This window comes from Streptomyces sp. NPDC002867, from assembly GCF_053591895.1.
The window spans coordinates 55,467-111,560 of sequence record NZ_JBSFUR010000003.1 but is presented as its reverse complement, the minus strand read 5'-3'; the positions used below and the strand labels follow the sequence as shown (position 1 = coordinate 111,560).

The 56,094-nt window shown below is 73.1% G+C and carries 49 protein-coding genes and 1 pseudogene (2 of these 50 running past the window's edge); 20 read left to right on the top strand and 30 right to left on the bottom strand.

Features of this window, described 5'->3' with window-relative positions; genetic code table 11:
- Together ACWD0A_RS03640 and ACWD0A_RS03635 are read right to left on the bottom strand one after the other, a co-directional pair.
- A protein-coding gene (locus tag ACWD0A_RS03640; RefSeq protein WP_451294246.1) for an acyl-CoA synthetase crosses the window boundary here: on the bottom strand, positions 1-430 show its start. 1,193 nt of this gene lie to the left of the window's left edge; only the first 430 of its 1,623 coding nucleotides appear in the window; the start codon lies at positions 428-430; its stop codon lies beyond the left edge, outside the window.
- Positions 427-1,536 carry an NAD(P)H-dependent flavin oxidoreductase gene (locus tag ACWD0A_RS03635; protein ID WP_451294244.1) on the bottom strand — a complete coding sequence of 370 codons (1,110 nt, stop codon included), beginning with the start codon at positions 1,534-1,536 and terminating at the stop codon, positions 427-429. The genes ACWD0A_RS03640 and ACWD0A_RS03635 overlap by 4 nt, the downstream gene beginning before the upstream one ends.
- Positions 1,537-1,685: 149 nt before the next feature.
- Between ACWD0A_RS03635 and ACWD0A_RS03630 the strand changes: the two genes are divergently transcribed.
- Entirely contained in the window at positions 1,686-3,506 is a 1,821-nt protein-coding gene (locus tag ACWD0A_RS03630; protein ID WP_451294242.1) for a serine hydrolase, read from the top strand.
- Positions 3,507-3,587: 81 nt separating this feature from the next.
- On the opposite strand, the gene ACWD0A_RS03625 is transcribed toward ACWD0A_RS03630, so the two are convergent.
- Together ACWD0A_RS03625 and ACWD0A_RS03620 are read right to left on the bottom strand one after the other, a co-directional pair.
- On the bottom strand, positions 3,588-5,120 hold the full coding sequence (locus tag ACWD0A_RS03625; RefSeq protein ID WP_451294240.1) for a phytoene desaturase family protein: 1,533 nt from the start codon (positions 5,118-5,120) through the stop codon (positions 3,588-3,590).
- A 72-nt stretch (positions 5,121-5,192) separates the two neighbouring features.
- A complete protein-coding gene (locus ACWD0A_RS03620; protein ID WP_451294238.1) occupies positions 5,193-7,457 on the bottom strand; it encodes a tetratricopeptide repeat protein in 2,265 nt (754 codons plus the stop codon).
- A 194-nt stretch (positions 7,458-7,651) separates the two neighbouring features.
- Here ACWD0A_RS03620 and ACWD0A_RS03615 point away from each other — a divergent pair, with 194 nt between their 5' ends.
- The gene (locus ACWD0A_RS03615) at positions 7,652-8,062 is read left to right on the top strand and encodes a nuclear transport factor 2 family protein (protein ID WP_451294236.1); all 411 of its coding nucleotides are present in this window, start codon (positions 7,652-7,654) and stop codon (positions 8,060-8,062) included.
- Between the two features lie 46 nt (positions 8,063-8,108).
- Here ACWD0A_RS03615 and ACWD0A_RS03610 read toward each other — a convergent pair whose 3' ends face one another.
- Together ACWD0A_RS03610 and ACWD0A_RS03605 are read right to left on the bottom strand one after the other, a co-directional pair.
- Positions 8,109-9,287, bottom strand: a complete 1,179-nt coding sequence (locus tag ACWD0A_RS03610; RefSeq protein WP_451294234.1) for an acyl-CoA dehydrogenase family protein — start codon at positions 9,285-9,287, stop codon at positions 8,109-8,111.
- 89 nt (positions 9,288-9,376) lie between these two features.
- A complete protein-coding gene (locus ACWD0A_RS03605; protein WP_451294232.1) occupies positions 9,377-10,570 on the bottom strand; it encodes a serine hydrolase domain-containing protein in 1,194 nt (397 codons plus the stop codon).
- Positions 10,571-10,748: 178 nt separating this feature from the next.
- On the opposite strand from ACWD0A_RS03605, the gene ACWD0A_RS03600 reads away from it, so the two are divergent.
- Positions 10,749-11,801 (top strand): enoyl-CoA hydratase/isomerase family protein, encoded by a 1,053-nt coding sequence (locus ACWD0A_RS03600; RefSeq protein ID WP_451294577.1) that lies wholly within the window; start codon positions 10,749-10,751, stop codon positions 11,799-11,801.
- 227 nt (positions 11,802-12,028) lie between these two features.
- Here the strand turns inward: ACWD0A_RS03600 and ACWD0A_RS03595 are convergent, their stop codons facing one another.
- From ACWD0A_RS03595 to ACWD0A_RS03570, 6 genes are all read right to left on the bottom strand, one after another.
- Positions 12,029-15,493, bottom strand: a complete 3,465-nt coding sequence (locus ACWD0A_RS03595) for a phosphodiester glycosidase family protein (protein ID WP_451294230.1) — start codon at positions 15,491-15,493, stop codon at positions 12,029-12,031.
- Positions 15,494-16,019: 526 nt separating this feature from the next.
- A complete protein-coding gene (locus ACWD0A_RS03590; RefSeq protein ID WP_451294228.1) occupies positions 16,020-16,625 on the bottom strand; it encodes an LAETG motif-containing sortase-dependent surface protein in 606 nt (201 codons plus the stop codon).
- 116 nt (positions 16,626-16,741) lie between these two features.
- A complete protein-coding gene (locus ACWD0A_RS03585; protein WP_451294226.1) occupies positions 16,742-17,236 on the bottom strand; it encodes a DUF6328 family protein in 495 nt (164 codons plus the stop codon).
- An 88-nt stretch (positions 17,237-17,324) separates the two neighbouring features.
- Positions 17,325-18,230 (bottom strand): non-homologous end-joining DNA ligase, encoded by a 906-nt coding sequence (ligD, locus tag ACWD0A_RS03580; RefSeq protein WP_451294224.1) that lies wholly within the window; start codon positions 18,228-18,230, stop codon positions 17,325-17,327.
- Entirely contained in the window at positions 18,227-20,086 is a 1,860-nt protein-coding gene (locus ACWD0A_RS03575) for a transketolase (RefSeq protein WP_451294222.1), read from the bottom strand. Before ACWD0A_RS03575 ends, ligD begins: the two co-directional genes overlap by 4 nt.
- A 126-nt stretch (positions 20,087-20,212) precedes the next feature.
- Positions 20,213-20,440, bottom strand: coding sequence for a hypothetical protein (locus ACWD0A_RS03570; RefSeq protein WP_307717077.1), 228 nt, complete (start codon positions 20,438-20,440; stop codon positions 20,213-20,215).
- A 197-nt stretch (positions 20,441-20,637) separates the two neighbouring features.
- Between ACWD0A_RS03570 and ACWD0A_RS03565 the strand changes: the two genes are divergently transcribed.
- From ACWD0A_RS03565 to ACWD0A_RS03550, 4 genes are all read left to right on the top strand, one after another.
- Positions 20,638-22,521 carry a methylmalonyl-CoA mutase family protein gene (locus ACWD0A_RS03565; RefSeq protein WP_451294220.1) on the top strand — a complete coding sequence of 628 codons (1,884 nt, stop codon included), beginning with the start codon at positions 20,638-20,640 and terminating at the stop codon, positions 22,519-22,521.
- On the top strand, positions 22,521-24,725 hold the full coding sequence (gene scpA / locus ACWD0A_RS03560) for a methylmalonyl-CoA mutase (RefSeq protein ID WP_451294218.1): 2,205 nt from the start codon (positions 22,521-22,523) through the stop codon (positions 24,723-24,725). The genes ACWD0A_RS03565 and scpA overlap by 1 nt, the downstream gene beginning before the upstream one ends.
- A 4-nt stretch (positions 24,726-24,729) precedes the next feature.
- On the top strand, positions 24,730-25,719 hold the full coding sequence (gene meaB, locus ACWD0A_RS03555) for a methylmalonyl Co-A mutase-associated GTPase MeaB (protein WP_451294216.1): 990 nt from the start codon (positions 24,730-24,732) through the stop codon (positions 25,717-25,719).
- A gap of 210 nt (positions 25,720-25,929) precedes the next feature.
- Entirely contained in the window at positions 25,930-26,487 is a 558-nt protein-coding gene (locus ACWD0A_RS03550) for a type 1 glutamine amidotransferase domain-containing protein (RefSeq protein ID WP_307717073.1), read from the top strand.
- A gap of 72 nt (positions 26,488-26,559) precedes the next feature.
- Here the strand turns inward: ACWD0A_RS03550 and ACWD0A_RS03545 are convergent, their stop codons facing one another.
- Positions 26,560-26,802, bottom strand: coding sequence for a DUF6158 family protein (locus ACWD0A_RS03545; protein WP_451294214.1), 243 nt, complete (start codon positions 26,800-26,802; stop codon positions 26,560-26,562).
- A gap of 266 nt (positions 26,803-27,068) precedes the next feature.
- Here ACWD0A_RS03545 and ACWD0A_RS03540 point away from each other — a divergent pair, with 266 nt between their 5' ends.
- Positions 27,069-27,767: an endonuclease gene (locus ACWD0A_RS03540; RefSeq protein ID WP_451294212.1), complete on the top strand. Its 699-nt coding sequence runs from the start codon at positions 27,069-27,071 to the stop codon at positions 27,765-27,767.
- Positions 27,768-27,870: 103 nt separating this feature from the next.
- Here the strand turns inward: ACWD0A_RS03540 and ACWD0A_RS03535 are convergent, their stop codons facing one another.
- Positions 27,871-28,194 (bottom strand): plasmid stabilization protein, encoded by a 324-nt coding sequence (locus tag ACWD0A_RS03535; protein WP_177147957.1) that lies wholly within the window; start codon positions 28,192-28,194, stop codon positions 27,871-27,873.
- Positions 28,195-28,512: 318 nt separating this feature from the next.
- Here ACWD0A_RS03535 and ACWD0A_RS03530 point away from each other — a divergent pair, with 318 nt between their 5' ends.
- Positions 28,513-30,792, top strand: a complete 2,280-nt coding sequence (locus tag ACWD0A_RS03530) for a PP2C family protein-serine/threonine phosphatase (RefSeq protein ID WP_451294210.1) — start codon at positions 28,513-28,515, stop codon at positions 30,790-30,792.
- 102 nt (positions 30,793-30,894) lie between these two features.
- Here ACWD0A_RS03530 and ACWD0A_RS03525 read toward each other — a convergent pair whose 3' ends face one another.
- Both ACWD0A_RS03525 and ACWD0A_RS03520 read right to left on the bottom strand, forming a co-directional pair.
- A complete protein-coding gene (locus tag ACWD0A_RS03525) occupies positions 30,895-33,846 on the bottom strand; it encodes a HAMP domain-containing protein (RefSeq protein WP_451294208.1) in 2,952 nt (983 codons plus the stop codon).
- A gap of 143 nt (positions 33,847-33,989) precedes the next feature.
- Entirely contained in the window at positions 33,990-34,415 is a 426-nt protein-coding gene (locus ACWD0A_RS03520; protein ID WP_451294206.1) for an ATP-binding protein, read from the bottom strand.
- A gap of 129 nt (positions 34,416-34,544) precedes the next feature.
- Here ACWD0A_RS03520 and ACWD0A_RS03515 point away from each other — a divergent pair, with 129 nt between their 5' ends.
- A complete protein-coding gene (locus tag ACWD0A_RS03515) occupies positions 34,545-35,420 on the top strand; it encodes a SigB/SigF/SigG family RNA polymerase sigma factor (protein ID WP_451294204.1) in 876 nt (291 codons plus the stop codon).
- 23 nt (positions 35,421-35,443) lie between these two features.
- On the opposite strand, the gene ACWD0A_RS03510 is transcribed toward ACWD0A_RS03515, so the two are convergent.
- Positions 35,444-35,935 carry an ATP-binding protein gene (locus ACWD0A_RS03510; protein WP_451294202.1) on the bottom strand — a complete coding sequence of 164 codons (492 nt, stop codon included), beginning with the start codon at positions 35,933-35,935 and terminating at the stop codon, positions 35,444-35,446.
- 11 nt (positions 35,936-35,946) lie between these two features.
- A complete protein-coding gene (locus ACWD0A_RS03505) occupies positions 35,947-36,345 on the bottom strand; it encodes an STAS domain-containing protein (protein WP_451294200.1) in 399 nt (132 codons plus the stop codon).
- A gap of 259 nt (positions 36,346-36,604) precedes the next feature.
- Here ACWD0A_RS03505 and ACWD0A_RS03500 point away from each other — a divergent pair, with 259 nt between their 5' ends.
- The 5 genes from ACWD0A_RS03500 (at position 36,605) to ACWD0A_RS03480 (ending at position 40,597) form a co-directional block, all read left to right on the top strand.
- Complete coding sequence (locus ACWD0A_RS03500) at positions 36,605-37,303, top strand: nucleotidyltransferase family protein (RefSeq protein WP_451294198.1); 699 nt, start codon at positions 36,605-36,607, stop codon at positions 37,301-37,303.
- Positions 37,300-37,554 carry a BON domain-containing protein gene (locus ACWD0A_RS03495; RefSeq protein ID WP_451294196.1) on the top strand — a complete coding sequence of 85 codons (255 nt, stop codon included), beginning with the start codon at positions 37,300-37,302 and terminating at the stop codon, positions 37,552-37,554. The genes ACWD0A_RS03500 and ACWD0A_RS03495 overlap by 4 nt, the downstream gene beginning before the upstream one ends.
- The gene (locus ACWD0A_RS03490; RefSeq protein ID WP_307717063.1) at positions 37,551-38,291 is read left to right on the top strand and encodes a metallophosphoesterase family protein; all 741 of its coding nucleotides are present in this window, start codon (positions 37,551-37,553) and stop codon (positions 38,289-38,291) included. The genes ACWD0A_RS03495 and ACWD0A_RS03490 overlap by 4 nt, the downstream gene beginning before the upstream one ends.
- A gap of 196 nt (positions 38,292-38,487) precedes the next feature.
- Positions 38,488-39,276 carry an RNA polymerase sigma factor SigF gene (locus ACWD0A_RS03485; protein ID WP_451294194.1) on the top strand — a complete coding sequence of 263 codons (789 nt, stop codon included), beginning with the start codon at positions 38,488-38,490 and terminating at the stop codon, positions 39,274-39,276.
- A 55-nt stretch (positions 39,277-39,331) separates the two neighbouring features.
- A complete protein-coding gene (locus ACWD0A_RS03480; RefSeq protein WP_451294192.1) occupies positions 39,332-40,597 on the top strand; it encodes a cytochrome P450 in 1,266 nt (421 codons plus the stop codon).
- Positions 40,598-40,768: 171 nt separating this feature from the next.
- On the opposite strand, the gene ACWD0A_RS03475 is transcribed toward ACWD0A_RS03480, so the two are convergent.
- From ACWD0A_RS03475 to ACWD0A_RS03455, 5 genes are all read right to left on the bottom strand, one after another.
- Positions 40,769-42,007, bottom strand: coding sequence for an FUSC family protein (locus ACWD0A_RS03475; protein ID WP_451294190.1), 1,239 nt, complete (start codon positions 42,005-42,007; stop codon positions 40,769-40,771).
- 70 nt (positions 42,008-42,077) lie between these two features.
- Positions 42,078-42,329, bottom strand: coding sequence for a DUF5133 domain-containing protein (locus ACWD0A_RS03470; RefSeq protein WP_177147938.1), 252 nt, complete (start codon positions 42,327-42,329; stop codon positions 42,078-42,080).
- Between the two features lie 159 nt (positions 42,330-42,488).
- The gene (locus tag ACWD0A_RS03465) at positions 42,489-43,508 is read right to left on the bottom strand and encodes an iron-containing redox enzyme family protein (RefSeq protein ID WP_451294188.1); all 1,020 of its coding nucleotides are present in this window, start codon (positions 43,506-43,508) and stop codon (positions 42,489-42,491) included.
- A 5-nt stretch (positions 43,509-43,513) separates the two neighbouring features.
- Entirely contained in the window at positions 43,514-43,714 is a 201-nt protein-coding gene (locus ACWD0A_RS03460; RefSeq protein WP_451294186.1) for a CDGSH iron-sulfur domain-containing protein, read from the bottom strand.
- Positions 43,698-44,384: a HemK2/MTQ2 family protein methyltransferase gene (locus ACWD0A_RS03455; RefSeq protein WP_451294184.1), complete on the bottom strand. Its 687-nt coding sequence runs from the start codon at positions 44,382-44,384 to the stop codon at positions 43,698-43,700. Before ACWD0A_RS03455 ends, ACWD0A_RS03460 begins: the two co-directional genes overlap by 17 nt.
- A gap of 173 nt (positions 44,385-44,557) precedes the next feature.
- Here ACWD0A_RS03455 and ACWD0A_RS03450 point away from each other — a divergent pair, with 173 nt between their 5' ends.
- Positions 44,558-45,595 (top strand): NAD-dependent epimerase/dehydratase family protein, encoded by a 1,038-nt coding sequence (locus ACWD0A_RS03450; protein WP_451294182.1) that lies wholly within the window; start codon positions 44,558-44,560, stop codon positions 45,593-45,595.
- Between the two features lie 77 nt (positions 45,596-45,672).
- Here ACWD0A_RS03450 and ACWD0A_RS03445 read toward each other — a convergent pair whose 3' ends face one another.
- On the bottom strand, positions 45,673-46,353 hold the full coding sequence (locus ACWD0A_RS03445) for an HAD family hydrolase (RefSeq protein ID WP_451294180.1): 681 nt from the start codon (positions 46,351-46,353) through the stop codon (positions 45,673-45,675).
- Positions 46,354-46,413: 60 nt separating this feature from the next.
- A complete protein-coding gene (locus ACWD0A_RS03440; protein ID WP_307717053.1) occupies positions 46,414-47,259 on the bottom strand; it encodes a VOC family protein in 846 nt (281 codons plus the stop codon).
- Positions 47,260-47,946: 687 nt separating this feature from the next.
- Here ACWD0A_RS03440 and ACWD0A_RS03435 point away from each other — a divergent pair.
- Entirely contained in the window at positions 47,947-48,336 is a 390-nt protein-coding gene (locus ACWD0A_RS03435; protein ID WP_451294178.1) for a VOC family protein, read from the top strand.
- Between the two features lie 6 nt (positions 48,337-48,342).
- Here the strand turns inward: ACWD0A_RS03435 and ACWD0A_RS03430 are convergent, their stop codons facing one another.
- A complete protein-coding gene (locus ACWD0A_RS03430; RefSeq protein ID WP_451294176.1) occupies positions 48,343-49,047 on the bottom strand; it encodes a type 1 glutamine amidotransferase domain-containing protein in 705 nt (234 codons plus the stop codon).
- Positions 49,048-49,173: 126 nt separating this feature from the next.
- Between ACWD0A_RS03430 and ACWD0A_RS03425 the strand changes: the two genes are divergently transcribed.
- Together ACWD0A_RS03425 and ACWD0A_RS03420 are read left to right on the top strand one after the other, a co-directional pair.
- Positions 49,174-50,079 carry a LysR family transcriptional regulator gene (locus tag ACWD0A_RS03425; RefSeq protein WP_451294174.1) on the top strand — a complete coding sequence of 302 codons (906 nt, stop codon included), beginning with the start codon at positions 49,174-49,176 and terminating at the stop codon, positions 50,077-50,079.
- A 97-nt stretch (positions 50,080-50,176) separates the two neighbouring features.
- Positions 50,177-50,907 (top strand): annotated as a pseudogene (locus tag ACWD0A_RS03420) (2OG-Fe(II) oxygenase).
- An 80-nt stretch (positions 50,908-50,987) separates the two neighbouring features.
- Here the strand turns inward: ACWD0A_RS03420 and ACWD0A_RS03415 are convergent.
- The 4 genes from ACWD0A_RS03415 to ACWD0A_RS03400 form a co-directional block, all read right to left on the bottom strand.
- Positions 50,988-52,199 (bottom strand): cation:proton antiporter, encoded by a 1,212-nt coding sequence (locus ACWD0A_RS03415; protein WP_451294172.1) that lies wholly within the window; start codon positions 52,197-52,199, stop codon positions 50,988-50,990.
- Positions 52,200-52,203: 4 nt separating this feature from the next.
- A complete protein-coding gene (locus ACWD0A_RS03410) occupies positions 52,204-52,674 on the bottom strand; it encodes a cation:proton antiporter regulatory subunit (protein WP_177147929.1) in 471 nt (156 codons plus the stop codon).
- 166 nt (positions 52,675-52,840) lie between these two features.
- On the bottom strand, positions 52,841-54,943 hold the full coding sequence (locus ACWD0A_RS03405; RefSeq protein WP_451294170.1) for a SpoIIE family protein phosphatase: 2,103 nt from the start codon (positions 54,941-54,943) through the stop codon (positions 52,841-52,843).
- 249 nt (positions 54,944-55,192) lie between these two features.
- Positions 55,193-55,627, bottom strand: coding sequence for a DUF7144 family membrane protein (locus ACWD0A_RS03400; protein ID WP_451294168.1), 435 nt, complete (start codon positions 55,625-55,627; stop codon positions 55,193-55,195).
- 208 nt (positions 55,628-55,835) lie between these two features.
- Between ACWD0A_RS03400 and ACWD0A_RS03395 the strand changes: the two genes are divergently transcribed.
- Positions 55,836-56,094, top strand: the 5' end (the start) of a protein-coding gene (locus tag ACWD0A_RS03395) for a potassium channel family protein (protein ID WP_451294166.1). 317 nt of this gene lie beyond the right edge of the window; the window shows 259 of its 576 coding nt (coding positions 1-259); the start codon lies at positions 55,836-55,838; its stop codon lies beyond the right edge, outside the window.

The window sequence follows — 56,094 nt, the reverse complement described above, 5'->3', positions numbered from 1 at the left end:
CGTCGGCGGCGGCCGTCGCCGCGTCGGCGAAGCGTTCGTGCGCGATGAGGACTTCGGCACCGGAGTCGGACACGATCCAGGCGATCTCCGGGCCGACCAGGTGGTGGTTGACGGGGACGAGGTAGAGCCCGGCCTGGGCCGCGGCGAGGGCCGCGGTGACCAGTTCGGCGCCGTTGGGCAGGACCACGGCGAAGGCGTCGCCGCGCCGCAGCCCGGCCGCCCGCAGTCCGTGGACGAGCCGGTTGGCGGCGGCGTGCAGCCGTCCCGCCTCCCACTGCTCGCCGTCCGGGCAGGTCAGGACGGTGCGGCCGGGGTCGGCGGCGGCCTGTGCCCAGAAGCCGCCCGGAGTCCGGAGCGTGCCCGGATGGTGGGGCGCGCCCGGGACGCCCGGCTCCTGCGTCCCGCCCGGTCCGCCTGCGGGGTGGGTCATGACCGGCTCCTTCCTGCGATGCGGTTGATGCGGTCGACGGCACGCTCGAAGCCGCGGGTGAGGTCGTCGAACACGTCCTGGACGGGGCGTTCGGCGTTCATGCGGCCGACGATCTGACCGACCGGCGTGCCGAGCAGCGGCTCGGCCTCGTACCGCTGGATACGGGAGACGGCCTCGGCGACGAGGAGGCCCTGCAAGGGCATGGGCAGCGGGCCGGGACCGCCCGGGTCGTCCCAGGCGTCGGTCCACGCGGTGCGCAACTGGCGGGCGGGCTTGCCGGTCAGGGCGCGTGAGCGGACGGTGTCGCCGGAGCCCGCGGCCAGCAGTTTGGCCGTCAGCGCCCGGGAACCGAGCCGGGCTTCGGTGGTCGTGAGCCACAGCGAGCCGAGCCACACGCCCTGCGCGCCGAGCGCGAGACCGGCGGCGATCTGCTCACCGCTGCCGATGCCGCCGGCGGCGAGCACGGGCAACGGAGCGACGGCGTCCGCGACTTCGGGGGTGAGCACCATGGAGGCGATCTCGCCGGTGTGTCCGCCTGCCTCGTATCCCTGGGCGACGACGACGTCGATCCCCGCCTCGGCGTGGTGGCGGGCGTGCCGGGCGCTGCCCGCGAGCGCGGCGACGAGGACGCCGTGGTCGTGGGCGCGCTCGACGACGTCGGCGGGCGGAGAGCCGAGGGCGTTCGCGAGCAGGCGGACGGGGCGGTCGAAGGCGACGTCGAGCTGACGGCGGGCCACGTCCTCCATCCAGCCGGTGATGCGCCAGCCCGAGCTCTCGCCCTCGGCGAGTTCGGGAACGCCGTGCTCGGCGAGGGTGTCGCGGACGAACTGCCGGTGTCCTTCGGGGATCATCGCCTCCACATCGGCCTCGCTCACGCCCTCGACCTTCCTGGCGGGCATGACGACGTCGAGGCCGTACGGATTGCCGTCGGTGTGGTCGTGGAGCCAGTCGAGGTCGCGGGCGAGGTCGTCGGGCGCCGTGTAACGGACGGCGCCGAGGACGCCGAAGCCTCCCGCTCGGGAGATGGCGGCAGCCACCGCGGGGAACGGTGTGAAGCCGAAGATGGCGTGCTCGATGCCCAGTTGTCTGCTCAGCTCCGTCTCCATGGGCGCAGGATGCCGCAGGCCGCCGGACGAGGGAAGACATTTTCTGATGGATCGTCAGATTCTTTGGGGTGGTTGACACTCCACCGGTCCGGCAAGAAAGTTTCACGTGGCGCGGAAGATCCGAAAGATACTTTCAGGAAGGATTCCGTATGACCGAGGACGCAGCGGACAGAGGGAGCAGGGCGATCAGCCGGAGGAGACTGGGCAGCGGCCTGCTGGCGCTGGGCGGAGCGCTCACCCTCGCGTCCGTCCCCTTCGCGGCGCCGGCCACGGGTGCGCCCCTGGGCCCCGCTTCCGGTGGCGGCGGAGGGCCCGCCCACCGGCCGACGTTGCGGCGCGGCACCCCGGAGCGCGCCGGGCTGCTCGCCCCGCATCTCGACCGTCTCGTCACCGACGCCGAGTCGTTCCTGCGCCCGTCCCCCAAGCATCCCTGGTACGCCGGGGCGGTGCTGCTCGCCGGGCGGGGCGGCACGGTCGCCCTGCACCGGGCCATCGGGAAGGCGCTGCGCTACTCCTCGTACGACGAGGTGACCGACACGGCCGTGGAGCTGCCCGCGGACCAGCAGATCCCGATCGCCGAGGACACCGTCTTCGACCTGGCGTCCGTCTCCAAGCTGTTCACCTCGATCCTCGCCGTGCAGCAGATCGAGCGCGGCGCCCTGGCACTGGAGGCGGCTGTCGCCTCGTACGTGCCCGAGTTCGGCGGCGCGGGCAAGCAGGACATCACCGTGCGGCAGGTACTCACCCACACCTCCGGCCTGCGGGCCTGGATCCCGCTCTTCAAGGAGCCCACGCAGGAGGGCCGGCTGCGCCTGCTGTGGAACGAGGCCCCGGCGAACGCCCCCGGCACCCGATACCTCTACTCCGACCTGAATCTGATCGCGCTCCAGCTCGTCCTGGAGAAGATCACCGGTCGCACTCTGGACGCCCTGCTCCACGACGAGATCACCGCTCCGCTCGGCATGGACCGCACCCGCTTCAACCCGCCCGCCGCGTGGAAGCCTCAGATCGCCGCGACCGAGGACGCCCGGCTGCCCTGGTCGGGGCTGGAGCGCGGACTGGTGTGGGGGGAGGTCCACGACGAGAACGCGTACAGCTTCGGCGGCGTCGCGGGCCACGCCGGTGTCTTCTCCCGCGCGTGGGATCTCGCGATCCTCGCCCGCACCCTGCTCAACGGCGGCGTCTACGGCCGCTCCCGCATCCTCGCGCCGGAATCCGTCGAGCTGATGTTCACCGACTTCAACACGGCGTTCCCCGGCGACGAGCACGGCCTCGGCTTCGAGCTGCACCAGCACTGGTACATGGGCGCCATGGCCACGCCCCGGACCGCCGGTCACACCGGATTCACCGGCACCAGCCTGGTTCTCGACCCGACCACCGACTCGTTCCTGGTCCTCCTCGGGAACTCCGTCCACCCCGTGCGCAGTTGGCGTTCGGGCAGTGCGCCCCGCGTGGCGGCGGCCAACAACCTCGCGCGTGCCGTCGCCGTACGTCCGGCGCACGGGCGCACCGCCTGGTTCGGCGGCATGGCGGGCGCCACGACCGCCACCCTCACCCTGCCACCGCTCGGGCCCGCGGCCGGACGGCTCGGCTGTTTCCTGTGGTGGGACACCGAGCCCGGCGCGGACCGGGTGTTCCTGGAGGCGTCGGCGGACGGCGGGGCGAGCTGGCAGCCGGTGCCGTTCACGACCACGCACCCCGACGAAGGGGAGCAGCAGCATCCCGCGGGCACGGCGACCGGCTGGTCGGGGCGCGTCTGGCACCGGTTGTCGGCGGACCTCTCGGCGTGGCGCGGCGCGGAGGTGTGCCTGCGCTGGCGGTACACCACCGACCGGCTCTACGTCGGGCGCGGGGTGTACGTGAACGCGATGCGCGTGGACGACGAGCACGGCCGCACGCTCTTCGACGAGGCGCGCCCCTCGGACGCCGCGCGGATCGAGGCGGTCGGCTGGGCGCCGTCGCGCGACTGAGCGACGATCGCGACGGCCCGCGCGCCGTCCCCGGGCCGAGACCCCGGCCGCGAAACCGTCCCGGGGCCCGGGGTGAGGCGCTCACCGGCCCAGCGCCGCCATCGCGGCGTTGTGGCCGGGCACGCCGCTGACCCCGCCGCCGCGTACCGCGCCCGCGCCGCACAGCAGGACGTTGGCGTGCGCCGTCTCCACACCCCAGCGTCCCGTCTCGTCCGTCGCGTAGGGGAACGACAGGTCCCGGTGGAAGATGTGCCCGCCGGGCAGTCGCAGTTCGTGCTCCAGGTCGAGCGGGGTCTTCGCCTCGATGCACGGCTCGCCGTTCGCGTCGAGGGCGAGGCAGTCCGCGATCGGCTCCTCCAGGTACGAGTCGAGCTCGGCAAGCGTGGCAGCCAGCAGTTCGGCGCGCACGGCGTCGTTGTCGGCGGCGAACAGCCGCGCCGGGGTGTGCAGTCCGAACAGGGTCAGCGTCTGGTGGCCCTGCGCCACCAGCTCCGGCCCGAGGATCGACGGGTCGGTCAGCGAATGGCAGTAGATCTCGGAGGGAGGGGCACTGGGCAGCCGGCCCGCCGCCGCTTCCCGGTAGGCCGTCGCCAACTGCTCGTAGCCCTCGGAGACATGGAAGGTCCCGGCGAACGCGTCCTTCGGGTCCACGCCGCGGTCGCGCAGCCGCGGCAGCCGGCGCAGCAGCATGTTCACCTTCAGCTGGGCGCCCTCGGCGGCTGCCGGCGGTTCCTCGCCGAGCAGGGCGGCGAGCGCCTGCGGGGAGGCGTTCACCAGCACCTGCCGGGCGGCGACCGTCCCTTCCGCGTCGGGGGTGCGGAAGGTGACCTCTGCTCGCGCGCCGTCCGTCTCGACACCGGTGACCTCGTGCGCGACGGCGATCTCCGCGCCGGCCGCGCGGGCCGCGGCGGCCAGCGCGTCGGTCAGCGCCCCCATGCCGCCGACGGGCACGTCCCAGTCGCCCGTGCCGCCGCCGATCACGTGGTACAGGAAGCAGCGGTTCTGCGGCAGGGACGGGTCGTGGGCGTCGGCGAACGTGCCGATCAGCGCGTCCGTGAGGACCACGCCCCGGACGAGGTCGTCGGCGAACCGCTTCTCGATCGCGACCCCGATCGGCTCCTCGAACAGCATCCGCCACGCGGTCTCGTCGCCGACGCGCTCGCGCAGCTCCTCCCGGGAGGGCAGCGGCTCGGTGAGCGTCGGGAACACGCGCCCGGCGACCTCGCGCGTGAGGCCGTAGAACTCCTGCCAGGCCGCGTACTCCCGCTCCCCGCCGGTGGTCCTGGCGAACGACTGCGCCGTTCCGGGCCCGCCGACCAGCAGTCCGCCGCTGCCGCGGGGCGTGTACGAGGAGACGGTGCGCTTGCGGACGGCGAAGTCCAGTTCGAGATCGCGCACGATCTTGTCGGGCAGCAGCGAGACGAGGTACGAGAACCGCGACAGGCGCGCGTCGACGCCCGGGAAGGGACGGGTCGAGACGGCCGCTCCTCCGGTGGTCCCGCTGCGTTCCAGCAGCAGGACCGAGCGTCCGGCGCGGGCGAGGTAGGCAGCGGCGACCAGGCCGTTGTGGCCGCCGCCGACGATGACGGCGTCGTACGAGGCGTGTGCGGGCATGGCCGGACCCTAACCCCTCCCGGCCCGCGGCGCGCCCCCTCCGGCCGGCATGATCCGGTGACGACGCCCAGGTCAGCCTCCGGGTGCGCCGCTCCGCTGCTGCCGGAGCGCCGCGACCCGCCGGTACACCTCCACGGCCTCCGCGTGGCGGCCGAGCTGTTCGAGGCAGTGCGCCTCGTCGTTGCGGCTGGCCAGGGCGTCCGGATGGCCGGGGCCGAGGACACGCTCGCGCGCTTCGGCGACGTGCCGGTAGACGGCGTACGCGTCGTGCCAGCGGCCCAGCCAGCCGAGGGCGACGGCCACCTCGCGGCGGCTGACGAGCGTGTCGGGGTGGTCCGCGCCGAGGACCCGCTCGCGCAGCGCGCACACCTCGCGCGCCTCCCCCAGCGCCTCCGGCCAGCGGGCGAGGCGGCCCAGGTTGACCCCGAGGGTGTGCCGGGCGCGCAGCGTCTCGGGGTCGGTGGGGCCCTGAGAACGGGTGCGGTCGTCGACGAGCGCCCGGAACAGGTCCAGGGCTTCGGCGCTGCGGCCGAGGCGGCCGAGGCTGATACCGGCCTCGTAGCGCGCGGCGAGCGTGTCCGGGTGGTCGGGACCGAGCGCCTGCGCGCGGGCGGCGGCGACGTCCCGGTAGGTGGCGAGCGCCTCGTCCCAGCGGCCGAGCCGGCCGAGGGCGTGGGCGACCTCGTAGCGGGTGACGAGCGTGTCGGGGTGGCCGGCCCCGAGGACGCGGGCGCGCGCCGTCGCCACGTCGTCGGCCATGCGGTGGGCCTCCTCGATCAGGCCGAGGCGGCTCAGATTGAACGCCAGGTTGTGCCGGCAGCGCAGGGTGTCCGGGTGGTCGGGGCCCATGGTCCGCTCGCGGGAGGCGAGGACCGCCTCGTACACGTCGCGCGCCTCCGCGTACCTGCCCAGGCGGCCCAGCACGTACGCGGTCTCCTGGCGCGCGGCGAGCGTGTCGGGGTGGTCCGGGCCGAGTGCGCGCTCCCGGCCCTCGGCGACGTACGCGAACTCCGTCAGCGCCTCGGCCGCCCGGCCGGTCCTGCTGAGGGTGAAGGCGATCTCGTACCGGCTGGCGAGGGCGTCGGGATGGTCCGGGCCGAGCAGCGCGGCCCGTTCCTCGGCGACCGCGCGGTGCACCTCGCCGGCCTCGTCCCAGCGGCCGAGCCGGCCGAGGCTCAGGCCGGCGCTGTGGCGGCTGGCGAGGACGGCGAGGAGTTCGGGCTGCGGAGTGGGGCGCTCCCCGCCGCCGTGGAAGGTGACGGAGGGAGGGCGGGCCTGCGCGGGCCCACAGGGGATCGCGGGCGGGTTGGTCCAGGCCCCGGTCAGCGCGGCGGTGTGGTCGGGCAGGGGCGGCCGCACGGCCGTCGTGCCCACGGCCTTGTGACCGGTCGTCATACCGCGTGTCCAGTCGGGCAGCGGGGGCTCGCCTCCTGCGGACGCCTCCGGCAGGCGCGGGACCGGGACGGCCGGGGGGCCGCCGTCACCCGGGCGGCGGGCGGCGCCGATGCGGCGGCGCAGGTCGCCCGCGTCCCGGGGCCTTTCCTCGGGCGTCTTGGCGAGCAGGTCGAGCACGATCCGCTCCAGGAAGCCGGGGACCTCCTCCCGTACCTCGCGCAGCGGTCTCGGCGCGGTGTCCCGGTGGCCGACGAGGATCGACCAGGTGTCTTCGAGGTCGAACGGCGGAGCGCCGGTGGCCAGTTCGTACAGGACGCAGCCGAGCGAGTACAGGTCGCTGCGGTGGTCCACGGCGCTGCCGCCGATCTGCTCCGGCGACATGTAGTGCGGCGTGCCCATGGCGATGCCGGTGCCGGTCAGCTTGGCGGTGAAACCGATGTCCTCGCCCAGGCGCGCGATGCCGAAGTCGCAGATCTTCACCGCTCCGCCGCTCAGCCGCATGATGTTGGCGGGCTTGAGGTCGCGGTGCACGATGCCCTGGTCGTGGGTGTAGGCGAGGGCGTCGGCGATCTGGTCGGCGATGTCGATGACGTCGCCGACGGGCAGCGGCTGCTGCTTGTTGTCCTCCATCAGCTGGCTGAGGTTGCGGCCCTCCAAGAGCTCCATCACGAGGTAGAGGACGCCGTCGTGTTCGCCGAAGTCGTGGACGACGGTCACGCCGCGGTGCTGGAGCGCGGCCGCGACCCGGGCCTCGCGGCGGAACCGCTCCCGCAGGACGTCGGAGAAGGACTGGTCGTGGTGGGTGCCCATCGGTTTCAGGCACTTGACCGCCACCCGCCTGCCGAGCGACTCGTCACGGGCCCGCCACACCTCGCCCATGCCGCCGCGCCCGATGAGATCGAGCAGTCGGTACCGGCCGTGGATCAGCCTGGTCTCCGCCATCTCGTGCTGTCGCCCCCGTCGCTGTCCTGCGCCCTCCCCGGCCCGTCCAGTATGGCGGCCTGTCTGCGGAGTTTGTACGGGGTGGGGCGCGTGGCGGCCCGAGACTGCCGTCGCTTTCAGCCTGGACGCGCCACGCGTGCGACCACTAGCCTCCTCGCACCTACTCACTTTGTTGACTATTCGTGGAGGCGACCATGAAGTCATTCCGCCGAGCCGTCGAGGCGAACGACCACGCCGCGATCGAGGCGCTCCTCGCCGAGGACGTCGTCTTCACCAGCCCTGTGGCCTTCAAGCCCTACGCGGGAAAGGCGATCACGGCGGCCGTCCTGCGCGGGGTGTCCCGCGTGTTCACCGACTTCCACTACGTGCGGGAGATCACCGGTCAGGACGGACGCGACCACGCCCTGGTCTTCCGGGCCAAGGTCGGCGACCGGGAGATCACCGGCTGCGACTTCCTGCACCTCGACGAGCAGGGGCTCATCGACGACTTCATGGTGATGGTCCGCCCGCTCTCCGCCGCGCAGGCGCTGGCAGCGGCCATGGGAGAGCAGTTCGACCGGATCGCCGGCGAAGCCACCGGTACGGCGAAGGCGCAACAGGCCTGAGCCGACTACGAAGCGATCGTCGGCGGCGCCGGCCCGTCACACCATGTCAGCGGCGTACCCGCGGCATCCCCAGTCCTGTCCAGGAGATGATCTCGCGCTGGATCTCGTTGTTGCCGCCACCGAAGGTGAAGATGACCGCGGAGCGGTAGCCGCGTTCGAGTTCGCCGTGCAGGACGGCTCCGGCCGAGCCCTCCTTGAGGGGGCCGGCGGCTCCCACGACCTCCATCAGCCAGGCGTAGGCGTCGCGCCGGGCCTCGGAGCCGTAGACCTTGACGGCGGAGGCGTCCTGCGGGGTGAGGGTGCCGTCCTGGACGGCGTTCACCATCTGCCAGTTGAGCAGCTTCATGGCGTCGAGGCGGGTGTGCGTACGGGCGAGCCGGCCCCGCACCCAGCCCAGGTCGATGACCCGGCGGCCGTCGGCGAGCTTGGTGTCGGCGGCCCAGCGCTGGACGTCCTGCAGGGCGCGGATGGCCATGGTGCCGTGAGCGGCGAGAGTGACGCGTTCGTGGTTGAGCTGATTGGTGATCAGCCGCCAGCCCTTGTTCTCCTCGCCGACGCGGTGGGAGACGGGGACGCGGACGTTCTCGTAGTAGCCGGCGGTGGTGTCGTGGGAGGCGAGGGTGTTGATCAGGGTGCAGGAGTACCCGGGGTCGGACGTCGGCACGAGGAGCATGGTGATGCCCTTGTGGGGCGGAGCCTCGGGGTCCGTGCGCACGGCGAGCCACACCCAGTCGGCGGTGTCGCCGTTGGTGGTCCAGATCTTCTGCCCGTTGATGACGTACTCCTCGCCCTCGCGCACCGCGCGGGTCCTGAGCGAGGCGAGGTCGGTGCCCGCCTCGGGTTCGCTGTAGCCGATGGCGAAGTCGATCTCGCCGGAGAGGATTCCCGGCAGGAAGCGTGCCTTCTGTTCGTCGCTGCCGAACTGCATGATCGTCGGGCCGACGGTGTTCAGTGCCATCAGCGGCAGCGGCACGCCCGCCTGGGCCGCCTCGTCGAAGAAGATGAACTGTTCCATCGGGCTCAGGCCGCGGCCGCCGTACTCCTTCGGCCAGCCCACCCCGAGCCAGCCGTCCGCGCCGAGGCGGCGGATCGTCTCGCGGTAGAAGCGTTTGCGGGCGGCCGGCTCGACGTAGCGGCTGTATGCGTGGTCGGGGACCAGTTCGGCGAAGTAGGCGCGCAGTTCGGCGCGCAACTGCTGTTGTTGCGGCGTGTAGCGAAGGTGCACGGCCCCTCCAGGCGTCTCGCGGTCCGTCCCTTGCGCGGCGGCGCACACAGTAGAACGTGTTGCAGGAATCCGGAAGGGCCGTGCGCGGCCTACAGAGAGCGGTACACCGCGTCGACGAGCGCCATCTTGCGCGGGTCGTCGGCGATGCGCGGGCCCATGCGGTTCATGACGTACCCGAGGCTGAGTCCGGCCTCGGGGTCGGCGAGGCCGCACGAGCCGCCGAAGCCGTCGTGGCCGAACGCGCGGGGGTTGGGCCCATACGAGCCGTTGGCGCCGCTCAGCCACAGGCCGAGGCCGACCTCCGTGTCGTGCGCGAAACCTGGACCGAGTACCAGGTCGCGGCAGCTTCCCTGCCCCTCGCGGACCCGTTCCGCGGCCTCCGCGCTCAGCACCCGGCGGCCGCCGAGCACTCCGCGCCCGGCGAAGATCCCGTACAGCGCGGCGACGGCGCGTGCGGTGGCGTGTCCGTTGGCCGCCGGCACCTGGGCGGCGCGCCACTGCGGCGAGTTGGCCCCGTCCGCGCCGACCACGGGGTTGAGCAGGGCGGCGTGCGCGAGTGGCGACAACTGCTGGAAGACCGCGGCCTGTTCCGCCGTGGGCGGGACCCGCGGATGCTCCAGTTCCGCGACGCGGCCGGTCTCCTCCCCGGGCACCCCGAGGGTGAAGTCGATACCGAGCGGCCCGGTGATCTCCTGCCGGAGGAAGTCACCCGGCAGCTGCCCCGTGATCCGCCGGACGACCTCGCCGACCAGATGGCCGTACGTCAGCGCGTGGTAGCCGGAGCGGGTGCCGGGCTCCCACCAGGGCTCGGTCGCGGCCAGCCGGGCACAGGTCAGCTCCCAGTCGCACAGCTCGTCGAGCGAGTGCGGCGCGCGAAAGCCCGCGAGCCCGGCCCGATGGGACAGCAGGTGGCGCACGAGCACCTTCTCCTTGCCCGCTGCGGCGAACTCCGGCCAGTACAAGGCCACCGGCACGTCCAGGTCGAGCTGCCCCCGGTCGGCGAGCAGATGCGCGCACAGGGCCGTCGGGCCCTTGGTGGTCGACCACACGTTGACCAGGGTGTCGCGCTCCCAGGCTCTGGTGCGGGCGGGGTCCGCCCAGCCGCCCCACAGGTCGACGACCGTCTCACCGCCGACCAGCACGGTCACGGCGGCGCCCAGCTCGCCGCGTTCACGGAAGTTGTCCTCGAAGGCAGCGCGCACGGCCGCGAAGCGCTCGTCGCAGTGGCCGTCGATCCGGGATGCGTCGTCCTGGAGTGCGCCGTCGTTGCCGCGAACCGCCATGGGAAACCTCCGTCGCCTGGATCCTGTCGGGGGAGGGCCGCCGTGCCCGGCCCAGAGGCAACGTACCGACCGGTCGGACTGAAGGGGAAGGGGGCGTGCGGAGCGGGCCGGCGGGTGAGCGAGGATGGGCGGGAAGACGCGCAGCGCCGCACACGTTCCGCCCTGGAAGGACGACCGGATGGCCCCCGACGAGCACGACGCCCCCGTACTGCTGCGCGCCGAGGGCCGCGCCGCGTTCATCACGCTGAACCGCCCGCGCGCGATCAACGCCCTGACCCACCCCATGGTCCTCACGATCGACGCCGCGCTCGCCGGCTGGGAGAGCGACGGCGCCGTCGCCACCGTGGTGGTCTCCGGGTCCGGCGAGCGGGGACTGTGCGCGGGCGGCGACATCCGCGCCATCCACGACGACGCGCGAGCGGGCGGCCGGGCGTCGGTCGGCTTCTGGCGCGACGAGTACCGGCTCAACGCCCGTATCGCCCGCTTCCCCAAGCCGTACGTGGCGCTCATGGACGGCATCGTGATGGGCGGCGGCGTCGGGGTGTCGGCCCACGGCAGCGTCCGCATCGTCACCGAGCGCTCCAGGATCGCGATGCCGGAGACGGGCATCGGCTTCGTCCCCGACGTGGGTGGCACCCACCTGCTGGCGCGGGCGCCGGGCGAACTGGGCACGCACCTGGCTCTCACCGGAGAGGCGGTCGGCGCGGGCGACGCGCTCCTGCTCGGTCTCGCCGACCACTTCGTCCCGTCCGCCCGGCTGGCGGACCTGGCGGCGGCGGTCGCGTCCGAGGACGTGACCGCGGCGGTGCGGCGGTACGCGGAGCCGGCCCCGGCCGGCCGGCTCGCCGGGGCGCGCGGGTGGATCGACCACTGCTACGCGGCGGACACGGTGGAGGACATCGTCGAGCGCCTCCTCGCGTCCGGGGAGAGCGAGGCGAAGGAGACCGCCGAGACGATCCTCGGCCGCTCGCCGCGGTCCCTGAAGGTGACGCTGGAGTCGATCCGCCGGGCGCGGGTGCTGGGCGAGCTGGAGCCGGTACTCGAGCAGGAGTTCCGTGTCTCGTGCGCGGTCCTGTCCTCGCCCGACCTCGTGGAGGGCATCCGGGCACAGGTCGTCGACAAGGACCGCCGCCCGCGCTGGTCCCCGCCGGAGCTGAGCGGGGTGACGCGGGCGGAGGTGGAACGCCATTTCGCTGCACCGGAGGTCGGGGGCCTCGGGCTCGCGCGCTGACGCGGCCGGGCGGGGTCGCGGCGGGGGCGTCCCGCACGGCGGGGCGGGCGGGGGGCTTTTCCCCACCCCGCCCCTTCCCGTAACTGGGGGCTCCGCCCCCAGGCCCCCTGCCGGGGGAGGGAGATGGGGGCTGACGCCCCTCTCCCCTGCACGGCGGCAGCTCCGCGCCGCGGGGCGCCTGCGGCCCGGGCCCGCCGGGGCCCAGAGGACCCCGGCGGGCCCGGGCGTTACGCCGCGTCGCGGTGGCGGGATTCCGCCGCGGTCGTCACCGTGACCGGGACCGTGTGTGTCGCGCCGTTCACCGTCACCGCCAGCGTGACGCTGCCCTGGCGCAGCGCCGTGAGCAGGCCCGTCGACGGGTCGAACGACGCCGCGTGCCGGGGGCGGGCGTCCTGCGCGCGGCCGATGTGCAGGTTCGGCGAGCCGGACCAGTCCACGCTCATCGGCCACGCCACCGGTACGCGCCGCGCGCCCTGCTGCACCGTCGCCCGCGCGTCGCCGCTCTCCCCGGGCTGCAGCACGGCGGGCGCGTCGAGCGTCAGCGCGTCCGCGTGGGCCCGGGTCTGGACCGAGACCCAGTCGGGGCGCGGGCCCCACGGGGCGCGGCGGCCCGCAGCCTGGTCGGCGCGGGAGACCTCGTCGACACCGACGAGGGACCAGCCGGTGAAGCCGCCCTCGTCCGCCGGGCCGGCCGGGGCCTTTCCGGAGTTGCCGTTGACGAGGTAGGTAACGCCGTCCACGTGCGCGGCGTGGAAGACCCCGACGTGGCTGCCGATCAGTCCGGCCCCCTTGCCGGTCGTACGGCGGAACCGGGCGAGCCAGTCCTCGACCAGCGCGGCCTCCTTGCGGTCGCCGAGCTGGCTGCCCTTCTGGACGGTCGGGTCCCGCGGCGGCACGTGCTCGATGACCATGACCGATCCGATGCCCGGGTCGGCGGCCGCGGCGTCGAGCTGGGCGCGCAGTGCCTTGATCTGGGCGAGGCCGCCGCCGCGCAGGCTCAGGCTGGAGGTGTCGAGCGTGACGAAGCGCGTGCCGCGATGGTCGAACACCCGGTGCGCGGGACCGAATTCGGCCACGAAGTTGTCGATCCTCCCGCCCATCACCTCGTGGTTGCCCGGTACGTAGTACCAGGGCAGGGCGTCCCCGAGTTCCTCGGTCAGCACGCGGCGTGCGAAGGCCAGGTCGGCCGGGGAGCCCTCGTCCACGAGGTCGCCGTTGACGACGAGGAAGTCGGGACGGGCGGCCCTGATCTCCCTGAGCGTCCTGCGTGCCTGGCCGACGATGGGGCTGTCGGGGTCCCGGGCGACGAACTGCGCGTCCGACATGACGGCGAAACGCCAGTCCCGTGCCCCGGTCACGGCGGCCGAGTCGACGAGAGGGTCGGCGACGCGCGGCGGATCGGGCAGGTCCACGCCGGGCGGCACCTGGGCGTCGAGTCCGTCGATCACGATCCGGCCGGTGTACTGCCGGTTCGCGGCGGTCTCGGCGAGATAGAAGCGGTACACGGACAGCGGTGTGGCGGCGCCGGGCGGCACGGCGAAGGTGACCTGCCGCCAGCCGGTCCAGGTGACGTAGGGCCCGCGCAGCAGCTGGTCGGATCCGGCGGCGTCCTTCAGGTGCAGGGTGGGCCAGGCCCCGTTGCCGTCGCCCTTGATCCAGAGCGTGAAGGTCTGCGGCTGCCCGGGGACGGCGATCGGCTGCGGCGGGGCCGCGTAGGCGGCGCGCGTCGCGGTCGACCGGGTGAAGTCGTAGCTGATCTCCAGTCCGGTTCCGCTGCGTCCGTCGGGCGTGGGGGCGAGGGAGCCTCCCGCGCGGGCGTGGCTGAACTTCCACTGCGCGGCGTCGTCGAACGAGCTGACGGCCTGCTGGGCGAGGCCGACGCTCACCGCGAGCACGGTGGTGACGCCGCCCGCGGTCGCGGTGATCCGCCCCGCGGCGTCGCCGCCCGTGCGGGAACTGACGGTGAAGGAGCCGCTGCGCTCGGCGCGGACGGTGAACCGTTCGCGGTCGTAGTCGAGTCGGACGTCGTCCGGTTCGACGGGGGCGCTGTTGCCCTGGGCGTCGTACCCGACGATGCCGAACGTGCCGGTGGCGGAGGCGTCGGCGAGTCCCACACGCCGGACGGTCGGTTCGATGCGCGCCAGGTCGTCGAGGACGGTCAGGCGGATGCTGCCATGGACGCCCGCGCGTGCGGCGCGGATCTCGGTGTCGCCGCTGTCACGGGCGTGGAAGACGCCCTGGTCGTCGACGCGCCCGACGGACGCGTCGATCGAGAGCCAGTGGGGCGTGCCGGCGGCGGGTCCGTACGTCTCGTCGTACCCGGCGGCGGCGAGGCGGCGGGTCAGGCCGGGGAACACCCGCTCGGGGTGACCGCCCTTGACGGGGTCGGCGGTGGGAGCGCCGGCCGCGGGCATCGCGGTCTCCACCCAGTACCCGCGCAGCCTTCCGCTGCCGTCGGGGGCGGTGAGGGCGAGGCCGTTGGGGACGTCGCGTTCGCTGCCGTCGGAGGGGCTGTTCTCCACCTGGAGGGCGTCGCTGCCGGGTTCGCGGGCGACGAGGGTGGAGGAGCCGCCGCCGTCGAGGTTGAGGGCGTTGTGCGCGCCGGCCTTCTCCATCATCAGGCCGAGTTCGGTGAGGGTGACGCCGCCGCTGTCGGCCTGCCGCCCGTCGACGGTGATGACGTGCATCGACCGGCCGTCCCGCGAGAACCCGACGGCGGTACGGGGCGCGGTGGCGTTGTTGCCCGCGCCGTCGTGGTTCTGGGGTACGCCGTCGACGACGAGGAGTTCGCGGCCTCCGACGGCCGTGCGCGGTACGGGTCCGCTGTCGGTGCGTGGCCGGTACTCCACCGACACCGGGTCGCCGGGCCGCAGTGCCGCGAGTACGGCGGCCCCCGCCTCCCGGCCGACGAGGACGGTGGTGCCGTCGGGGACGGGCCCGCTGCCGGGCCGGTCGTGCACGGCGACGACCTTGCCCTCGCGGACGACGGCCTCGGCGACGGGGGTCGCGGCGTCGACGGTGAGGCCACGGTCCGCCTCGCCCCAGGCGGCGGTGTACGCGCCGATGCCGCCTGCCGGGACATTGGCGGCGTTGTAGGCGCCGAGGGGGTGGGCGCCGCCGGGGACGGTCAGGATGCCGTCGAAGTACAGCTGGAGGACCCGTCCCGCGCCCCCGGGCCCGATGCCGACGGCCCGGTGCGCGCCCGGTGCGGGTGAGTGGGTGAGCTGCCCGTCGCGGATGCCGGCGCCCTGGGGCGCGCCGGTCTGGTTGATGTCGAAGAAGTCGGCGTTGATGGCGGCGACGGTGCGCCTGCCCGGGCCGGGGTCGTGCCGCGCGGCCAGGTCGGAGACGCTGTTGCGGTCCGCGACCTTGCCGGAGGAGAGGTAGTCCGCCCGGACGCCGGCGCCGCCGAGGTCGACGGAGAGTTCGTCGACGCGCAGCCACTTGGCGGCCTCGAGCCGGTCGTAGGAGGTGAGTTCGACGCCGGGCGCGACGGGCCGCCGGCTGCGGGCGGTCTCGATGCCGTCCTCGTCGGCCACCGCGGCATGAGTTCCGCCGGGGTTGCTGGCGGGTGGCGGGGCGATGGGCCGCAGTATCTCGGCGGTCTCGCGGGGCGGCGGGTCGGGTGTCGGGTCGGCGGCGGCGGGGACGCTCGCCCCGGCCGCCAGTGCGGACAGCGTCGCGAGGAGCACGACGGTGTGTCTTGCTCTGCCAAGGCCCACAACTTCTCCCGGAGTCAGGCTGGTTGAGCTCGTAGTAAGCGCTGTCGGCGCACAGCATCGCGGCGCGCGGGCGCGCGCACCAGAGGGTGCGGGCAACGCGCGGGAGAACGGTGGCTGTCGTGCTCGTCGACGAGGCCGCGGCGGAGCGGGCCTTCACCGGGGCGTCTTCGCCCCCCACGGGGTACGCCGACCGGCCGTCACCACGCGATGTGCGCGAGGCGTTGCGCCGGTTGGGAGATCGGCTGTCGCCACGTCCGGAACAGCCCCGTGGCGGGCCGGTGGACGACGGCGAGGGAATCGGCGCGACCGCGATGCGCAATGTCGCTTGTTCGCGGGTGAGTTCGCCCCCGGGATCTCGTGGGCGTCGACGGCTGAAGGGGTTGCGCGAGCGAGGGCGGCGAGGCGCGCCCCTGGGCGCAGGCGGTCGTCCGTCCCGGGAAAGAGCGGGGGCTGCCGGGCCGTTGCCGGCCCGGCAGCCCCTGCGGGTCGCGGTGCGTCAGTCCTGGACGCCGCGGCGCCTGCGCGCCGCCCACGTGATGCCACCGCCGGCCGCGATGACCACGGCGGCCGCCGCCGCGATCAGCGGCGTCGAGCTCGACGAACCGGTCTCGGCCAGGCCGGGCGAGGAGGTGCTCGGCGCGGGCGCCGGCGTGGCGGGCGCCGAGGTGCTCGGCGTCTCACTGGGCGTGTCGCTCGGCGTCGGCGAAGGAGGCGTCGGGGTCGGGGTCGGGGTCGGGGACTCGTCCTCGCACACGGGTGCCGTCTTCGTCTCGTCGCGCCCGTACTGGTCGCCGTCGCTCGCCGTGATGACGAGGCGGACGGAGACCTCCTTGTCGTGCTCGGGGAGCTTCAGCGTCCTGCTGAAGTCGTTCGTGAACGTCTCGGTCGGCAGCAGGTCCTTGCCGTCGACCGTGACGGTCACCGTGTTCCGGGCCTTGTGGCCGTAGTTGGTCAGTTCGAGGCTGACCTCGTCGCAGGTCACCGACCACGTGGGGGTGTGGGCGACCGCGGGGGCGGCAGCGAGCCCGACCCCGAGCGCGCCGATCGCGGCGGCGGCTATGAGAGCCCCGGAACGCCACCGCGTTCTGCTGATTTCTGTCACTGTTCCTCCATGGGTGACACGCCTCCACTGCCGGCGTGTGCGCGCAGAGTACAGCCGGGGCACCGGCGAATCGCACGCGCCCGAAAACCCTGTGAAGGAAGACGGCTGATTTCGTGTCAGCCCTTGGGCCGTTCCTTCATGCGCGTCCAGACGGGCAGGACGAACCAGCACACGACGAACCAGACCACCATGCCGACGACGAGCCAGGAGGCGTGTGCGTCGTCGACCACGACGCGCAGGATGAGCAGAAGCGCCGACGCCATCGTGCACAGCAGCAGTACCAGGCCCAGCATGGTCAGCCGGGACGCCCAGGCCACCGTCTGCGGCTTGAGACGCCTGCCGGTCAGCAGGCGGTGGAAGGAGACCGGCCCGACGAGGACCCCGGTGGTCGCGGCGCCCAGCAGGACGGTCACGGTGTAGATGATGCGGTCGGTGCCGGTGAGCTCCGTGAAGCGTGGCTGAAAGGCGACGGTGAGCAGGAAACCGAAGAGGATCTGTACGCCGGTCTGCGCGACGCGCAACTCCTGGAGCAGATCGCCGAACCGGCGGTCCGCCCGCTCCTCCTCCGTCTCGTCACGGCCCCGCCGGCCGCCTTCGCTGGTCTTTTCCATCACGGGCTCCCTTCGGGTCGGGCGGTGCGCTCGCGCCTGCACAGCACCTGCCGGGCCGGGGTGACCGGCAAACCGCCCACGAAACGGATCAGCGGCGCAACGACGCCAGTCGGCGGCCGGCCGGGCCGAGTGACCTGCTGCCGTCCGCGGTCGCCTTCCACGGCTCGGCGCGCGCCTGGTCCGGCGCGTCGGCGATCGTCCAGCGCCGTGCGGTGAGTCCGGGGTCGTCCAGCTGGTCCCAGCCGATGGGCACGGCCACCGGGGCACCGGGTTTCGCCCGTACCGAGTACGGGGCGACGGCGGTCTGCGCGTATCCGTTGCGCTGCACGTCCAGGTACAGACGGTCCCCCCGCGCCTGTTTGCGCACCGCCGTGGTGAGGTGACGGGGGTCGCGGGCGGCGAGCGTCTCGGCCACCTCCTGCGCGAAGGCCCGGGTCTCGTCGAAGCCGGAGGTGCCGGACAGCGGAACGACGACATGCAGTCCGCGGGATCCGGTGGTCATCAGCTGGGCGGGCAGCCGCAGTTCGCCGAGCAGTTCGCCGAGCCCGCGGGCGGCCCTGCGTACCGCCTCGAAGTCGGCGCCGGGCGGATCGAGGTCGAAGACGAGCCGGTCGGGGTGGCCCGGCCTCTTCACCCGGGACTGCCAGCGGTGGAAGGTGACGCACGCCTGGTCGACGAGGTACATGAGTGCGGCGGTGGTGCCGCACACGGTGTGCACGACGGTGCCGCCCTCCTTCTCGACCTCCGCCCTGCCCACCCAGTCCGGGTAGTGCTCCGGGGTGTGCTTCTGCATGAACCGGGGGCCGCCGACACCGTCCGGGTGCCGCTCCGGCATCAGTGGCCTGCCGCGCAGATGGGGAAGCATGTACGGCGCGATGGCGCGGTAGTAGGCGGCGAGATCGGCCTTGCTGATCCCGTCGTCGGGAAACAGCAGCTTGTCGGGGCGTTTGATCTCGACGCTGCGCCCGCCCGCCGTCACCCGGTGCGCGCTCATGGACTCACCATCGCCTCCGCGACGAGCAGCCGCACGGCCGCGGCGATCGACTCGGCGTCGATGCCCGCCGCGTGCAACTGCTCGCGGGACGTGGCGGACGCGGGTACGCCGCGTACCCCGAGGCGTACGAGCCGGGGCGAGGGGCGCCCGTCGGCGAACGCCTCGGCCACCGCGTCGCCGAGACCGCCCTCGAGGTGGTGGTCCTCGACGGTGATCAGGCAGCCGGTGTCGTCGGCGGCCGTCTGCAGGGTCGCGGTGTCGACGGGCTTGACGCTGTACGCGTCCACGACACGGACCGCGATCCCCTCCCGGTCGAGTGCGTGGGCGGCGGCCAGCGCCTCGTGCACGGTCACGCCGGCGGCGATGACGCAGGCGCGGTCGCGGCCGGAGGAGCGCAGTGTCTTGGAGCCGCCGACGGGGAACTCCTCGTCCCGGCCGTAGAGCACCGGCATGTCGGAGCGACTGGTGCGCAGGTAGCTGATGTTCGGCAGGTCGGCCATGGCGGCGACGAGCCGGGCGGTCTGCGGGCCGTCGCAGGGGTACAGCACGGTGCTGCCCGGCACCGCGCGGAACATGGCCAGGTCCTCCAGGCCCATCTGCGAGGGACCGTCCTCGCCGATGGCGACACCGGCGTGCGAGCCGACGAGGTTGATCGAGGCGCGGCTGACGGCGGCCATGCGGACGAAGTCGTGCGCGCGGGTGAGGAAGGCGGCGAAGGTGCAGGCGAAGGGGACGTAGCCGCGGGCGGCCATGCCGACGGCGGCCGCGACCAGCTGCTGTTCGGCGATGTAGCACTGGAAGTAGCGACCCGGGTGCTCCTTGGCGAACAGATCGGTGCGGGTGGAGTCGCCGACCTCGGCGTCGAGGGCGACGACGTCGGTGCGCGCGGAGCCGAGGGCGGCGAGGGCCTGCCCGCAGGCGGTGCGGGTGGCGACCTGGTCACCGATCTCGTACACCGGCAGGGTCAGTCCGCCGCCGCGCCGGTGGAGCACACGCACCTCGGGCGGGCGCGCCACCTCGACCCGGGCGTCGCGGACGCCGCCGAGTTCCCTGATGGCCTCTTCCGCGTCCGGGAGCGGCTTGCCGTGCTTGCCCTCCTGGTCCTGCACGGCGGCCACCCCGTGTCCCTTGTGGGTCCGGGCGAGCACGGCGGTGGGGCGGCCGGTCGTGGCGGCCGCGTCGGTGAGCGCGGCGTCGATCGCCGCGACGTCGTGCCCGTCGATGCGCAGCGTGTGCCAGCCGAACGCCTCCAGCCGGCGGGCGTAGGCGTCGAGGTCCCAGCCGAACCGGGTGGGGCCCCGCTGCCCGAGCCGGTTGACGTCGACGATCAGGGTCAGGTTGTCGAGCTCCTCGTACGCCGCGTGCGCGACGGCCTCCCACACGGAACCCTCCGCCATCTCGCTGTCGCCGGAGAGGACCCAGACCCGGTAGGGGATCTGGTCGAGCCTCTTCCCGGCGAGCGCCATGCCGACGCCGACCGGCAGTCCCTGCCCCAGGGACCCGGTGGCCACGTCGACCCAGGGCAGCCGTGGTGTCGGATGGCCTTCGAGACGGCTGTCCCGTTTGCGGAAGGTCAGCAGCTCGTCCTCGTCGATCGCCCCGGCGGCCCGGAAGAGGGCGTACAGCAGGGGCGACGCATGACCCTTGGAGAGCACGAGCCGGTCGTTGCCGGGGTGCTCGGGCCGGGTGAAGTCGTAGCGCAGATGGCTCGCGAGGAGTACGGCGCCGATGTCGGCCGCGGACATGGAGGACGTGGGGTGTCCGGAGCCCGCGGCGTCGGCCGCGCGTACCGCGTCGACGCGCAACTGCTGTCCGAGCTCGGCCAGTTGTTCGGCTTGGACTGATGAGACACGCATCTCTTCGCTCCTTGGGAGGGGGCCGCGGACGCGGACGTGGCAAGCGCTCTGCGGGTGCCCGCTGGCCCGGCGGTCAAACCGGTACCGGCTGGGGCACCCTTCCCCTGTGGGGGCGAAAAGGGCAGGTCACTCGTAGGTGCGGTGGTTCGGCCTGTCCTCGACGACCGGTGTCGAGGGGGGTACGACGACGCGGCGGCGCCTGGCGATGCTCGTGAAGGTGGCCACGCCGATGAAGCCGACGGCCATGAGGATCACGCCGATGACGTCGAGATTCGCGCCCTTGACCTCCCAGTCGGTGGCGAACGTGAGTATTGCTCCGGCGGCGATCAGGATGATGCACCCGCCCAGACCCATGTGACTCACCTCTTCCGTTCCGCGCGTCTTGGGTTCCGTTTCGCGCTGATTCTCTGGTCCGATGCAGGTACCCGACCGCGGTACGGACATGCCCCGGATAGTTCACGCTGTGCAAAGGATCAAGAGCGGACCGGAGAGGGCAAGGTCACAGCCTTCTCCCCTGCTGCACCTTTGCGCCGCTGTCCTAACATCCGAGCATGACGGTCCTCCCCGATGACGGGTTCTCACTGGCCGCCGAGTTCCCGGATGCGACCCATGAGCAGTGGCAGCACCTGGTCGAAGGCGTGCTGCGCAAGGCAGGCAAGGACGCCCAGGGCACGGCGGCCGAGGAAGCGCTGTCCACGGCCCTCGAGGACGGGATCACCACCCGTCCCCTGTACACGGCGGGCGGCGGTGCCGACGGCTCCGGCCTTCCCGGCTTCGCCCCCTTCACCCGGGGCGGCAGGCCCGAGGGCGGCGTGGTGTCCGGCTGGGACGTGCGCCAGCGCCACGACCGGCCCGACCCGGCGGCGGCCAACGAGGCGGTGCTCACCGACCTGGAGAACGGCGTCACCTCGCTGTGGCTGACCGTCGGCGCGTCCGGGCTGCCCGTCGACGCGCTGGGCGCGGCGCTGGACGGCGTGCTCCTCGATCTCGCTCCGGTCGTCCTCGATGCGGGCGAGGACTTCGAGGCCGCGGCCGAGGCGTTGCTGCGGCTGTACGAGGAGCGCGGCGTGGCCCCCGCGGCGGCGCTCGGCAACCTCGGCGCCGATCCGCTCGGTCTCGCCGCCCGCACCGGCCGGTACGACGGTGTCGACGGCCGGATGGCCGCGGCCGCCGCTCTCGCCGTCCGGTGCGACGCGTCGTACCCGGGCCTGCGTGCCGTGACCGTGGACGCCCTGCCGTACCACGAGGCCGGCGCGACGACCGCGCAGGAGCTGGGCTGCTCCCTGGCGACCGGTGTCGCGTGGCTGCGTGAGCTGACGGGCGCGGGGCTGGGCGTGGACGCCGCCTGCGGGCAGCTGGAGTTCCGGTACGCGGCCACCGCCGACCAGTTCCTGACGATCGCGAAGCTGCGGGCCGCGCGCAGGCTGTGGTCCCGTGTCGCCGAGGTGTGCGGTGCCACCGACACCGCCGGGGCGCAGCGCCAGCACGCGGTGACGTCGTCGGTGATGATGACGCGCCGCGATCCGTGGGTGAACATGCTGCGCACGACCGTGGCCTCGCTGGCCGCCGGTGCAGGCGGCGCCGACTCGGTGACCGTGCTCCCCTTCGACCACGCGCTGGGCCTGCCGGACGCGTTCGCACGCCGGATCGCGCGCAACACCTCCACGATCCTGCTGGAGGAGTCGCACATGGGCCGGGTGATCGACCCGGCGGGCGGCTCCTGGTACGCGGAGCGGCTCACGGACGAGCTGGCACAGGCCGCGTGGGCGTGGTTCCAGGAGATCGAGCGCGCCGGCGGCCAGGCGGCCGCGCTCCGCGGCGGCCTGGTCGGCGAGCGGATCGGCGCCGCGTGGGAGAACCGCAGCCGCCGGCTCGCCACGCGCCGCGAACCGGTCACCGGGGTCAGCGAGTTCCCGCTGCTGGCCGAGGCGCCGGTGGAGCGCGACGCCGCTCCGGCGCGGCCGTCGGGCGGCCTGCCGGTGGTGCGCCGCGACGAGGCGTTCGAAGCGCTGCGGGCCCGTTCGGACGCGCACCTGGCGGCCACGGGCGCGCGGCCGAAGGTGTTCCTCGCGGCCCTCGGGCCGGCTTCCGCGCACACCGCGCGGGCGACGTTCGCCGCCAACCTGTTCCAGGCGGGCGGCATCGAGCCGGTCCACGAGCCGGTGAGCGTCGACGCGGGGTCGGCCGCGTCGGCGTTCACCAAAAGCGGTGCGCAGGTGGCGTGCCTGTGCTCCGGCGACGCCGTGTACGCGGAGCAGGCGGGGCCGGTGGCAGAGGCCCTCAAGTCGGCGGGCGCGCGGCGGGTGTTCCTCGCCGGCCGCCCCGGTGAGCAGCGTGAGATGTACGAGAAGGCCGGGGTCGACGAGTTCGTCGTCGCGGGCGGTGACGCGGTCGCCGTCCTGACCTCGGTGCTCGACCGGATCGGAGTGGCGTGATGGGAATCCCGGATTTCGCGGGGATCGAGCTGGGGTCCGCCGCGGGCACGGCCGGTGCGGACCGGTGGCGTGCGGCCGTCGAGGCGGCCACCGGCAAGGACGCGGACGAGCTGGTGTGGGAGACGCCGGAGGGCATTGCGGTCAAGCCGCTGTACACGGACGCCGATCTGGAGGGTGTCGACTTCCTCGGCACGTATCCGGGCATCGCTCCGTTCCTGCGCGGTCCGTACCCGACGATGTACGTCAACCAGCCCTGGACGATCCGTCAGTACGCCGGTTTCTCCACGGCCGAGGAGTCGAACGCCTTCTACCGGCGCAATCTGGCCGCCGGTCAGAAGGGCCTGTCGGTGGCCTTCGACCTGCCGACGCACCGCGGCTACGACAGCGACCACCCGCGGGTGACCGGCGACGTCGGCATGGCGGGTGTGGCGATCGACTCGATCCTCGACATGCGGCAGCTGTTCGACGGCATCCCGCTGGACCGGATGAGCGTGTCGATGACGATGAACGGCGCGGTGCTGCCCGTGCTGGCGCTGTACATCGTGGCCGCCGAGGAGCAGGGCGTACCGCCCGAGAAGCTGGCCGGGACCATCCAGAACGACATCCTCAAGGAGTTCATGGTCCGCAACACCTACATCTACCCGCCGGCTCCCTCGATGCGGATCATCTCGGACATCTTCGCGTACACCTCGCAGAAGATGCCCCGCTACAACTCGATCTCCATCTCCGGCTACCACATCCAGGAGGCCGGGGCGACGGCCGACCTGGAGCTCGCGTACACGCTGGCCGACGGCCTGGAGTATCTGCGGGCCGGTATCGCGGCGGGACTGGACGTGGACTCGTTCGCGCCGCGGCTCTCGTTCTTCTGGGCGATCGGCATGAACTTCTTCATGGAGGTCGCCAAGCTGCGCGCGGCGCGCCTGCTGTGGGCGAAGCTGGTGAAGAAGTTCGACCCGAAGAGCCCCAAGTCGCTCTCGCTGCGCACGCATTCGCAGACGTCGGGCTGGTCGCTCACCGCTCAGGACGTGTTCAACAACGTCACGCGCACCTGCGTCGAGGCGATGGCCGCCACGCAGGGGCACACGCAGTCGCTCCACACCAACGCCCTGGACGAGGCGCTGGCCCTGCCGACCGACTTCTCCGCCCGCATCGCCCGCAACACCCAGCTCCTGCTCCAGCAGGAGTCGGGCACCTGCCGGGTCATCGACCCGTGGGGCGGCAGCGCGTACGTGGAGAAGCTCACCCACGATCTCGCGCGCCGGGCCTGGCAGCACATCGAGGAGGTCGAGGCGGCGGGCGGCATGGCGAAGGCCATCGACGCGGGCATCCCCAAGCTGCGGGTGGAGGAGGCGGCGGCGCGCACCCAGGCCCGGATCGACTCCGGCCGCCAGCCGGTGATCGGCGTCAACAAGTACCGGGTGGAGTCCGACGAGCAGATCGACGTCCTCAAGGTCGAGAACTCCCAGGTGCGGGCGCAGCAGGTGGAGAAGCTGCGCCGGCTGCGCGCCGAGCGTGACGAGGCGGCCTGCCAGGACGCGCTGCGCGCGCTGACGGCGGCCGCGGAGGCCGGGCACGCGCAGGGCGGCGGCCTGGAAGGCAATCTGCTGGCGCTGGCGGTGGACGCGGCCCGCGCCAGGGCGAGCGTCGGGGAGATCTCCGACGCCCTGGAGAAGGTCTACGGCCGGCACTCGGGCCAGATCCGTACGATCTCGGGCGTCTACCGGAACGAGGCAGGCATGTCACCCGCGGTGGACCGCACCCGTGCCCTGGTGGACGCGTTCGAGGAGTCCGAGGGCCGCAGGCCGCGCATCCTGGTCGCCAAGATGGGGCAGGACGGGCACGACCGCGGCCAGAAGGTGATCGCGACCGCCTTCGCCGACCTCGGTTTCGACGTGGATGTCGGCCCGCTGTTCCAGACGCCGGCCGAGGTGGCCCGGCAGGCGGTCGAGGCGGACGTGCACATCGTGGGCGTCTCGTCGCTGGCCGCGGGGCATCTGACGCTGGTGCCCGCGCTCCGCGAGGAGCTGGCGGCCGAGGGCCGCGAGGACATCATGATCGTCGTCGGTGGTGTGATCCCGCCCCAGGACGTCCAGGCGCTGCACGACGCGGGCGCTGCGGCGGTCTTCCCGCCGGGGACGGTGATCCCGGACGCGGCGAGGGACCTGGTGCACACGCTCGCGGGCTCCCTCGGCCACGAGTTGTAGGCCCATGCCGCCGAAGATCGACATCGAGGCCTACGTCAAGGGCGTGCGGGACGGGTCGCGGGCCTACGTCGCCCGCGCCGTCACGCTCGTCGAGTCCACGCGCGCCGACCACAAGGTGCTCGCGCAGCAGTTGCTCACCGAGCTGCTGCCGTACGCGGGCGCGGCCCGGCGGGTGGGCATCAGCGGTGTGCCCGGCGTCGGCAAGTCCACGTTCATCGACGCGCTCGGGTCGATGCTCACGGGCCTGGGCCACCGGGTCGCGGTCCTCGCGGTCGACCCGTCGTCCACGCGGACCGGCGGCTCCATCCTGGGCGACAAGACCCGGATGGAGCGGCTGGCGACGGATCCGGCCGCTTTCGTGCGGCCCTCCCCCAGCGCGGGCACGCTCGGCGGTGTGGCGAAGGCGACCCGCGAGACGATCATCGTGATGGAGGCCGCCGGGTACGACGTCGTATTGGTCGAGACGGTCGGTGTCGGCCAGTCCGAGACCGCGGTGGCGGACATGGTCGACTCGTTCCTGCTGCTGAGCCTCGCCCGGACCGGGGACCAGCTCCAGGGCATCAAGAAGGGCGTGCTGGAGCTCGCCGACGTGATCGCCGTGAACAAGGCGGACGGTCCGCACGAGCGCGACGCCCGGTCCGCCGCCCGGGAACTGGCCGGCGCCTTGCGGCTCATGCATCCGGCCGACGCCGCCTGGACTCCTCCGGTGCTGTCGTGCAGCGCCCGCGAGGGCACCGGGCTCGACACGGTGTGGGAGCGGCTGGAGCAGCACCGGACGGTGCTGGAGTCGACGGGGCGGCTGGCGGCCAAACGGCGTGACCAGCAGATCGACTGGACCTGGGCGATGGTCCGCGACGCGCTGGTGGAGCGGTTGCATCGGCACCCGGCCGTGCGGGAACTCGCGCCGGACGTCGAACGCCGGGTCCGGGAGGGCACGCTGACCGCGACGCTGGCGGCGGAGCGCCTGCTCGAGGCGTTCGCGAGGCCGCAGTAGAGGAGCCGCAGCAGAGGATTCGAGAGCCGTGGGAGCCGGGTGCGGGACCGCCGTCCGCACCCGGCCTCATCCCATCGGCCGCTCGACCGGACATCCGGGTCCCCCTCCGTGCCCGCTTCAAACCCGGGAACCGGCGGCGGTGTCGCCGCCGGGGCTTCCGGGTACTCGCCCCGGCCAGGCAGCCGACGGGACAGAGGAGGAGCGTTCATCATGCTGATCGCATTTCTGACGGCGCACGAGGGCGTGGAGCAGGTCGAGCTCACCGACCCGTGGGAGGCGGTGAAGGACGCGGGCCACGAGCCGAGGCTGATCGCGACGCGCCCCGGCACGGTGCAGGCCTTCCACCACCTCGACAAGGCGGACACCTTCCCGGTGGACCAGGCGGTGTCCGACGCGTCCGCGGACGACTACGACGCGCTGGTGCTGCCCGGCGGCCTGGCCAACCCGGACGCGCTGCGCATGGACGGCAAGGCCGTCGCCTTCGTACGGTCCTTCTTCGATGCGGGCAAGCCGGTCGCGGCGATCTGCCACGCCCCGTGGACGCTGGTGGAGGCCGACGTCGTCCGCGGGCGCACCCTGACGTCCTGGCCCAGTCTGCGCACCGACATCCGCAACGCGGGCGGCGACTGGGTGGACGAGCAGGTGCAGGTCTGCCAGGCGGCGCCGAGCACCCTGATCACGAGCCGCAAGCCAGCCGATCTCAAGGCGTTCTGCGCTGCGTTCACCGCCGAGTTCGCGCGCAGCTCCGGCGTCGCCGCGGGCCGCTGACCGACGCGGCACCGGGGCCGGGCCCCGGTGCCGCGAGGGATCTGCCCCGGTCAGCTGGCCCCGCGGCCCCGGTCAGCTGTGGCCGCGGGAGCGGGCGCCCTCGCGCGTGCGGCCCGAGGCGACCGGACGCTCGGGGTGGCGGCGCAGGTACTCGGCCTCCAGCTCCTTCATGCGCACGTCGTGCGCCGTGAACGCGGCCGCCGACCCGTACAGCAGCGTGTCGTGACGGCTGCGGTGGATGCTCTCCAGCTCCCGCAGCAGATCCTGCTCGTCCAGGCGTGCCGGGTCGACGCCCTGGCGCTCGGTCTCGTTCACGGCCAACCGTCCCTTCCGTTCGTCGCTGTGCCCCGCGCCGCCTCGGCGCGGGACGGCGTGTCGCCGCCCACCCAGCGGGTACCCGCTCGTGACGCGATATCCGGCCTCCGAGGGAGGAAGACCATGGAGCCGGCGATTCCCACCCCTCTCCCCGAGCCTCCCGGACCGCGGGGGAGCGTGCAGGTCGACACGGCCTGGACGGACGAGTCCGCCCGCGGCCGGCGCGGCGCGCCGCTGCACCGGCCGCACGGGAACGGTGAGCGGACATGACCGCGCGGACCGCGTCCCCCGCGAAGCAGCGCGAGGTCCTGCGGGCGCTGCTCGACGAGCACGGCAGCACCTACGCCGAGGAGGCGGGCATCCGGCTGCGGGACACCCCGCAGCCGCTGTACCGGCTGCTCGTGCTCACGTGTCTGCTGAGCGCCCGCATCCGCAGCTCGGCCGCGGTCGCCTCCGCGCGGGAGCTCAACGGTGCGGGCATGCGCAGCGCACGCGCCATGGCCGACGCGTCCTGGCAGGACAGGGTCGACGCCCTCGGCAGGGGCGGCTACCGGCGTTACGACGAGAGTACGGCGACTCAGCTGGGCAAGGCGGCCGAGCTGGTGCTCGACAAGTACGGCGGAGACCTGCGCCGCATGCGCGAGGCGGCCGGCAGGGACGCCGGGGAGATGCGGAAGCTGTTGCGGGAGGTGCCCGGTCTCGGACCGGCCGGGGTGGAGATCTTCCTGCGCGAGGTGCAGGGCGTGTGGCCGGAGGCGGGTCCGCTGCTGGACGACAAGGCCCTGGACGGTGCCCGCCGGCTGGGCCTGCCCGCCGACGCGCAGACCCTTCTGAAGTCCGCCCGCGGCCTGAAGTCCGCGCGGAACAACGACCCGGCGCATCTCGCGGCGGCGCTCGTACGGGCGGCGGTGGACACGGAGGTCGCCGATGCGGCGGAGGCCGGCGAGGCGGCGGCGAAGAGCTGAACGGCGCGCGGTCACCGACGACTCCGGCACATGGTTCGGCCGACCGGGTGATGAGGGTGCGCCCGGCCGGCCGGATCACTGGCAGGGACCGCCCGAAAGGCCGTCACTTGCCGAGGGAACGCTTCAGTTCGGCCTTGTTCATGGAGGAGCGGCCGTGCACGTTGCGGCGCTGCGCCTCCGCGTACAGCTGGTCGTACGTCGGACCCTCGGAGCCCTTCCCCGAACGCTTCCCGCCGCGGCTCGAAGAGGACATGTCCTGCTTGGACGTCTTGCTCGCCGTACGGGACTCGCCCGAGCGGGCCCGTTCCTTGTTGACCGTCCGCGCCGCGATCTCCTTGGCGCGCTTGTCGCTCTCGCCGCGCTGCTCGGCGCTCTCCTTGATGTGTTCGTACTGCCGTTCCCTCTTGGGGCTGGAACCGCGGGGCATGTCTTACTCCTTCGACCGGGACGGATCCGACCCGTCCACCGTGCGCCGCACCGGACGGTGCCGCAATCGCGCCGCCGGGCGCTGCGGCGATGCGCTGCGGCGATGCGCTGCGGCGATCGGGTACTGCGGGTACCCGCGCCGTCCGGCGGCAATCCGGCGCCGGCGGTCCTTGCGGGGCGTGTCCGGCGGATCAGGGCCATGCCGGACACCCGCCCGGTGCGCACATGTGCCGCCGCTCACCGCCGCGCGTAAACTCCACAGCGGGGCGGCGATCGTTCCCGGTCGCCCGCGCTGCCCGAGAGGGAGTGGTCGAGACACATGCCTGCGCACGGGCCCTTCGAAGGCGGCGGCGGGCAGAACCACACGCCGGCGGTCCTCCAGCGGCTCACCGCGGAGAACGCCGCGCTGCGGGACGACATGACCCGACGGCATCTGACCGACGTGGCCACCGGCATCCTCGCCGCACAGCTGCAGACCTCGCCGTCCGAGGCGGCCGAACATCTGGCGCGGCTGGCGCGGGCCGCCGCATCGAGCCCGGAGGACATCGCCGCCGACATCGTCAACGGCGTGGCCGGATCCCTCACCGTCTCCGCGCCCCCTTCCCCGGACCGCGAGCAGGGAAGCACCCTGTGGACCGACGCCCGCCGGCTGCGTCAGGTCACGGCCGCGGCGGAGGCCGAGGAGTCCGTCTCCAGGGGTGCCGCCACGCTGCTGGAGGGCGGCCTGCGTCCGCTCGGGGTGGAGGGGCTGTGGCTGTGGCGGCAGACGGAGTCCGGCTGCCTGGAGCTCATGGGGCATGCGGGGGTCGGCGCCCTGGAGGCCTCTCAGTGGCGGTGGATCCCGCCCGCCGCTCCGTTGCCCCTGCGCAGGGCGCTCACCGAGGGCGAGCCGGTCTGGCTGCCGTCCGGGCCTGCGGACGGGGACGTGCTGCCCGGCCCCTTCGCGCGGGCCGCGCGGGCGGTCGTCCCGCTGCGCGTGCGCGGCTCCGCGGTGGGTCTTGCCCTGGCCGTCTGGCCGGACAGCACCGAGCTGGACGAGCAGGTGCGTGTCGCGCTGCCGGCGCTCGTCGAGGTCGCGGGCCGGCTACTGGGGGCGGCGGCCGAGCCGCTCGCCGAACTGCCCGCGCTCGACGACCTGCTGGACTGTCTGGTCGGCCCCGCGATGACGCTGCACCGGGACCCGGGCGACTATGCCCTGACGGTCGAGCACGTGAACGCGCAGGCGGCCGAGGCCCTCGGCGGGGCCCACCGGGTGGCGGGCCGCCCGATCGAGGTGGCGTTCCCCCTGGTGCACAGGGACCTGTCGGCGATGGCCCGGCGCGCACGGTACGCGGGCTTCCTCCAGCGGGCGGCACGGCTGCCCGCCGAGCACCACGGCGACGAGTCCCCGGCTCCGCTCCTGGACGTGCGGGTCCTCCCTGCGGGCAGGGACCGTGCCGTCGTCCTGTGGCACACGGCGAGCGACCGCCGCACGGCGGTCGGCCGCGCGGTGGGGCGTCTGCAGGGCCTCGCGCTGTTCGAGGACGACCTGACGACGGGCCGGACGACGTGGACCGAGCAGACGTACGCGATCTTCGGCATGCCCCGGGACGCGGTGCCCGTCCCCCTTCCCGAACTGCGTTCGCGCGTGCATCCCGAGGACACGGACGATCTCGCGGAGCTGCTCACCGATGTGATGGAGCGCCGCAAGGGCGCGTCGGCCGTGGTCCGGGTGGTGCGGCAGGACGGCGGTCCCCGTCATGTGCGGATCGCCGCCGAGCCGCTGCTGCGCGAGTCCACGCTCACCGGGATCACCGGCGTCTACCAGGACATCTCCGCCGAGTACCACACGGAGGTCGCGCTCACCGCGACGTTCGACCAGCTGAACGCGGTGCGCGCGCAGGCCGTTCTGCGGCACCGGCTGGTTCTCCAGCTGCAGCAGGCCATCGTGCCGGAGATCCCGCCGCCGGCCCTGCTGCCGGGGCTGAGCGCGGCGGCCCGCTACCGGCCGGCGGCGGCCGAGTACCGGGTCGGCGGTGACTGGTACGACATCCTGCCGCTGCCGGACGGGCAGGTGCTGGTGGCGGTCGGGGACGTCGCGGGACACGGGATCGACTCGGCCACGGGAATGGTGGCCCTGCGCAACGCCCTGCGGGGGCTTGCCTTCACGGGTCATCCCCCCGGCCGGCTCATGGACTGGCTCAACGAGGTGACGCTGCACGCGCCGGGGCACCCCACGGCCACGGCCGTGTGCGCGCTGTACGACCCGTCGGACCGCGTCCTGCACTGGGCGAGCGCGGGCCATCTGCCCCTCCTGCTGGTCCGCGAGGGCAGGGCCCGGCTGCTGGAGCCGCCGCACGACATCCTGCTGGGCGCCCTGCCGACGACCTCGTACAGCGAGAAGACGACCCGACTGGTCCCCGGCGACACGCTGTTGCTGTTCACGGACGGTCTCATCGAGCGGCGCCACGACGGCCTGGACAGCGGGCTGGACGCCCTGCGCCTGACCGCGGAGGAGCTCGGTCCGTGCTCCGTCGAGGAACAGGTGGACCGGCTGCTCCGCGAGGCCACCGGTGACACGGACGACGACACCAGCCTGATCGCCATCCGTCCCTCCTGACGCCGGGCAGGGTGAACCGCGGCGCCGCTCGGGCACCGCCTCCGGCTCCTCTTCGCGGCTCCTGTGCGTACGCACAGGCCGGTCCGTCGCGTCGCCCCGCGGTCACGGGCTGTGCGTCTCTCCCAGCAGGCCCCGGATCTTCGCCAGCAGCCGGAGGGCGTCCACGGGCTTGGCCACGTAGTCGTCGGCGCCCGCGGCGAGGGCGTCGGCCCGGTCGCCCGGCATGGCCTTGGCGGTGACGACGATGACCGGCACGTGCCCGGCGCGCGGGAGGTCCCGCATGGCGGCCATGGTCGCGTATCCGTCCATGCCGGCCATCATCACGTCCATCACGACGAGTCCGATCTCGTCGTGGGTCCGCAGCACTTCGATGCCGTCCCTGCCGTTGTCGGCCGTCAGCACCCTGATGCCCTCGCTCTCGAGGATCTCGGTGAGGGCGAACACATTGCGTCTGTCGTCGTCCACGACGAGGACGGTGTGGCCGGTGGCGGACGTGTCCCGGGCGGACATGTCCGTCTGCTCCGGAGCGATGCCGGTCTCCGACGCGCCGGAGACGCCGCCGCGACCGTGGACGGGCAGGAAGAGGGTGAAGCAGCTGCCGCGTCCCGGGCTGCTGTCCACCTCGATCACACCGCCCAGCAGACTGGCGACCTCCCGGCTGATGGACAGGCCGAGGCCGGTGCCGCCGTAGTGGCGTGAGGTGGTGCCGTCGCCCTGCTGGAAGGCGCCGAACATGCTCTCCAGGCGGTCTGCGGGGATGCCGATGCCGGTGTCGCGGACGTGGAAGGCGACGACGGCTCCGGTGCCGCGCAGCGGGGCGGGCACCTCGTCGTCGGGGACGTTCGCGACGCGCAGTTCGACCCGGCCCCGCTCGGTGAACTTCAGGGCGTTGGACAGCAGGTTGCGCAGTACCTGGCGCAGCCGCGACTCGTCGGTGGTCAGGCGGTCGGGGGTCCCGGGCTCCGCGATCACCTCGAAGGCGAGGTCGTGCTCGTCGGCGACGGGCCGGAACGTGGCCTCGACGTACTCCATGAGGTCGGAGAGGGCGAAAGGGGCCGGGTGGACGGGCATCTTGCCCGCCTCGACCTTCGACAGGTCCAGGATGTCGTTGATGAGCTGGAGCAGGTCGGAGCCGGCCGAGTGGATGACCTGCGCGTAGTCGACCTGCTTCTCGGTCAGGTTGCCCTCGACGTTCTGCGCGAGGAGCTGGGCCAGGATGAGCAGGCTGTTGAGCGGGGTGCGCAGTTCGTGGCTCATGTTGGCGAGGAACTCGGACTTGTACATCGACGTCCGCGACAACTGCTGGGCTCGCGCCTCCAGTTCCTGGCGGGCCTGCTCGATCTCCAGGTTCTTGCGCTCGATGTCGCGGTTGCGGTCGGCCAGCAGAGCCGCCTTCTCCTTGAGCTCGGCGTTGGACCGCTGAAGCTCTTCCTGGCGCGCCGTCAACTCCTTGGAGCGGGTGCTGAGTTCGGCGGTGAGCCGCTGCGACTGCTCCAGGAGTTCGTCGGTGCGGCTGTTGGCGAGGAGGGTGCTGACGTTGACGCCGACGGTCTCGATGAACTGGTCGAGGAAATGGCGGTGGACGACGGTGAGCGGGCGGACGGCGGCGAGTTCGATGACCGCGAGCACCTGCTCCTCGAGGACGACGGGCAGCACGAGCAGATGGCTCGGGTCGGCGCTGCCGGTACCGGTCGTGACGGTGGCGTAGCCGGGCGGCAGGTCGTGCACCTCGACGGGGCGGCGGCTGCGCGCGGCCTGACCGACGAGGGACTGGCCGAAGCGGAAGCGGCGCGGCTGCTCCCCGGGACCCTCGGGAGAGCCGTAGGAGGCGATCATGACGAGCTCGGGCCCGTCGGGCCCCTCCTCGGCCAGGAAGAATCCGCCGTACTGGGCGCGGACCAGCGGCGGGACCTCCTCCATGATGCGTTCGGCGACGACGTCGAGGTTGCGGGTGCCCTGCATCAGGCCGGACATCCTGGCGAGGTTGCTCTTGAGCCAGTCCTGCTCCTCGTTGGCGCGGATGGTGGCGCGCAGGGACTCCACCATCGCGTTGATGTTGTCCTTGAGGTCGCCGACCTCGCCCGGGGCGTCGACGGTGATGGAGCGGGTGAGGTCGCCCTCGGCGACGGCACTGGTGACCTCGGCGATGGCACGTACCTGACGGGTCAGGTTGCCGGCGAGTTCGTTGACGTTCTGGGTGAGCCGTTTCCAGGTGCCGGAGACGCCCTCCACCTCCGCCTGGCCGCCGAGCCGGCCTTCGCTGCCGACCTCGCGGGCCACGCGGGTGACCTCCGCCGCGAAAGCGGACAGCTGATCGACCATCGTGTTGATGGTGGTCTTCAGCTCCAGGATCTCGCCGCGCGCGTCGACGTCGATCTTGCGGGTGAGGTCGCCGCGGGCGACGGCCGTGGTGACTTGGGCGATGTTGCGCACCTGGTTGGTGAGGTTGTTCGCCATGGAGTTGACGTTGTCGGTGAGGTCCTTCCACGTGCCGGAGACGCCGCGGACGGTGGCTTGCCCGCCGAGGTTTCCGTCGGTGCCGACCTCGCGGGCCACCCGCGAGACCTCCTCGGCGAACGAGGAGAGCCGGTCGACCATCGTGTTGATGGTCTCCTTCAGTTCGAGGATCTCGCCGCGTGCGTCGACGTCGATCTTGCGGGTGAGGTCGCCGCGGGCGACGGCGGTGGCGACCTGGGCGATGTTGCGCACCTGGGAGGTCAGGTTGTCGGCCATGGTGTTCACGCCGGACGTCAGCTCGGTCCACACTCCGCTGTCCCGCGGCTCCCGTGCCTGGCCGCCCAGCAGCCCCTGGCCGCCGACCTCGCGGGCGACGCGGGTGACCTCCGAGGTGACCAGGGACAACTGGTCGACCATCTCGTTGTAGATCCCCGCGATCTCACCGAGCAGGCCCGAGGAATCGCTCGGCAGCCGGACGGACAGGTCCCCGTCGCGTACGGCGACGAGACCGGCGAGCAGTTTCCTCAGCTCCTCCCCGCTCGGATCGGCGGGCGGCCGGCCCGGTTCGGGGCCCGGCGCGGGGGCGGACACATCCATCGCAGACCTCGTGCTGTGGGGGGCGCGGCGCCGCGCGACTCAAGCGCGGGCGGCGTCGTCTACGGCTTCCTCCACTGTGGCACGCGGGCATGTGCGGGACACCCCAGCGGACCGCTCGGGGTTCGGGCATCGCCGGGCGCGGCTCACCCGGGGATGTCGACGGCGAACCACACCGTCTTGCCGGTGCCGTGCCGGGCCCAGCCCCAGTCGGCGGAGAGCCGCTCCAGCAGGTAGAGACCGTGACCGGAGGAGCGGGCGGCACGGTGCGGGCCGTGGGGTCGGGGGCGGACCGCGCTGGTGTCGCTGACCTGGACCCAGATGCGGCCGGGTCCCCGGTCGAGCTCCAGCTCGTACGGGAAGCCACCGTGCCGGTACGCGTTGGTCACGATCTCGGACACGAGCAGCAGCACGTCGCCCATGGCCACGGCCACACCGGGTCCGGTCTGCGGGAACCAGTCGTGCAGGGCCTCACGCGTCAGGTCCCGGCAGCGCGCCACGACCCCCGGTCCGCCGTCGAGGGCGAACCGGCGGCCGGTCGAGACCGGGCTCAGTTCCGGTGGGCTTCCCATAACGTGCCAGTGCCCATCAAATCTGCATCAAAGCATGCAAAAGTGGGAAAGCCCCCTCACAACAGGGATTCGCCCGACGGTCCCGCTGCAGCCGACAGCGCCGGCCTCTGCCCCGTCGAAGGAAACCCGATGGCCAGCACCGCAGACACTCAGCCGTCTCCCCCCGCGGCCGCGCCGCCGGATCCCGGCGGCGCCGCCCGCGCCGCGGTGGCCGGGCTGCCGCAGATCCGCGATCCCCGGACCGTCAGCCCCGCGGACGCCCGCCCGCTCTCGGCGGCGCTTCTGCGGCGCCTGGCCGAGCTCGACGAGGGCACCGCGGAGTACGCGTACGTCCGCAACACGCTGGTCGAGCTCAACCTGAGCCTGGTCAAGTTCGCGGCGACCCGTTTCGGCAACCGGGCCGAGCCGATGGAGGACATCATCCAGGTCGGCACCATCGGCCTCATCAAGGCGATCAACCGCTTCGACGTGCAGCGCGAGGTGGAGTTCGCCTCCTTCGCGCTGCCGACCGTGGTCGGGGAGATCAAGCGGTACTTCCGCGATTCCAGCTGGTCGGTCCGCGTCCCGAGGCGGCTGCAGGAGCTGCGCATCGAGCTCGCGAAGGCGCTCGACGTGCTGGAGCAGCAGCTGGGCCGCAGGCCCACCACCGCCGAGCTGGCCGAGCACCTGCACGTCAGCGAGGAGGAGGTGCTCGAGGGCGAGCGCGCGTCCAACGGCTACACCGCCCAGTCGCTGGACACGGCGGTCAACGAGGAGGACGCCTCCACCGGTGTCTCGCGCCGGCTGGGCGTGGAGGACCCCGCGTTCGACATCGTGGACTGTCTGGAAGCGCTCAAGCCGCTCATCGCGACACTCGACGAGCGCGACCGGCTGATCCTGTCGCTGCGCTTCCGCGAGGAGCTCACCCAGGCGGAGATAGGCGAACGGCTGGGCATCTCGCAGATGCACGTCTCCCGGCTGCTCGCGCGGATCCTCGGGACGCTGCGCGAAGGCATCATGGCCTGAGCCCGAGGGATAGCGGCAAGGGATCACGGCCTCACCGGTCCCGCCCCGCCGACCGCTCCCCCGCGGTGCGCGGGCGGGGGGACCGGGACCTCGACCCAGACCACCTTGCCCGTGCCCCGGCGCTCGGAGCCCCAGGTACGGGCGAGGCGTTCCAGGATGATCAGGCCGTGGCCGCCGGGCTGCGCGAGGTCTTTCGGCGCGCGGCGGCGCGGCGGTTCGGGGCTGGCGTCCGCGACCTCGATCCGCAGCCGCGGCCCGTACTGGTGGAGCACGAGCTCATGCGGCCCTCCCGCGTGCAGGCAGGCGTTGGTCACGACCTCCGAGACGAGCAGCAGCACGTCCTCGACGGCCTCGCCGTTCTCGTCGTCGAGTCCGATCAGGTCCCTGGCCCGCGTCCACCCCCAGTCGTACAGCGCGTCCTGCGTGAAGTCGCGGCACCGGGTCACCACGCCCTTCGTGCCGTACAGCGCCAGCCTGCGGGTCTGTCCCGGGCCGCCGAGGGTCGTATTGTTCATCGGACCCCCCGCTAGGCCGGCCGCTCGTCCGCCAGCGCTTCCTCGACGCCGGCGTACACCTGGAAGACCGAGTGCGCTCCGGTGATCTCGAACATCCGTGCCACCGGCGGGCCCAGTCCGGCGAGTTCGATCCGGCCCCCCGCCTCCAGCGCGGCCAGCCTCGCGTGCAGCAGGACGTTCAGGCCGGTGGAGTCGCAGAAGGAGAGCGGGCCGCAGTCGACGAGGATGCGCCGGGCTCCCTGGCGCACGTGCAGGGCCAGGGCCTCGCGCAGCGGCTCGGCCGTGTCGTGGTCGAGTTCACCGCTGAGCACGAGGACGACGGCGTCCGCCCGCCGCTCGGTGGTCACGGAGAACCGATCGCCTCCGGTGGCCGCCTGATCTCCGGCCCCTCTGGTGGCTTCCGGACCCATGGGCTCCCGCCTCCTCGACACTCGCGCCGGCGCTTTCCGGCTCCTCGGCTGTTGCCCGGCCGGGCCGCCGTGCCACTGCTCCCGTCGGCGCGCCGCGCGCCGCGGTCCGGTGGGGACGGCCGTACCGGGAGCCTGCGGGTACCCGCCCGCCGCCCCGGCACACCGGTCCCCCGCGAATTCCACCCGGACAGGTGCAACCATGGATCGACAGCCGCCGAAGGGGTACATGACGTTCCCGACGTTGGACGGAGCACCGGCGATGAACCCCATCAAGGAAACCCCCCGCACCGCACATGTGCGGCCTGTCTCCGGCCGGGTCCCGGGCGCGGGCGGTACCGCGGCGGCCCCGGCGACCCGGACCGGGGCCGAGCCGCTGCCCGAGGACCACACGCAGGCCATCCTCCAGGCCACCAAAGAGGTGGCGGCGCTGCTCAAGGCGTCGGGCTACCCGTTCGCCCTCGTCGGGAGCGTCGCGGTGTACGCCTACGGGGTGCCGCTGCGGCTGCAGCACGACTCCGACTTCTGCCTGCGGCGCAAGGACGCCGAGGGCGTCGTGCGGGCCCTCACGCAGGGAGGGGTCGAGGTCGTGTCCCCGCCGGAGGACTGGCTCATGAAAGCGAGGGCGGGCGGCGAGGAGATCGACCTGATCTTCGAGCTGGCACACCGTCCGGTCACCAAGGAGATGCTGGACCGGGCGGAGATCATGTCGGTGGACTCCGTGCACATGCCGGTGCTGGCGCCGACGGACCTGATGAGCAGCAGACTCGCGGCACTGTCCGAGCACCACTGCGACTTCGGCGGGCTGCTGCCCGTCGCCCGGGCGCTGCGCGAGCGGGTGGACTGGGACGCGCTGCGCCGCGAACACACGGCGTCCCCCATGCCGGACGCGTTCTTGTATCTGCTGGAACGGCTCGACGTGATCTCGCCACGCACCGGCGGTCCGGGAGGTGTGCCATGACCCGCTTCGAGGCGTCCGAGTACCGCATCGCGCGGTTGCGCGAGCGGCTCGCAGAGGAGGACGTCGCCGAACTGGGCGTCCAGATCGACATGCGCGGTGGATACGTGCACCTGAACGGCACCGTGTCCAGCGCGTCGTGCAGGGCCGAGATCCTGCGCATCGCCGAAGCCGAACTCGGCGGGCTGCCGATGCGGGCCGATCTGGTGATCGCCGGCGCGACGGCCCCCGAACGCCCTGAGGAGCTGGAGTGATTCGCGTAGCCGCCGTCGGAGACATCCATCTGGGCCCGGACAGCCACGGTGCGCTGCGTCCGGCCTTCGACACCCTCGGCGAGAGCGCCGACGTCCTGCTGCTGGCGGGTGACCTGACGCGCCACGGCACGGTGGAGGAGGCGCAGGTGGTGGCCGCGGAGGTGGAGGGACTGCCCGTGCCCGTCGTCGCCGTGCTGGGCAACCACGACTACCACAGCGACCAGGAGGACAAGGTCACCACGGTCCTCCAGCGGGCCGGCGTCACGGTCCTCGAGGGCTCGGGCACCGTGCTGGACATCGACGGCACCCGGCTCGGGATCGCCGGTACGAAGGGCTTCTGCGGGGGGTTCGCGGGACGCAGCGCGGGCGAGTTCGGCGAGCCGGAGATGAAGGCGTTCGTCCGCTACACCCGGCGGTGCGCGGCGGACCTGTGCCGTTCGCTGCTGGAGCTCGAGGAGCGAGGCTGCGCCGCGCGGATCGCGCTGACGCACTACTCCCCCGTACCGGACACGCTGGCCGGTGAGCCGCCGGAGATCTACCCGTTCCTGGGCAGTTATCTGCTGGCCGAGGCGGTGGACGAGGGCCGTGCCGACCTCGCGGTGCACGGGCACGCGCATCTGGGCACCGAGCACGGCCTGACCGCGGGCGGTGTGAAGGTGCGCAACGTCGCCCAGCCGGTCATCGGGCACGCCTTCGCCGTGTACCACCTGCCGGTGCGGGCGCCCGCCGCCCTGTGAGGGCCGTTCCCCGGCGGAAAAGCGCCCTCTGTGCCACGTTTTGGCGGTGAAGTCCCGGGCAGCCGCGTGTTGTGCTTCGGACGGAGCACACCCCGCGGGAGCCGAGGCTCCGGGTGCGGGAGACCGGCCCAGGGGCCGCTTCTGCGGGTGAGTCGAATCCTTCAAGGCACCACACCCTGCAGGAAGACCCGACATCATGCGCACGCTGGCACAAGGCAAGCACTCGCACTCCGATGCCCCCGACACCGCAGACGCCTTCCGGAGGATGGCCGAGCTGGACGACGGCCCGGAGCGGCAGGAACTGCGGCAGGAGATCGTGGCGGCCTGGCTGCCCATGGCGGAACGGATCGCCGGCCGGTTTCGCAACCGCGGCGAATCCCTCGAGGACCTGCAACAGGTCGCCGCACTCGGCCTCGTGAAGGCCGTCGACCGCTACGACCCCTCGCGCGGCGCCTTCGAGAGCTTCGCCGTCCCCACCGTCGTCGGCGAGGTCAAGCGCCACTTCCGCGACCACATGTGGGCCCTGCACGTACCCCGCCGGGTGCAGGACCTGCGCAACCGCGTCCGCTTCGCGCGCCAGGACCTGAGCCAGACCATCTCCGGCCGTTCCCCCACGGTCGCCGAGATCGCCGAACGCGCCGGCGTGTGCGAGGAGGACGCGCTCCTCGGGCTCGAGGCCCTGGAGAGCTTCACGACCCTGTCCCTGGACGCCGAGCTGCCGGGCGCGGACGACGGCTACTCCCTCGGCGACACGCTCGGCTCCGCCGATCCCGCGATCGACGTCCTCGTCGACCGCGAGGCGGTCAAACCCGGCCTGCGCAAGCTGCCCGAGCGGGAGCAGAACATCCTCTACATGCGCTTCTTCCGCGACATGACGCAGAGCAGCATCGCCCAGACGCTCGGCATCTCCCAGATGCACGTGTCCCGGCTCATCAGCCGCTGCTGCGACCAGCTGCGCAACGAGGTCATGCGGGACGCCGCATGAGCGGTAATGTCGGACAAGCGAGCATTCCGCCCGCGCGGCGGGGAACCCTGACCGCATGGATCTCCGCGAGACACTGCGCCCCGACGCCACCCTCTCCGCTCTGACCCAGGGCTACGCCTGGATCCCGGACCTGCTGCGCCGGGAGGGCGGAGCGCCCGTCCCCACCCGCTTCCTCGGTCGCCGCACCATCGTGCTGCACGGTGTGGACGCGGCCCGCTTCTTCTACGACGAACGGCACGTCGTCCGCCGCGCCGCGCTGCCCGGCCCCGTGGTCGACACGCTGTTCGGGCGCGGGGCCGTGCACACCCTGGACGGCGAGAGCCACCGGGTGCGCAAGGCGCTGTTGATGTCCCTGCTCAAGGACGAAGCGGCCGTCGGTTCCCTTGCGGAGAGCGCCGGCACGGAGTGGGACCTCGCATCCCGGTCGTGGGCCGCCTCGACGCGGACGGAGCTGTTCACCGAGACCGCGCGGGTGATCACCCGCGCGGTCTGCTCGTGGGCGGGCATGCCCCTCGGCGACGACGAGGTCCCGGCCGTGGCGGACGACCTGGTGGCCATGGCCGACGGCTTCGCCACGGCGGGCCCCCGGCACTGGCGGGCGCGCCAGGCCCGCGCCCGGCAGGAGGCGCGGATCGCGGAGCTCATCGAGGCGGTGCGCGACGACGCGGTCCCGGACGAGGACGGCGCGCCCCGCGGCTCGGCCCTGCGGGCCGTCGCTCTGCACCAGGAGGCGGGCGGACGGCCGCTGGACACGCACACGGCGGCGGTGGAGGTGCTGAACATCGTGCGCCCGACCGCCGCCGTCGCCTGGTACCTGACGTTCGCCGCGCACGCGCTGCACCGCTGGCCCCAGCACCGCGACGCACTGCGCACGGGCGATCCCGCGTACGCCGAGGCGTTCGCCCACGAGGTGCGCCGGTTCTACCCGTTCGTGCCCTTCGTGGCCGGGCTGGCGGCGGCGGACGTGCGTTACGAGGACGAGGAGATCGCCAAGGGCACGCTGATCGTCCTCGACGTGTACGGGCACCAGCACGACCCGGCCCTGTGGCCCCACCCGTACGCCTTCGACCCGGCCCGCTTCGCCGCCGGCCCTCCCGCCGACCCGTACGCGCTCATCCCGCAGGGCGGCGGCGATGCGGCGACCGGCCACCGCTGTCCGGGCGAGGACGTCACGATCGCGCTCCTGGCGACGCTGGCCGTGCGGCTGGCGCGGCTCGATTACGAGGTGCCGCCGCAGGATCTGTCCATCCCGTTGAGCCGGGTCCCCACCCGCCCCGCCGACGGTTTCGTGATCAACGTGCGGTCCGCCCCGGAGGGCTGAATTCCCTCGTCTCACGGGCTGCCGCACCGGAGGCGGGGTGGCGGGGGCGGGTCCCCGATCACACCGCTCGCCGCGAGATATGCCGAACCGGCCGCGGCCGAGGCGAAGAAGAGCACGACGCACCGGCACAGAGTCATGGTGGCGGTGGTGAGCAGCCGGGACCTCATCAGGTCAGTGGGCGGCGGACCGGCGCTGCCTGCGCTTGCGCGCCCGGTCCAGCAGCGCGGAGAGCTTCGGGCGGCGCGCCCGCTGCTCCCTGGTGTGACGGTCGAGTTCCTCCATCAGGCGCCGGGAGCGGTGGTCGAGGTCGAGTTCGTCGAGAATGCGGTCGATCTCGGTGAGCAGGGCGCCGTACAACTGCCAGTGGCGGGGCACCTCCTGCATGCCCTGGAGCAGCAGGTCCGCGACATTGTCGCGGCTGGTGCGGGCGGCGGCGAGTTCTCCGGTGAGCCGGGCCTCGGCGGCGTCCGCGCTGCCGCTGGTCGTGGTGGTGACGAGGACGGCGAAGCTCACGAGCGTGTCGGCGACATGGCCGAGGAGTTCCTGAAGGGCGACGCCCACCTCGTGCGTGAACAGGGCCTCGTCCCTGCGTTCCTTGGCGAGGTCGGTGATGGTGCGCGCGAGGACGCGCAGGACGACGGCGCAGATCTCCAGCGTGTCCAGTCCGGTGCGCAGCACGATGCGGTGCAGCAGCCCTTCCTTGACGCGGGGGTTGAGCCGCAGGCTGTCCTCCGCCTGCCGCAGGGCGGCGTCCACGTCTGCGACGTCGTTGTCGAGCCGGCGGGCCTCGTGGAGGCGGGCGGCGGCCCGTTCGACGGGCGTGGGGCTGGTCAGTTCCTCGCCGATCAGGAGCAGGAGCCGCCGCATGCGCCGCGCCAGGTCCTCGATGGAGTCCCCGGCCGTCTCCACCCACACGGGCGGTACGAACACGACGTTGAACAGCAGACCCACCACGGCCCCGATCAGTGTCTCCAGCACCCGGTCCCAGGCGGTGTCGGCGACCTGGGTCACACCGAGCACGAGCATGGCGCTGATCGCGACCTCGGGGACGAACTCGTCGACGCGCACGAAGTGTCCGACCACCAGGGAGGCCAGGATGATCAGGCCGAGGCTCCACCAGCTCAGCCCGACGAGCACGCTGAACCCGATGGCGATGAGCACGCCGACGACGACCGAGTTGACCCTCCGTACGCCGGTGGTGAGCGTGGAGTAGAGGGTCACCTGCACGACCAGGAGCGCGGTGAGGGGGGCCGTCAGCGGAGGAGCGGTGCTGTCGACCCAGTACAGGGCGACGACGTAGGAGATGGTCGCCGCCGCCGTGGAGCGCAGAGTCTGCGTGACGACGGGTTCCTTGCGCCGGCGTACGAGGCCGACGACCGGCTCGGGAAGCGCTCTGCGGACTTCGAGCACCTTGCTCCTTTCTGGTCCGGGTCGGCTTTCCCTCGCCGGTCCGTCCGGCCGCTGCGGACGTTCCGTCCTGTCAGCAGCCGCCGGACGCCGCGCGCTCGCCCATGGGCTGCGCGCCGGAGCGGATGTGACGGTGCACGTAGCGTTCGGCCGCCAGCACCGCCTCGCGGGCCGTGCGCTCGCACATCAGGACGCACAGCGTGTACGCGGTGTCCTCGAAGCGTCTTCGGGCGTGCTCGTCGTGCGGAGCGGCGAGGAGGTGGTGTTCCTGGGCCCGGTAGCGGGCAATCAGCCTGGTGATGACGCTCGTGTCGGGCATCAGCATCGTGGTCTCCCGGTTTCTGCGGCCCCCAGCCACGCGGCGGAACGACGTCCGTCCGGTGCCTCATTGTGATCCGAGGCGCCCTTTTCCGCCACGCGGACCATCACGTTGCGTAGCGGTTCGTATCCTTACGGCCGAACCGCGCGGCGGCACCCTGTCATCTCACACCTGCGTCCGCAGGCTCGTTGCCCCTTGCCGCCAGGCGCCCAGCAGTTGCTCGGCGAACCGGTCCTCGACGAACTCCGTCGCGGCGATCCCGAACGCCACCTCCGGCGCGAGCGAGGGCTCGTCCTCCAGGAGTCCGCCGATGACGTCCCGGCGCACGACCTGTTCGTGGACGGCGTCGGCGATGACGTGCTCGTCGTAGAAACGCTCGGCGGCACTGCCCGCCCCGGTGCGGTGCATCGCCGCGGCCAGCCTCCGTGACGCGGGCGACGAGGTGACCTCGACGGCGGCGAAGTGCCCCACCAGAGCGCCGCGGTGGGCGCGGTGCAGTCCCAGCAGGGACATCAGGTTGACCGTCGCCAGCATCTGTGCGGACGCGGCGTCCACGTAGCGGCCGTAGGCGGTGTCGAGGCCGAGATCGGCCATGAGGTCGGCGAAGAGCCGGGCGTGGACGCGTTCGGGCCGGCCGCCGCCGAACTCGTCGAACTCCACGGCGACGAACGCCGCTTTCGCCCGGCCGCGCAGGCGCGGGATGACCCAGGCATGCGGGTCGGCCTCCTTCAGGTGGTACAGGGAGCGCTGGGCCGCGTACTCGCGCAGCTGCCAGAGCGAGCCCTCGTCGTGCAGGTAACGGCTGACGCCGGCGCCGCGGACCGGTTCGACGAGCAGGGAGTCGAGCGCGTCGTCGAGGTCCGGGTGGCCGGTGGTTCCGGCGCGGAGGGCGCACTGGAAGTTCTCCTCCATGGCCGCGCGCAGCCGCAGCAGCTCCGGGTCCCACTCCCAGGCCGGGTCGACGCCGGTGAAGCCCAGGTAGTGCAGTTCGTAGCAGGCGTAGAGCGCCAGTTGCAGGTCGTCGCCGAGCGGATCGGCTTGTTCGGCCTCGTGGGCGCCGGGGAACCGCGCCAGGGCGGGCGAGGTCCGCAGGGCGTCCAGGACGGCGGCCGACAGGTCTCCGCGGGCCTGCGGCAGTTCCCGCTCCGTCGTGCCCCGCCCGAGGGGCGTGGGGGCGTGTTGCACGGCGCTCACTCCTTGGCCTTTCGCCGATGGCTCGTGTCGCACCAGGGGTAGGCCCGGCTGCGGCGGCACATGCACAGCGCCACCGTGAAGCGGTCCGAGGTGGCGACGGCGCCGTCCTCGAGGACGACGTCGACCGGGCCCTCGACGAGCAGCGGACCGTCGCGGGTCGGCGTGATGCGGCAGGGCCGTTCAGATCCGGTGGGCACGGACGATCACCAGCTCTTCCTTGTCCTCACCAGGGGCGATCAGCCCCTGCCGGCGCAGCCATGCGGCACGGGACCTCAGGACCGGCCCGAAGGGCACCTGCTCGCGGTAGGTGACGGCCGGTTCGAGCCCAGTGCGGCGCAGCCGCTCCAGGGTGGGCGCCACGCCGCACAGCGCGGAGTGCACCAGCAGCAGCACCCCACGGGGGCGCAGGAGCTCTGCGGCGCCGTCGCAGATCCGGTCCAGTACCGCGCGTCCGTCGGGGCCCGCGTCCCAGGCGACGGCCGGGCCGCGCCGCGGCGGCCGCGTCCTGGGCGCGGGCACGTACGGCGGGTTGCCGACGATCAGGTCGAAACGACGGCCGCCCGCCGGGGCGAGAAGGTCGCCGTGCAGCACCTCGACGCGCTGACCGGCGAGAGCCGCGTTGGCGCGGGTGGTGAGCACGGCACGCCAGGAGGTGTCGACGGCGGTCACCCGGGCGCCGCGCCGGGCGGCCGCGAGCGCCAGGACTCCGCTGCCCGTTCCGACGTCGAGTACGTCGGCCCCGGGACTCAGCGGCTCGCGCGCCAGTGCGTCTGCCAGCAGGAACGTGTCGATCTGCGGCGCGTACACACCCGGGGTGCGCAGCAGTCGAGGCGAACGCGTCCTCTCCGGCGTCGCAGCGGTCACCATCGTCGCCACCTCGGGGTCTCGTGCGGGCGGTCGTCGCCCGGCCGTGATCCCCGGGTGCCCGCGTCGGCGGTTTTCATGGCAACTCGTGTCCCAACTGTTTCGGTCGGTGCGCCGCGGGGACCCGGAAGCCACCGACATCCGAATGCGGGAACCGACAGCACGACGGAGACCCGATGAGTGAGACGACAGGGCTGCGAGTGGTGGTCACAGGAGCGACGGGGAACGTCGGCACGAGTGTGGTGCGGGCGCTCTCGGAGGATTCGCGTGTCGCGTCGGTCCTCGGACTGGCGCGCCGCATGCCGGAGCTGCGGCTGTCCCGGACCGAGTGGGCGACGGCCGACCTGTCGGCCGACAACGCGACGGCGGACCTCACCCGGCTTTTCGAGGACGCCGACGCGGTGGTGCACCTGGCCTGGCGGTTCCAGCCCACGCACGATCCCGGCACCACGTGGCAGAGCAACGTCCTCGGTTCGCTGCGGGTCTTCGACGCCGTCGTCGCGGCCCGCGTACCGGTGCTGGTGCACGCTTCGTCGGTCGGCGCGTACGCGCCCGGGCCCAAGTCCCTGCCCGGTGTCGACGAGTCGTGGCCCACGCATGGCGTGCCCGGTGCCGCGTACTGCCGTGAGAAGGCCTATCTGGAGCGGGTGCTCGACGCCTTCGAGGAGCGGCATCCGCAGGTGCGGGTGGTGCGGATGCGCCCCGGCTTCCTGTTCAAGGAGAGCTCCGCGAGCGAGCAGCGCCGCATCTTCGCCGGGCGTTTCCTGCCCGGACCACTGATCAGGCCGTCGCTGCTCCCCGTCGTGCCGGACATCGAAGGGCTCCGGTTCCAGGTCCTGCACACCGACGACGCCGCACGCGCCTACCTCATGGCCGTCCTCCTCGACGCCCGCGGAGCGTTCAACCTGACCGCCGATCCCGTGGTGGACGCGAGCGTACTCGGCGAGCTGCTGGACGCCCGGGTGGTGCGGGTGCCGAAGGGGCCCGTGCACGCCGCACTGGCGGCGGCCTGGGCGATGCGCCTCGTGCCGGCGTCGCCGCAGCTCTTCGATGCCGTGCTGCGGCTGCCTGTGATGGACTCCACGCGCGCCCGGGAGGAGCTCGAGTGGCGACCGGAGCGCACGTCGGTGGACGCGCTGCGGGAGTTCCTGCGGGGCGTACGGGAGGGCAGCGGGGAGGCCACCGCGCCACTGGCGGGTCACCGGGCGCACTGACGCGGGCGGCCGTGCCGCTCAGGTCGTGGTGCGGCGCACGATCTCCGCGAATCAGGGCGTGGGGGCGCGCACGTGAATCAGCCCGTGGACCGGCGCACGATCTCGGCGAACGGCCCGGTGTGCAGGGCACGGAGCAGATCCGCCGGGTCGTCGTGGACCGCGTGCGCGCCCGCCTCGACGAGGTCCGAGCGGGGAATGCCGCCGCACAGGAGGCCGACGCAGAGCACGCCCGCGCGCCGGGCGGCCCGCATGTCCCACACGGTGTCGCCGACGAAGACGGCACGCTCGGCGGGCACCCCGGCGAGTTCCAGCGCATGCCGGACCGGCTCGGGCGCGGGCTTGCCCTCGGCGACGTCGTCGGCGCTCGCCATGGCGCTGATGGCATCGTCCGCGTCGATGGCGCGCCGCAGGGCCGCGAGTTCGGCGCCCGACGCCGAGGTCGCGAGCACGACGGTCCAGCCGGAACGGGAGAGGGTGCGCAGCAGCTGCCCCGCCTGGTCCAGGGGCGGGAGCCGGTCCGAGTACGCCGCGTACAGGGCCTTGTGGGCGGCCTTGACGGTGTCGTCCTGGTCACGGTCGCGGTCGTCGCCGAGCAGGTGGGCTACGAGGTCGCCGCCGGGCAGGCCGACGGCGCGGTGGATGTCGTGCATGGCGACGCGGTGGCCGGACTGCCGGAAGGCCTCCCACCAGGAGACGACGTGCAGGTGGTTGGTGTCGACGAGGGTCCCGTCCACGTCGAAGACGGCGGCTCGTTCCATGGCGGGCCTTCCTGCCTCTGCCGGGGCTCCTGCGGTACGGGGCTTCAAGGCTCCGCGGCTCTACGGGCCGACGAGGGAGGGATCGGGACCGGGGACCGCGTCGTCCAGCGAGCTGACCGTGAAGATCGCCCCGTCCGGGTCGCGCAGGCTTGCCTCCATCCCCCGCGCCGTGGAGCGCTCGCCGAGCAGCGTCGCCCCGTGCCTGCGGGCCGTGTGGGCGGTCTCCTCGACGTCCTTCACCGCGAAGTGGACGTGCCAGCGCGGGTGCAGGAGGGGGTTGATCGCGGTGCCGTCGGCGCCGGAGGTGAGGCGGGCGAGGACGCGTCCGGAGCGGTGGAGCAGGACCGCGTCCTCCGCGTAGCTGACCTCGCAGCAGCCGGCGCGGTCGGAGGCCCAGTCGAGGATCTCGCCGTAGAAGATCGCGGATTCGAAGGCGTCCCTGGCCAGCAGCCTGATCCAGGCGGGCGCGTTGTCCTGCCAGGCGGGCCAGTCCCTGACCAGCTCCCCCTCCCAGATGCCGAACACCGCGCCGTCGCGGTCCGCGGCGAGCAGGCCGCGGCCGGTGGCCAGCGAGAGGGGGCCGACAGCGACCGTGCCGCTGCGTTCCCTGATCCGGCCGGCGGCCTCGTCGGCGTCCCGGACCGCGAAGTACGGGGTCCAGGCGACGGCGACCGTCAGGCGGGGGGCGAGGGCGCCGATACCGGCGACGGGTGCGCCGTCGGAGAGGGCGACGCTGAAGTCCTCACCGAGCCTGCCCTTGCGGAACTCCCATCCGAGCACCGCCCCGTAGAAGTCCTGGGCGGCCTTGAGGTCACGGGCCATGAGGCTGACCCAGCAGGGCGCGCCGAACACCGCCGCGCTCTGCGCGGCGGTCGCGGACCGGGCCGGGGTCGTCTTGTCGTTCATCACCATGTCCGGCTGTCGTGGGCTCGCCTGGGACCTTTTACCGGGACCTGCGGCGCCTGGCAGGGCCGCGTCCCGGAACCCATGTTCCCCCGTGCGGCGTCAAGAGGCGAGCCCGGCGATCACCAGACGTGACCGTGTCGCCACGGGCCGACCACGCCTCCCGGCGCCACAGCACCGGCTTCGCCCTGCTGGTGCCCGTTCGGCGAATCGGTAACCCCCGCCGCGACCGGCTCCCTGCCCGAGGCCGCGCCCCGCGCGTCGCCGATGCCGTGGGGCCGGCGGGCGGGGGCGGGCGCCGCCCCACGCCGACGGAAGAGACCGGGCAGGCCCGGTGGTCCCACTCTCCCGGCCGGGCGACGGCCCGCACACGGTCCCGTCAGGCCGCGCGGCCAGGCCCCTTGCGCCGCATGCCCGGGTCGAGCCCTCGCACGAGCGAACGGCGCCGCACGCCACCCGCGGGGAGCGCGCGCCGACCGGGCCAGTCCCCTCCGCTCGGCAGGCCGGACACGCCGCCTCGCCCCGCCCTGCCCGTGGGTCACGCCCCGGCGACGCCGCCGCACAGCACGCACGCCAGACGGCGGCCGGGCCGCAGACGTCCGCACCCCGCGGAAGGCAGCGACGCGCAGCACCGGGTGCCGCCCGGCCACCCCGTCGTGTGCGGCGGGACGGCCGGGGTAGGCGGATCGCATGACGGTTACGAAGACAGCAGTCCTCGTCCTCGACTCGGCCGAACCCCGGCAACTCGCCGATTTCTACGCGGCGTTGCTCCACGCCGAGGTCCGAATCGGTCACGATCCGGATCTCGTGGAGGTGGCCGGGCGGGACGGCGTGGTACTCGCCGTGCGGCGCGACCACGGGTACGCGCCGCCGAGCTGGCCGCGCCCCGAGGACTCCCAGCAGTCCCATCTGTACATCCGGGTCGCAGAGGGCGACCTGGACGCGGCGGAGCGCGAGGCGGTGAGCCTCGGGGCGGTGCCGGTGGACAACGGCGCCGGGCCCGGCCCGGGTCGTGCGCGCGTCTACGCCGACCCGGCCGGACACTCCTTCACGCTGGAGCCCGCTCCCGGCACCGGTTGAGCCGTGTCAGCGCGCGGCGAGCGCGCCCACGACGCGCCGTGCCGTGTCCGCGCTGGACTGCGGGTTCTGGCCGGTGATCAGGTTGCCGTCCTCGACCACGGTGCTCGACCACGCCGGGCCGGTGGTGACCTTCGCACCGAGCTCGCGCAGCCGCGACTCGACGAAGTACGGCGACCGGTCGCCGAGCCCGCCCTGGCGCTCCTCCTCGTCGCTGAACGAGGTCACCTCCCGCCCGGCGAAGGTGAACGAGCCGTCCTCCCGGCGCGCGCTCAGCAGCGCCGCGAGCCCGTGGCACAGGGCCGCGACGACGCTGCCGCCGCGGTCGACGTCGTTCAGCAGCCGGCCGAGGTCGGCGTGGTCGGCGAGGTCCGTCATCGGCGCGTGGCCGCCGGGGATGTAGACGGCGTCGTAGTCGTCCGCGGACACCTTGGCGAGATCGAGCGGCGCGGCGAGGTCGCCGTCGATGGCCGCCAGGTACGCGGTGAAGCGGCGGGCGTCCTCCTCCTCGACACCGCCCCGCGCGTCCAGGCTGATCGGATCGGCGGTCGGCCGCACGCCGCCCGGCGTCGCGATGGTCACGTCATGGCCCGCGGCGCGCAGCACCTCGTGCGACGTCGCGACCTCCTCGGCCCAGAAACCGGTCGGATGGCTGGAGCCGTCGGCCAGTTCCAGGCTGTCGGCACCGGAGACGACCATAAGGATCTTCGACATGAGGAATGGGTCCTTCACTGATGGATGTCGGTTGTTGAGGCCTCGAGGCGGACAACACCAGCTTTCACCCGACGCCATCCGCGGGCATCATGGACGTCATAAGTTCCCTTATGGAAAGAGGGTTGCGTGCCCGCGCTGGATCTGCTGTCGACCTTCCTCGAGATCTACCGCTGCGGCTCCCTCTCCGCGGCCGCCGAGCGGCTGGGCCTGACCCAGCCAGCGGTCAGCGGCCAGCTGGCACGGCTGGAACAGGAGCTGGGCGAGCCGCTGTTCGTACGCTCCCGCAAGGGGGCGACGCCCACGGCCCGCGCGGCCGACCTCGCCGCGCGGATCGGCACGCATCTGGACGAGCTCCGCGCCGCGCTGGACACCTCGGGCGACGGCGCCGCCCATGTCGGCACCGTGCGCATCGCGGGCGCCGCCGAGCTGATGGCCTTGCGGGTGCTGCCCACACTGGCCCCGCTCACCACGCGCGGACTGCGCCTGCAGGTGACGCTGGGACTCGCCGCGGACCTGCTGGCGGCCCTGTCGGCGGGACGCGTCGACCTGGTGGTGTCCGCCGTGCGGCCGACGCAGCAGGAGATCGCCGCGACACCGCTCGTCGACGAGGAGTTCGTCCTGGTGGGACCGCCGACGCTGGCCCGCACCGTCGACCCCGTGCGGCTGGCGGCCGATCCGCCGGGCGCCCTCGCCCACCTGCCGCTCGTCGCGTACGCGGACGACCTGCCGATCGTCAGGCGCTACTGGCTGAGCGAATTCGGCCGGCGTCCGCCGAACGGCATCGCCGTGACCGTTCCCGATCTGCGGGCCGTGCTCGCCGCCGTCGTCGCGGGGGCGGGCGTCAGCACGCTCCCTCGCTACCTGGCGGAACCGGCAATCGCCGCCGGGTCGGTGGAGCTCCTTCACGAACCGGCCGCACCACCGCTCAACACGCTCTATCTCGCCGTCCGCGCGGGTGCCCTGGCCCACCCCCCGCTCGCGCTCGTGCACGACCACCTGCGCACCAGGGCCCACCTGTGGGGCGCGCTCTGACGCGACAGCGACGTCCGATTCCCGCCGGACGCGCGGGGCTCCCGGTCGCAGTCTGGACAACGGACACGAGGACCCGATACGACACCGGAGAACGACGATGAGCGCGACGACCGCCGCCCGGACGACACTGCGCCGGCGCGTGGACGGCGCCGACTGGCCCGGCCTCGCGCGGGAACTGGACGAACACGGCTGCGCGCTCACCCCGCCGCTGCTCACCTCCGCGCAGTGCGCGGCGATCGCCGGCCTGTACGACCGCAAGGAGCTGTTCCGGAGCACGATCGACATGGCCAGGCACCGCTTCGGCTCGGGGAGCTACCGGTACTTCACGCACATGCTGCCGGAGCCGGTCGCCGAACTGCGTGCCGCGCTCTACCCCCACCTGCTGGGCGTCGCCCGCGACTGGGCCCGACGCCTGGGCCGCCCGGCGCCGTGGCCCGACTCGCTGGACGAGTGGCTCGCCATGTGCCACGCGGCGGGCCAGGACCGGTCGGCGCAGATCCTGTTGCGCTACGAGCGGGGCGACTGGAACGCCCTGCACCGGGACGTGTTCGGGGACATGGTCTTCCCGTTGCAGGTGGTCATCGGCCTGGACGCCTATGGCCGCGACTACACGGGCGGTGAATTCCTTCTCGTCGAGCAGCGGCCCCGGGCGCAGTCCCGCGGCACGGTCCGCGTACTGGAACAGGGCCACGGCCTGGTCTTCACCACACGGGACCGCCGGTCGCCACCCGCCGCGGCTGGTCCGCCGGGGCGGTCCGGCACGGCGTGAGCACCGTCCGCTCGGGCCTGCGCCGCTCGCTGGGCCTGGTCTTCCACGACGCGGCGTGACAGAGGACGCGACCGGGCCTCATGCGTCGGCCACGGGCGACGGACCCGGCCGCGGCCGCCGCCGGGGCGGGCGCGAGGTGTCAGTCGCGGGCCTCCACCCTGGCCGGCTCCGGAACCGGCTCGGTGACGTGCCGACGGCGCCGGGACGTCAGCCGGAGGCCGACCGGCTCCGTGTACCGCGCCGTCAGCGGGCCGACGACCACCAGGATCAGGACGTACGCCGTCGCCAGCGGACCCATCGACGGCTCGATCCCCGCCGAGACCGCGAGGCCCGCGATGACGATGGAGAACTCGCCGCGCGCCACCAGCGTGCCGCCCGCGCGCCAGCGGCCCTTGGGGCCGACACCCGCGCGCTTCGCCGCCCAGTAGCCGGTGGCGACCTTGGTGAGGGCCGTCGTGACGGCCAGCGCGAGAGCGGGCAGCAGCACCGGCGGAATGCTGGACGGGTCGGTGTGAAGTCCGAAGAAGACGAAGAACACCGCGGCGAACAGGTCGCGCAGGGGGCTCAGCAGCGTGTGCGCGCCCTCGGCCACCTCGCCGGACAGCGCGATCCCGACGAGGAACGCGCCGACCGCTGCCGAGACCTGGAGCTGCTGCGCGATGCCCGCCACCAGCAGGGTGAGGCCGAGCACGACCAGCAGCAGCTTCTCCGGGTCGTCGCTGCTGACGAAGCGTGAGATGACCCGCCCGTAGCGGACGGCGACGAACAGCACCGCGCCCGCGACACCCAGCGCGATCGCCAGCGTCACGCTGCCCGCGGCGAGACCGACGCCGGCGAGCAGGGCGGTGATGATCGGCAGGTAGACAGCCATCGCCAGGTCTTCGAGGACCAGGATGCTGAGGATGACCGGGGTCTCCCGGTTCCCGAGCCGGCCCAGGTCGCCGAGCACCTTGGCGATGACGCCGGACGACGAGATCCACGTGACACCGCCGAGGACGACGGCCGCCACCGGGCCCCAGCCCATGAGCAGCGCCGCCGCCGCGCCCGGCAGGGCGTTGAGGGTGAAGTCGACGAGGCCGGCCGGGTACTGCGTCCTGAGGTTCGAGACGAGATCGCTCGCCGTGTACTCGAGGCCGAGCATCAGCAGGAGCAGGATGACGCCGATCTCGGCGCCGATCGCCACGAACTCCTCGCTCGCGCCGAGGGGCAGCAGACCGCCCGTGCCGAAGGCGAGACCGGCGAGCAGGTACAGCGGGATCGGCGAGAACCGCAGCCGTCCCGCGAATCTGCCCAGCAGTCCCAGGCCGAGGATGATCGCGCCGAACTCGATGAGGAATATCGCGGAGTGCACCCGGTCACTCCCGTCCGAGGATCGCCGCGGCCGCCTCGACGCCCTCGCGGGTGCCGATGACGATCAGCGTGTCCCCGCCGGCCAGCCGGAAGTCCGGCCCCGGCGAGGGGATGGCCTCGGCACGGCGCAGTACGGCCACCACCGAGGCACCGGTCTCGGTGCGCAGCCGCATCTCGCCCATCACACGGCCGTTCCACACGGAGTGCGCGGACACCTCGACCCGCTCGGCGATCAGGCCGAGGTCGGTGGTGTGCAGGACGTTGGAGCTGTGGTGGTCGGGCATCAGGGCGTCGATGAGCGAGGCGGCCTCGGCGCTCGTCAGGTGCACGGACTGCGCGCAGGCGTCGGGATCGTCGGGCCGGTAGACGTTCACCGAGCGGGTGCCGTCGCGGTGGGCGATGACCGACAGGTGCCGGTGTTCGCGGGTGGTGAGGTCGTACTGGACTCCGATGCCTGGCAGAGGTGTCGTGCTCATCCGGGGAGCGGGCACGGCCCGTCCTCCTTGTTCGTTCGCGTCGTGCTTGCCTACGGGGGACCTGCGGTGATCGGCGCGGCACCGCTCCGCCATCGTGTCATCCGCGCCCCCGGGCCCGTCCGGTGGATGCGCACAGCGCCGCCGCGGCCCGCGGGGCGAGCCGCTGCTACGAGCCGGTCACGCGGGCGAGGAGCAGCGCGACGTCGTCCGGGGCGTCGGGCCGGCGCAGAGCGTGCAGCAGCCGGTCACAGGTCTCCCCCAGCGTGGCGTCGGCGGTCTGGAGCAGGTCGAGCAGCATGTTCAGCCGGACGTCGATGTCCTGGTCGCGCGTCTCGACCAGGCCGTCCGTGTACAGGACGAGCACGTCACCCGGGTCGATGCCGACGGTGATGCTGCGCAGTGCGACGCCGCCGACGCCGCCGACGCCGAGGGGGGTGCCGGTGGGCAGGTCGAGCAGCCGGGGTGCGCTTCCGCTGCGCACCAGGACCGGGGGCAGGTGGCCGGCGTTGGCGATGCAGCACTGTGCGCGGTGCGGGTCGTACACGGCGTACATGCAGGTGGCGATGTACGGGTCGAGTCCGGCGGTGATCTCGTCGAGGTGGCGCAGCACGACGGCGGGGTCCAGGGCGAGCCGGGCGAGCGTCTGGGTGGCCGTGCGCAGCCGGCCCATGGCGGTGGCGGCGTTGATCCCGCTGCCCATCACGTCGCCGACGACCAGGGCGGTGCGTTCCCTGTCCATGGGGATGATGTCGAACCAGTCGCCGCCGACCTCGCTGTCCGCGCGCGCCGGCTGATAGCGGGAGGCCACTTCGAGGCCGACGAGATGCTCGGGCGTCTCGGGCAGCATGCTGCGCTGGAGCGTGAGCGCGGTCTGGCGCTGCCGGCGGTACCACCGCGCGTTGTCGATGCAGACGGCGGCGCGCGCGGCGAACTCGGTCGCCAGCAGGACGTCGTCCTCGGTGAACGGGTCGGGATTGCGGGCCCGTTTGAGGTCGAGCGCCCCGAGGACCTCGCCGCGGGCGATCAGCGGCACGGCCATGTAGGAGTGCACGCCGGCCTCGGCGAGGATTCCGGCGGCCCTGCTGTCGCGGGCTATGTCGCGCAGGTCCTGCTCGCCGAGTCTGGGGATCGTGACGGGGCGTGCGGTGTTGACGCACTGGGTGACGAGACGCCCGGCGTCGTACCGGGCGAGTTCACCGGGACGGTCGGCGGCCTCGACCGCGACGGTGGGGTAGGCGGCGGCGACCGCGAGGGCGCGGATCAGCATCGGGGCGTCGTCGCGTCTCCGGTCCGGGCGGCCGTCGGGGCCGGCGAGGACGCTGTCGAGGACGTCGACGGCGGCCACGTCCGCCAGCTCGGGCACCGCCACGTCCGCCAGCTCGCGGGCCGTCTGCTCCAGGTCGAGGGTCGTCCCGATGCGTACGGAGGCGTCGGCGACGAGGGCCAGGCGCCGGCGCGCCCGCTCCGCCTCCGTGGCCGCGCGGTGCCGGTCGGTGACGTCGACGACGGAGAGAGCGATCCCGAGCACGCGTCCGCCGGGGTCCTCCAGCCGGTACAGGGACACCGACCAGGCACGCTCACCGACGGGGTCCGAGAGGACCCGGCCGAGCACATGCCGGTCCAGCAGCGGCGCACCGGAGGCGAGGACCTCGCGCATGGCGGCCTCCAGGCTCTCCGCGTCGCCGAACGGCAGCGTCTCCGGAATGCTGCGGCCGATGAGGTCGTCGGCGGGCCGCCCCCCGATCCGTTCCAGGGCGGGGTTCACGGCCACGTATCGCAGGTCGCTGCCGAGCACGGCGAGCCCGATCGGGGACTGGTCCACCAGGCGCACCGACAGCGCCAGGTCGCGTTCGACGCGCCGCAGCGTCGGCTGGTCGGTGGCGAGCCCCAGGGCGTAGTAGCCGCCGAGGTCGTCCTGCAAGCGCATGTTGCGCCATTCCAGCAGCCGTGTGGAGCCGTCCTTGTGCCGTACCCGGAAGACGCCCTCCCAGCCCTGGCCGCTCTCCATGACCTGCTGGAACAGGCTCAGCACCAGGTCGAAGTGCTCGTCGGCGACCAGCAGCTGCGCGGCGTACTGCCCCAGTGCCTCCTGCGGGGTGTAGCCGAGGAGCTGCTCCGCCTGCGGGCTCCACAGCACGATGCGGCCCTGTGAGTCGAGGACGACGGCGGCGACCGCGAGCACGTCCATGAGCCCGCCCGGCGGCGACAGCGCGGCGTCCGTACGGCGGTCTGCTGCGAGGCCGGCACGGAACACGTCAGCGCTGCCCACAATCGCTCCTTCCCCTGTCGCGATGCACAGGCACGGCCGTCCGCTCACGACCTCACACCGGATGACGGGATACCTCCCATATTCCCTCCCCACCGGCGTGCACCGCAGCCCTTCGGACCGATCTGTCGCGGCGGACCGCGCCCGGGCCGCGCCCGGCGCGTGCGCTGCCCACCCGGCCCGGCGGGCGGGACGGAACGGCGAACTCGTGCCGGGCGACGGGGAGTTCGCCGGACCCGCGGAGATCGCCCGTCACGCCACCCGGCCGCTGTTCCGGTACGCGGCGAGCGCCCAGATCACGAACACGTCCAGCGCGATCATGATCACCGACCAGATCGGGGCGTACGGCAGGAAGAGGAACTGCGTGACCAGGCTCAACGAGGCGAGCAGGATGCCGGTGAGCCGGGCCCACTCGGCGCCTTTCAGCACCCCGGCGCCGGTGACCGCGACGAGGAGCCCGACGATGAGATGGATCCAGCCCCAGCCGGTGAGACTGATCCGGTACGCGTAGTCACCGACCGTGAGGTACCAGTCGTCCTCGATGATCCCGGCGAGGCCCTGGAACACGGCCAGGACGCCGCCGCACAGCATCAGGACGCCGGCGAAGACGACTCCGCCGGTCACCCAGCCGTCGGACGGGTCCGGTACGGGCGGTGTGGCGCCGACCGGGCGCGTTTGCTGGCTCATGATCACTCCTCGCGCTGGGTCCCCGTACGCGGACGCGTGCGGGGTTTCGAGCGTCCGGCGGCGCCGTCCCCTGCGCCATCCGGAGGAATCCGGACGGGTGACGGCGGCGGGCCCGCGACGGCCGGTCTCACTCGGTTTCCGCAGCACATGGGGCGTGTCGGGGCGGCACGGGCGTTGACTGGTGCGGACGCCGGCTCCGGGAGGCACCATGACGGACACACCGAATCCGCGCCGGGCGCCGAGCGGCCCGGGCCGCCGGGAGCCGGCGTGGTGGCGGCTGTTCGCTGTCGTCGCCGTGACCGCCATGACGTCTGGGTACTTCGTGCTGCCGCTCGACGAGATCGGCCCGCACCGCCCGGTCGCGAGCTGGACGGTTTTCGCTCTGGCGCTGTCCGGTGTCAGCGTGCTGCTGCTCGTCCAGATCCGCGACGTCGTCGCAGGCGGCACGCGGGCCAGGCCGGGGATCG

Bases quoted from the DNA above. Each gene is read 5' to 3' on its own strand.
- ACWD0A_RS03400 (WP_451294168.1), bottom strand. From the start codon at position 55,627: ATGAGCCAGCAAACGCGCCCGGTCGGCGCCACACCGCCCGTACCGGAC.
- ACWD0A_RS03525 (WP_451294208.1), bottom strand. From the start codon at position 33,846: ATGGATGTGTCCGCCCCCGCGCCGGGCCCCGAACCGGGCCGGCCGCCC.
- ACWD0A_RS03615 (WP_451294236.1), top strand. From the start codon at position 7,652: ATGAAGTCATTCCGCCGAGCCGTCGAGGCGAACGACCACGCCGCGATC.
- ACWD0A_RS03605 (WP_451294232.1), bottom strand. From the start codon at position 10,570: ATGGCGGTTCGCGGCAACGACGGCGCACTCCAGGACGACGCATCCCGG.
- ACWD0A_RS03570 (WP_307717077.1), bottom strand. From the start codon at position 20,440: ATGGGTCTGGGCGGGTGCATCATCCTGATCGCCGCCGGAGCAATACTC.
- ACWD0A_RS03565 (WP_451294220.1), top strand. From the start codon at position 20,638: ATGACGGTCCTCCCCGATGACGGGTTCTCACTGGCCGCCGAGTTCCCG.
- meaB (WP_451294216.1), top strand. From the start codon at position 24,730: ATGCCGCCGAAGATCGACATCGAGGCCTACGTCAAGGGCGTGCGGGAC.
- ACWD0A_RS03470 (WP_177147938.1), bottom strand. From the start codon at position 42,329: ATGCTGATGCCCGACACGAGCGTCATCACCAGGCTGATTGCCCGCTAC.
- ACWD0A_RS03575 (WP_451294222.1), bottom strand. From the start codon at position 20,086: ATGCGTGTCTCATCAGTCCAAGCCGAACAACTGGCCGAGCTCGGACAG.
- ACWD0A_RS03450 (WP_451294182.1), top strand. From the start codon at position 44,558: ATGAGTGAGACGACAGGGCTGCGAGTGGTGGTCACAGGAGCGACGGGG.
- ACWD0A_RS03585 (WP_451294226.1), bottom strand. From the start codon at position 17,236: ATGGAAAAGACCAGCGAAGGCGGCCGGCGGGGCCGTGACGAGACGGAG.
- ACWD0A_RS03550 (WP_307717073.1), top strand. From the start codon at position 25,930: ATGCTGATCGCATTTCTGACGGCGCACGAGGGCGTGGAGCAGGTCGAG.
- ACWD0A_RS03630 (WP_451294242.1), top strand. From the start codon at position 1,686: ATGACCGAGGACGCAGCGGACAGAGGGAGCAGGGCGATCAGCCGGAGG.
- ACWD0A_RS03600 (WP_451294577.1), top strand. From the start codon at position 10,749: ATGGCCCCCGACGAGCACGACGCCCCCGTACTGCTGCGCGCCGAGGGC.
- ACWD0A_RS03445 (WP_451294180.1), bottom strand. From the start codon at position 46,353: ATGGAACGAGCCGCCGTCTTCGACGTGGACGGGACCCTCGTCGACACC.
- ACWD0A_RS03620 (WP_451294238.1), bottom strand. From the start codon at position 7,457: ATGGCGGAGACCAGGCTGATCCACGGCCGGTACCGACTGCTCGATCTC.
- ACWD0A_RS03530 (WP_451294210.1), top strand. From the start codon at position 28,513: ATGCCTGCGCACGGGCCCTTCGAAGGCGGCGGCGGGCAGAACCACACG.
- ACWD0A_RS03520 (WP_451294206.1), bottom strand. From the start codon at position 34,415: ATGGGAAGCCCACCGGAACTGAGCCCGGTCTCGACCGGCCGCCGGTTC.
- ACWD0A_RS03440 (WP_307717053.1), bottom strand. From the start codon at position 47,259: ATGAACGACAAGACGACCCCGGCCCGGTCCGCGACCGCCGCGCAGAGC.
- ACWD0A_RS03635 (WP_451294244.1), bottom strand. From the start codon at position 1,536: ATGGAGACGGAGCTGAGCAGACAACTGGGCATCGAGCACGCCATCTTC.
- ACWD0A_RS03625 (WP_451294240.1), bottom strand. From the start codon at position 5,120: ATGCCCGCACACGCCTCGTACGACGCCGTCATCGTCGGCGGCGGCCAC.
- ACWD0A_RS03505 (WP_451294200.1), bottom strand. From the start codon at position 36,345: ATGGGTCCGGAAGCCACCAGAGGGGCCGGAGATCAGGCGGCCACCGGA.
- ACWD0A_RS03540 (WP_451294212.1), top strand. From the start codon at position 27,069: ATGACCGCGCGGACCGCGTCCCCCGCGAAGCAGCGCGAGGTCCTGCGG.
- ACWD0A_RS03500 (WP_451294198.1), top strand. From the start codon at position 36,605: ATGAACCCCATCAAGGAAACCCCCCGCACCGCACATGTGCGGCCTGTC.
- ACWD0A_RS03430 (WP_451294176.1), bottom strand. From the start codon at position 49,047: ATGTCGAAGATCCTTATGGTCGTCTCCGGTGCCGACAGCCTGGAACTG.
- ACWD0A_RS03485 (WP_451294194.1), top strand. From the start codon at position 38,488: ATGCGCACGCTGGCACAAGGCAAGCACTCGCACTCCGATGCCCCCGAC.
- ligD (WP_451294224.1), bottom strand. From the start codon at position 18,230: ATGAGCGCGCACCGGGTGACGGCGGGCGGGCGCAGCGTCGAGATCAAA.
- ACWD0A_RS03435 (WP_451294178.1), top strand. From the start codon at position 47,947: ATGACGGTTACGAAGACAGCAGTCCTCGTCCTCGACTCGGCCGAACCC.
- ACWD0A_RS03455 (WP_451294184.1), bottom strand. From the start codon at position 44,384: ATGGTGACCGCTGCGACGCCGGAGAGGACGCGTTCGCCTCGACTGCTG.
- ACWD0A_RS03535 (WP_177147957.1), bottom strand. From the start codon at position 28,194: ATGCCCCGCGGTTCCAGCCCCAAGAGGGAACGGCAGTACGAACACATC.
- ACWD0A_RS03480 (WP_451294192.1), top strand. From the start codon at position 39,332: ATGGATCTCCGCGAGACACTGCGCCCCGACGCCACCCTCTCCGCTCTG.
- ACWD0A_RS03495 (WP_451294196.1), top strand. From the start codon at position 37,300: ATGACCCGCTTCGAGGCGTCCGAGTACCGCATCGCGCGGTTGCGCGAG.
- ACWD0A_RS03510 (WP_451294202.1), bottom strand. From the start codon at position 35,935: ATGAACAATACGACCCTCGGCGGCCCGGGACAGACCCGCAGGCTGGCG.
- ACWD0A_RS03410 (WP_177147929.1), bottom strand. From the start codon at position 52,674: ATGAGCACGACACCTCTGCCAGGCATCGGAGTCCAGTACGACCTCACC.
- scpA (WP_451294218.1), top strand. From the start codon at position 22,521: ATGGGAATCCCGGATTTCGCGGGGATCGAGCTGGGGTCCGCCGCGGGC.
- ACWD0A_RS03515 (WP_451294204.1), top strand. From the start codon at position 34,545: ATGGCCAGCACCGCAGACACTCAGCCGTCTCCCCCCGCGGCCGCGCCG.